The sequence below is a fragment of the Zobellella denitrificans genome, assembly GCF_002407485.1.
GTDB classification, from domain to species: Bacteria; Pseudomonadota; Gammaproteobacteria; order Enterobacterales; family Aeromonadaceae; genus Oceanimonas; species Oceanimonas denitrificans.
The window spans coordinates 220,001-277,160 of record NZ_CP012621.1 but is presented as its reverse complement, the minus strand read 5'-3'; the positions used below and the strand labels follow the sequence as shown (position 1 = coordinate 277,160).

Annotated in this window: 47 protein-coding genes, 6 tRNA genes and 2 rRNA genes (2 of these 55 cut by a window edge); 19 read left to right on the top strand and 36 right to left on the bottom strand. The window is 63.6% G+C overall.

Going from position 1 to position 57,160, the window contains the following annotated elements; genetic code table 11:
• On the bottom strand, positions 1-12 hold the 5' portion of the coding sequence (locus tag AN401_RS01320; protein ID WP_094039535.1) for a copper chaperone PCu(A)C. 447 nt of this gene lie to the left of the window's left edge; the window shows 12 of its 459 coding nt (coding positions 1-12); its start codon is at positions 10-12; the stop codon falls past the left edge of the window.
• Positions 13-96: 84 nt separating this feature from the next.
• On the opposite strand from AN401_RS01320, the gene AN401_RS01315 reads away from it, so the two are divergent.
• Positions 97-849 (top strand): enoyl-CoA hydratase/isomerase family protein, encoded by a 753-nt coding sequence (locus AN401_RS01315; protein WP_094039536.1) that lies wholly within the window; start codon positions 97-99, stop codon positions 847-849.
• Positions 850-912: 63 nt separating this feature from the next.
• On the opposite strand, the gene rpoC is transcribed toward AN401_RS01315, so the two are convergent.
• The 14 genes from rpoC to AN401_RS01245 all read right to left on the bottom strand — a co-directional run bounded on the left by rpoC (position 913) and on the right by AN401_RS01245 (position 14,678).
• A complete protein-coding gene (gene rpoC, locus AN401_RS01310; RefSeq protein WP_096778338.1) occupies positions 913-5,124 on the bottom strand; it encodes a DNA-directed RNA polymerase subunit beta' in 4,212 nt (1,403 codons plus the stop codon).
• A gap of 89 nt (positions 5,125-5,213) precedes the next feature.
• The gene (gene rpoB, locus AN401_RS01305) at positions 5,214-9,242 is read right to left on the bottom strand and encodes a DNA-directed RNA polymerase subunit beta (protein ID WP_096778337.1); all 4,029 of its coding nucleotides are present in this window, start codon (positions 9,240-9,242) and stop codon (positions 5,214-5,216) included.
• A 224-nt stretch (positions 9,243-9,466) separates the two neighbouring features.
• Positions 9,467-9,832: a 50S ribosomal protein L7/L12 gene (gene rplL / locus AN401_RS01300; RefSeq protein ID WP_094039539.1), complete on the bottom strand. Its 366-nt coding sequence runs from the start codon at positions 9,830-9,832 to the stop codon at positions 9,467-9,469.
• 54 nt (positions 9,833-9,886) lie between these two features.
• Positions 9,887-10,390 (bottom strand): 50S ribosomal protein L10, encoded by a 504-nt coding sequence (gene rplJ, locus AN401_RS01295; protein ID WP_094039540.1) that lies wholly within the window; start codon positions 10,388-10,390, stop codon positions 9,887-9,889.
• A gap of 238 nt (positions 10,391-10,628) precedes the next feature.
• Positions 10,629-11,327 (bottom strand): 50S ribosomal protein L1, encoded by a 699-nt coding sequence (gene rplA / locus AN401_RS01290; RefSeq protein WP_094039541.1) that lies wholly within the window; start codon positions 11,325-11,327, stop codon positions 10,629-10,631.
• 4 nt (positions 11,328-11,331) lie between these two features.
• Positions 11,332-11,760 (bottom strand): 50S ribosomal protein L11, encoded by a 429-nt coding sequence (rplK, locus tag AN401_RS01285; protein WP_094039542.1) that lies wholly within the window; start codon positions 11,758-11,760, stop codon positions 11,332-11,334.
• Between the two features lie 128 nt (positions 11,761-11,888).
• Entirely contained in the window at positions 11,889-12,431 is a 543-nt protein-coding gene (nusG, locus tag AN401_RS01280; RefSeq protein WP_094039543.1) for a transcription termination/antitermination protein NusG, read from the bottom strand.
• A gap of 9 nt (positions 12,432-12,440) precedes the next feature.
• On the bottom strand, positions 12,441-12,812 hold the full coding sequence (gene secE / locus AN401_RS01275; RefSeq protein ID WP_094039544.1) for a preprotein translocase subunit SecE: 372 nt from the start codon (positions 12,810-12,812) through the stop codon (positions 12,441-12,443).
• Between the two features lie 64 nt (positions 12,813-12,876).
• Positions 12,877-12,953: transfer RNA gene (locus AN401_RS01270), tRNA-Trp, on the bottom strand.
• Between the two features lie 52 nt (positions 12,954-13,005).
• Positions 13,006-14,190, bottom strand: coding sequence for an elongation factor Tu (tuf, locus tag AN401_RS01265; protein ID WP_096778336.1), 1,185 nt, complete (start codon positions 14,188-14,190; stop codon positions 13,006-13,008).
• Positions 14,191-14,288: 98 nt separating this feature from the next.
• Positions 14,289-14,364: transfer RNA gene (locus AN401_RS01260), tRNA-Thr, on the bottom strand.
• A 2-nt stretch (positions 14,365-14,366) separates the two neighbouring features.
• Positions 14,367-14,441: transfer RNA gene (locus AN401_RS01255), tRNA-Gly, on the bottom strand.
• A gap of 66 nt (positions 14,442-14,507) precedes the next feature.
• A tRNA-Tyr gene (locus tag AN401_RS01250) sits at positions 14,508-14,592 on the bottom strand.
• A 10-nt stretch (positions 14,593-14,602) separates the two neighbouring features.
• A tRNA-Thr gene (locus AN401_RS01245) sits at positions 14,603-14,678 on the bottom strand.
• Between the two features lie 217 nt (positions 14,679-14,895).
• Here AN401_RS01245 and coaA point away from each other — a divergent pair.
• Positions 14,896-15,837 (top strand): type I pantothenate kinase, encoded by a 942-nt coding sequence (gene coaA / locus AN401_RS01240; RefSeq protein ID WP_094040035.1) that lies wholly within the window; start codon positions 14,896-14,898, stop codon positions 15,835-15,837.
• A 52-nt stretch (positions 15,838-15,889) separates the two neighbouring features.
• On the opposite strand, the gene birA is transcribed toward coaA, so the two are convergent.
• Positions 15,890-16,870, bottom strand: coding sequence for a bifunctional biotin--[acetyl-CoA-carboxylase] ligase/biotin operon repressor BirA (birA, locus tag AN401_RS01235; RefSeq protein WP_094040034.1), 981 nt, complete (start codon positions 16,868-16,870; stop codon positions 15,890-15,892).
• The gene (gene murB / locus AN401_RS01230) at positions 16,858-17,892 is read right to left on the bottom strand and encodes a UDP-N-acetylmuramate dehydrogenase (RefSeq protein WP_096778335.1); all 1,035 of its coding nucleotides are present in this window, start codon (positions 17,890-17,892) and stop codon (positions 16,858-16,860) included. The genes birA and murB overlap by 13 nt, the downstream gene beginning before the upstream one ends.
• Positions 17,893-18,082: 190 nt before the next feature.
• Between murB and AN401_RS01225 the strand changes: the two genes are divergently transcribed.
• Genes AN401_RS01225 through AN401_RS01215 form a run of 3 tightly spaced genes read left to right on the top strand, consistent with a single transcriptional unit; the run spans position 18,083 to position 19,958 of the window.
• Complete coding sequence (locus AN401_RS01225) at positions 18,083-18,493, top strand: ketosteroid isomerase-related protein (RefSeq protein WP_096778334.1); 411 nt, start codon at positions 18,083-18,085, stop codon at positions 18,491-18,493.
• Positions 18,490-19,089, top strand: a complete 600-nt coding sequence (locus AN401_RS01220; RefSeq protein WP_096778333.1) for a GNAT family N-acetyltransferase — start codon at positions 18,490-18,492, stop codon at positions 19,087-19,089. The genes AN401_RS01225 and AN401_RS01220 overlap by 4 nt, the downstream gene beginning before the upstream one ends.
• 2 nt (positions 19,090-19,091) lie before the next feature.
• Positions 19,092-19,958, top strand: coding sequence for a carbon-nitrogen hydrolase family protein (locus tag AN401_RS01215; RefSeq protein WP_096778332.1), 867 nt, complete (start codon positions 19,092-19,094; stop codon positions 19,956-19,958).
• A gap of 637 nt (positions 19,959-20,595) precedes the next feature.
• On the opposite strand, the gene AN401_RS19920 is transcribed toward AN401_RS01215, so the two are convergent.
• The 8 genes from AN401_RS19920 to AN401_RS01175 form a co-directional block, all read right to left on the bottom strand.
• Positions 20,596-21,687: a trypsin-like peptidase domain-containing protein gene (locus AN401_RS19920; protein WP_198401785.1), complete on the bottom strand. Its 1,092-nt coding sequence runs from the start codon at positions 21,685-21,687 to the stop codon at positions 20,596-20,598.
• 76 nt (positions 21,688-21,763) lie between these two features.
• The gene (locus AN401_RS01205) at positions 21,764-23,707 is read right to left on the bottom strand and encodes a DNA topoisomerase III (RefSeq protein ID WP_096780273.1); all 1,944 of its coding nucleotides are present in this window, start codon (positions 23,705-23,707) and stop codon (positions 21,764-21,766) included.
• A 54-nt stretch (positions 23,708-23,761) separates the two neighbouring features.
• Positions 23,762-24,223, bottom strand: coding sequence for a hypothetical protein (locus AN401_RS01200; protein WP_096778331.1), 462 nt, complete (start codon positions 24,221-24,223; stop codon positions 23,762-23,764).
• Positions 24,224-24,263: 40 nt separating this feature from the next.
• Complete coding sequence (locus tag AN401_RS01195) at positions 24,264-24,884, bottom strand: protein-methionine-sulfoxide reductase heme-binding subunit MsrQ (protein WP_094040028.1); 621 nt, start codon at positions 24,882-24,884, stop codon at positions 24,264-24,266.
• Positions 24,884-25,891, bottom strand: a complete 1,008-nt coding sequence (gene msrP, locus AN401_RS01190) for a protein-methionine-sulfoxide reductase catalytic subunit MsrP (protein ID WP_198401866.1) — start codon at positions 25,889-25,891, stop codon at positions 24,884-24,886. Before msrP ends, AN401_RS01195 begins: the two co-directional genes overlap by 1 nt.
• A 66-nt stretch (positions 25,892-25,957) precedes the next feature.
• Positions 25,958-27,298, bottom strand: coding sequence for a sigma 54-interacting transcriptional regulator (locus AN401_RS01185; RefSeq protein WP_096778329.1), 1,341 nt, complete (start codon positions 27,296-27,298; stop codon positions 25,958-25,960).
• Positions 27,295-27,792 (bottom strand): hypothetical protein, encoded by a 498-nt coding sequence (locus AN401_RS01180; RefSeq protein WP_096778328.1) that lies wholly within the window; start codon positions 27,790-27,792, stop codon positions 27,295-27,297. Before AN401_RS01180 ends, AN401_RS01185 begins: the two co-directional genes overlap by 4 nt.
• Entirely contained in the window at positions 27,793-29,223 is a 1,431-nt protein-coding gene (locus AN401_RS01175; RefSeq protein WP_096780272.1) for a sensor histidine kinase, read from the bottom strand.
• A gap of 527 nt (positions 29,224-29,750) precedes the next feature.
• Here AN401_RS01175 and AN401_RS01170 point away from each other — a divergent pair.
• Entirely contained in the window at positions 29,751-30,137 is a 387-nt protein-coding gene (locus AN401_RS01170; RefSeq protein ID WP_408645767.1) for a CBS domain-containing protein, read from the top strand.
• Between the two features lie 67 nt (positions 30,138-30,204).
• Here the strand turns inward: AN401_RS01170 and asnA are convergent, their stop codons facing one another.
• Entirely contained in the window at positions 30,205-31,197 is a 993-nt protein-coding gene (gene asnA / locus AN401_RS01165; protein ID WP_096778327.1) for an aspartate--ammonia ligase, read from the bottom strand.
• Positions 31,198-31,339: 142 nt separating this feature from the next.
• Between asnA and asnC the strand changes: the two genes are divergently transcribed.
• Complete coding sequence (asnC, locus tag AN401_RS01160; RefSeq protein WP_094040022.1) at positions 31,340-31,810, top strand: transcriptional regulator AsnC; 471 nt, start codon at positions 31,340-31,342, stop codon at positions 31,808-31,810.
• Between the two features lie 195 nt (positions 31,811-32,005).
• Here the strand turns inward: asnC and AN401_RS01155 are convergent, their stop codons facing one another.
• The gene (locus tag AN401_RS01155; RefSeq protein WP_096778326.1) at positions 32,006-32,476 is read right to left on the bottom strand and encodes a hypothetical protein; all 471 of its coding nucleotides are present in this window, start codon (positions 32,474-32,476) and stop codon (positions 32,006-32,008) included.
• 182 nt (positions 32,477-32,658) lie between these two features.
• On the opposite strand from AN401_RS01155, the gene AN401_RS01150 reads away from it, so the two are divergent.
• The 5 genes from AN401_RS01150 to AN401_RS01130 all read left to right on the top strand — a co-directional run bounded on the left by AN401_RS01150 (position 32,659) and on the right by AN401_RS01130 (position 39,479).
• Positions 32,659-33,384 carry a response regulator gene (locus AN401_RS01150; RefSeq protein WP_096778325.1) on the top strand — a complete coding sequence of 242 codons (726 nt, stop codon included), beginning with the start codon at positions 32,659-32,661 and terminating at the stop codon, positions 33,382-33,384.
• The gene (locus AN401_RS01145; RefSeq protein ID WP_094040019.1) at positions 33,374-34,747 is read left to right on the top strand and encodes an ATP-binding protein; all 1,374 of its coding nucleotides are present in this window, start codon (positions 33,374-33,376) and stop codon (positions 34,745-34,747) included. Before AN401_RS01150 ends, AN401_RS01145 begins: the two co-directional genes overlap by 11 nt.
• A gap of 66 nt (positions 34,748-34,813) precedes the next feature.
• Entirely contained in the window at positions 34,814-36,082 is a 1,269-nt protein-coding gene (locus AN401_RS01140; protein ID WP_094040018.1) for an O-acetylhomoserine aminocarboxypropyltransferase/cysteine synthase family protein, read from the top strand.
• 126 nt (positions 36,083-36,208) lie between these two features.
• Positions 36,209-37,651 carry a cardiolipin synthase gene (gene cls, locus AN401_RS01135; RefSeq protein WP_096778324.1) on the top strand — a complete coding sequence of 481 codons (1,443 nt, stop codon included), beginning with the start codon at positions 36,209-36,211 and terminating at the stop codon, positions 37,649-37,651.
• 73 nt (positions 37,652-37,724) lie between these two features.
• The gene (locus AN401_RS01130; RefSeq protein WP_096778323.1) at positions 37,725-39,479 is read left to right on the top strand and encodes a trans-sulfuration enzyme family protein; all 1,755 of its coding nucleotides are present in this window, start codon (positions 37,725-37,727) and stop codon (positions 39,477-39,479) included.
• Here AN401_RS01130 and AN401_RS01125 read toward each other — a convergent pair.
• Entirely contained in the window at positions 39,474-40,103 is a 630-nt protein-coding gene (locus AN401_RS01125; RefSeq protein ID WP_198401784.1) for a LysE/ArgO family amino acid transporter, read from the bottom strand. The two genes, AN401_RS01130 and AN401_RS01125, sit on opposite strands and share 6 nt — an antisense overlap.
• Positions 40,104-40,200: 97 nt before the next feature.
• Here AN401_RS01125 and AN401_RS01120 point away from each other — a divergent pair, with 97 nt between their 5' ends.
• Positions 40,201-41,124 (top strand): LysR family transcriptional regulator ArgP, encoded by a 924-nt coding sequence (locus AN401_RS01120; RefSeq protein WP_094040015.1) that lies wholly within the window; start codon positions 40,201-40,203, stop codon positions 41,122-41,124.
• A gap of 333 nt (positions 41,125-41,457) precedes the next feature.
• Entirely contained in the window at positions 41,458-43,713 is a 2,256-nt protein-coding gene (locus AN401_RS01115; protein WP_096778322.1) for a zinc/cadmium/mercury/lead-transporting ATPase, read from the top strand.
• Between the two features lie 62 nt (positions 43,714-43,775).
• On the opposite strand, the gene metF is transcribed toward AN401_RS01115, so the two are convergent.
• The 3 genes from metF to csiR all read right to left on the bottom strand — a co-directional run bounded on the left by metF (position 43,776) and on the right by csiR (position 47,923).
• Positions 43,776-44,672 (bottom strand): methylenetetrahydrofolate reductase, encoded by an 897-nt coding sequence (gene metF / locus AN401_RS01110; RefSeq protein WP_096778321.1) that lies wholly within the window; start codon positions 44,670-44,672, stop codon positions 43,776-43,778.
• 34 nt (positions 44,673-44,706) lie between these two features.
• The gene (gene metE / locus AN401_RS01105; protein WP_096778320.1) at positions 44,707-46,995 is read right to left on the bottom strand and encodes a 5-methyltetrahydropteroyltriglutamate--homocysteine S-methyltransferase; all 2,289 of its coding nucleotides are present in this window, start codon (positions 46,993-46,995) and stop codon (positions 44,707-44,709) included.
• A gap of 238 nt (positions 46,996-47,233) precedes the next feature.
• Positions 47,234-47,923, bottom strand: a complete 690-nt coding sequence (gene csiR, locus AN401_RS01100) for a DNA-binding transcriptional regulator CsiR (protein ID WP_094041000.1) — start codon at positions 47,921-47,923, stop codon at positions 47,234-47,236.
• A 164-nt stretch (positions 47,924-48,087) separates the two neighbouring features.
• Between csiR and glaH the strand changes: the two genes are divergently transcribed.
• Together glaH and lhgO are read left to right on the top strand one after the other, a co-directional pair.
• A complete protein-coding gene (gene glaH, locus AN401_RS01095; RefSeq protein WP_094041001.1) occupies positions 48,088-49,056 on the top strand; it encodes a glutarate dioxygenase GlaH in 969 nt (322 codons plus the stop codon).
• Positions 49,057-49,165: 109 nt separating this feature from the next.
• Positions 49,166-50,377 (top strand): L-2-hydroxyglutarate oxidase, encoded by a 1,212-nt coding sequence (gene lhgO, locus AN401_RS01090; protein WP_096778319.1) that lies wholly within the window; start codon positions 49,166-49,168, stop codon positions 50,375-50,377.
• Between the two features lie 85 nt (positions 50,378-50,462).
• On the opposite strand, the gene AN401_RS01085 is transcribed toward lhgO, so the two are convergent.
• Positions 50,463-51,056, bottom strand: coding sequence for an OmpW family outer membrane protein (locus AN401_RS01085; protein WP_096778318.1), 594 nt, complete (start codon positions 51,054-51,056; stop codon positions 50,463-50,465).
• Between the two features lie 242 nt (positions 51,057-51,298).
• Between AN401_RS01085 and rnk the strand changes: the two genes are divergently transcribed.
• The 3 genes from rnk (at position 51,299) to AN401_RS01070 (ending at position 53,750) form a co-directional block, all read left to right on the top strand.
• Positions 51,299-51,703, top strand: a complete 405-nt coding sequence (gene rnk / locus AN401_RS01080) for a nucleoside diphosphate kinase regulator (RefSeq protein WP_094041004.1) — start codon at positions 51,299-51,301, stop codon at positions 51,701-51,703.
• A 121-nt stretch (positions 51,704-51,824) separates the two neighbouring features.
• Complete coding sequence (locus AN401_RS01075) at positions 51,825-52,781, top strand: AEC family transporter (protein WP_096778317.1); 957 nt, start codon at positions 51,825-51,827, stop codon at positions 52,779-52,781.
• A 69-nt stretch (positions 52,782-52,850) separates the two neighbouring features.
• Positions 52,851-53,750, top strand: a complete 900-nt coding sequence (locus AN401_RS01070; protein ID WP_096778316.1) for a LysR family transcriptional regulator — start codon at positions 52,851-52,853, stop codon at positions 53,748-53,750.
• Position 53,751: 1 nt separating this feature from the next.
• Here AN401_RS01070 and AN401_RS01065 read toward each other — a convergent pair whose 3' ends face one another.
• From AN401_RS01065 to AN401_RS01050, 4 genes are all read right to left on the bottom strand, one after another.
• Positions 53,752-54,450: a phosphatase PAP2 family protein gene (locus tag AN401_RS01065; RefSeq protein WP_096778315.1), complete on the bottom strand. Its 699-nt coding sequence runs from the start codon at positions 54,448-54,450 to the stop codon at positions 53,752-53,754.
• 248 nt (positions 54,451-54,698) lie between these two features.
• A tRNA-Asp gene (locus AN401_RS01060) sits at positions 54,699-54,775 on the bottom strand.
• A gap of 67 nt (positions 54,776-54,842) precedes the next feature.
• A 5S ribosomal RNA gene (gene rrf / locus AN401_RS01055) occupies positions 54,843-54,957 on the bottom strand.
• A gap of 124 nt (positions 54,958-55,081) precedes the next feature.
• Positions 55,082-57,160: ribosomal RNA gene (locus AN401_RS01050) — 23S ribosomal RNA — on the bottom strand; it runs 812 nt beyond the window's last position.

Below are 57,160 nucleotides of genomic sequence, written 5' to 3'. Positions count from 1 at the left end.
GACTTTTTTCATCTGTGATTTCCTTGTGCTACGAAGAGAACAAAGCTTACCCCAAGGGGGAAGGCCAGGCCATGATGTAACGCATAAGGAGCCGCGATGAACACAGAGCACAGGCAGGACGGCGACGGTGTCCGCCATATCCGCCTCAACCGCCCGGAAAAGCGCAATGCCCTGGATCTGGGCAGCTACCGGTGGCTCAGGGAACAGTTGCGGAGCGCCATCGAAGACCCCGGAGTCAGGAGCATCGCCTTCTCTGCCGAAGGCAGCGACTTCTGTGCCGGCAACGATCTGGCCGACTTTCTCGCCGGTCCCGAGCTCGGCCCCGGGCACCCCATCATCGAGCTGCTGCACGCTCTGGCGGACTGCCCCAAGCCGCTGCTGGCCGGGGTGCAGGGCAATGCGGTCGGCATTGGCGCCACCCTGCTGCTGCACATGGATCTGGTGCTGCTGGCCGAGGACGCCCGGCTCAGCTTTCCCTTTGTCGATCTGGGGCTGGTACCGGAGTTCGCCTCCAGCCTGCTGCTGCCCCGACGCCTCGGCCATGTGCGCGCCTGCCAGTTGCTGCTGCTGGGCGACAGCCTGGATGCCGCGACCGCCCGGGACTGGGGCCTGGCCAACCAGTTGGTGGCAACCACCGAGCTGCCGGCACGGCTGGAGGAGACGGCGCGCCGGCTGGCGGCCAAGCCCACCCGGGCCTTGCTGGCCAGCAAGGCCCTGCTCAAGGCCCCGGAGCAGGCGCTGCTGCACCGGACCATCGACCAGGAAATCGAGGTGTTCCGCCAGGCCCTGGCCGGCGACGAGGCCCGGGGCCGCATCGCCGCCCTGCTGGCACGGATAGGCGGGCGCTGAACGGCGGACATAAAAAAGGGCCCCCTTGCGGGAGCCCTTGTCTTATCAGCGAGTCGAGATAACTTATTCGTCGTTGCCGCCGGCGGCGTTCAGCAGATCGGCCAGACTCTGTTCGGCTTCGTCCGCCGAGATCTGCACCGGCTGCTCCGGCTGACGCCGGGCCTGACGGCCCTGATGGTAGGCGAAGCCGGTACCGGCCGGTACCAGACGGCCCACGATCACGTTTTCCTTCAGACCGCGCAGGTCGTCGACCTTGCCGGACACCGCCGCCTCGGTCAGCACCCGGGTGGTTTCCTGGAAGGAAGCCGCCGAGATGAAGGATTCGGTGCTCAGGGACGCCTTGGTGATGCCCATCAGCACGTGACGATAGCTGATCGGTTGCTTGCCCTCGGCTTCCAGAGCCCGGTTGGCCTGGCGGATCCGCACCACCTCGGCCTGTTCGCCTTCGATAAAGTCGGAGTCACCGGCGTTCATGATCTCGGCACGGCGCAGCATCTGACGGACGATGGTCTCGATGTGCTTGTCGTTGATCTTAACGCCCTGCAGACGGTAAACCTCCTGCACCTCGTTGACGATGTAGTTCGCCACCGGGCTGATACCGCGCAGGCGCAGGATATCGTGGGGAGATTCCGGGCCGTCGGCCAGCACTTCGCCTTTTTCGACCTTCTCACCTTCAAACACGTTGAGGTGACGCCATTTCGGGATCATCTCTTCGTAGGCCTCGCCCCCTTCCAGCGGGGTGATCACCAGGCGGCGCTTGCCCTTGGTCTCTTTCCCGAAGGAGATGGTGCCGGATACCTCGGCCAGGATGGCCGGCTCTTTCGGCTGACGGGCTTCGAACAGGTCGGCAACCCGCGGCAGACCACCGGTGATGTCCTTGGTACCGCCGGATTCCTGCGGGATACGCGCCAGGGCGTCACCCACGTTGAGCACGGCGCCGTCTTCCAGGCTGACGATGGCACGACCGGGCAGGAAGTACAGGGCCGCCAGGTCGGTACCGGGGATGAACACGTCCTTGCCGGACTCGTCCACCAGCTTCACGGTCGGGCGCAGTTCCTTACCGGCGCTGGGACGCTCGTTCACGTCCATCACCACGATGCTGGACAGACCGGTCAGTTCGTCGGTCTGGCGGCTGATGGTGATGCCGTCGATCATGTCGATGAACTTGATGCGGCCCGCCACCTCGGTGACGATGGGGTGGGTGTGCGGATCCCAGTTGGCCACGATCTGGCCGGCCTGTACGGTTTCGCCGTCGGCTTTCTCCAGCAGGGCACCGTAGGGCAGCTTGTGGTTTTCCCGGGTCTGGCCCATGTCGTCGATGATGGTCAGCTCGGAAGAGCGGGACACGATCACCGTCTTGCCATCGGCGTTGGTAACGAACTTGGCGTTCTGCAGCTTGACGGTACCGCTGTTCTTGACCTGGATGCTGCTCTCGGCCGCCGCCCGCGATGCCGCACCACCGATGTGGAAGGTACGCATGGTCAGCTGGGTACCCGGCTCACCGATGGACTGGGCGGCGATAACGCCGACCGCCTCGCCCTGGTTGACCAGGTGGCCACGGGCCAGATCGCGACCGTAACAATGGGCGCAAACGCCGTGGTCGTTGTCACAGGTGATGACGGAACGCACCTTGACCCGATCGACGGAGTTGCCTTCCAGCACGTCACACCACTTCTCGTCGAGCAGGGTGTTGCGGGCTACCAGCACTTCCTCGTCGGTACCGGGCTTGATCACGTCCTCGGCCACCACCCGGCCCAGCACGCGCTCGCGCAGGGGCTCGACCACGTCGCCGCCTTCGATCAGCGGGGTCATCCACAGACCTTCGTGGGTACCACAGTCATCGGAGGTGATCACCAGGTCCTGGGCCACGTCCACCAGACGACGGGTCAGGTAACCGGAGTTCGCGGTCTTCAGCGCCGTATCCGCCAGACCCTTACGGGCACCGTGGGTGGAGATGAAGTACTGCAGTACGTTCAGGCCTTCGCGGAAGTTCGCGATGATCGGCGTCTCGATGATGGAGCCGTCCGGCTTGGCCATCAGGCCCCGCATACCGGCGAGCTGACGGATCTGGGCGGCACTACCCCGGGCGCCGGAGTCGGCCATCATGTAGATGCTGTTGAAGGAGTCCTGCAGCTCTTCCTGGCCGTCACGGTTGATGACCACGTCCTTCGACAGGTTTTCCATCATCGCCTTGGACACCCGCTCGTTGGCGCTGGCCCAGATGTCGATAACCTTGTTGTAGCGCTCGCCCGCGGTCACCAGACCGGACTGGAACTGATCCTGGATTTCGGTAACTTCGGCTTCGGCCTCTTCGATGATGTCCTTCTTCGCATCCGGGATCACCATGTCGTTGATGCCGACGGACACGCCGGACAGGGTGGCGTAATGGAAGCCGGTGTACATCAGCTGGTCGGCGAAGATGACGGAGTCCTTCAGGCCCAGACGGCGATAACAGCCGTTCAGCAGCCGGGAGATCTGCTTCTTGCCCATGGCCTGGTCGACCATGCCGAAGGGCAGGCCCTTGGGCACGATCAGGGACAGGATGGCGCGGCCGATGGTGGTGTCACGGATGGCGGTCTTTTCCACCATGGTGCCGTCTTCCATCTTTTCGAAATCGGTGATGCGCACCTTGACCCGGGCGTGCAGCTCGGCGTGGCCGGCGCGGTAGACCTTTTCGGCCTCCTTGGCGCTGGTCAGCAGCATGCCCTCGCCCTTGGCGTTGATCTTTTCCCGGGTCATGTAGTACAGACCCAGTACCACGTCCTGGGAAGGAACTATTATGGGCTCGCCGTTGGCCGGAGACAGGATGTTGTTGGTGGACATCATCAGCGCACGGGCTTCGAGCTGGGCTTCCAGGGTCAGCGGTACGTGGACCGCCATCTGGTCACCGTCGAAGTCGGCGTTGTAGGCCGCACACACCAGGGGGTGCAGCTGGATGGCCTTGCCTTCGATCAGCACCGGCTCGAACGCCTGGATCCCCAGACGGTGCAGGGTCGGCGCCCGGTTCAGCAGCACCGGATGCTCGCGGATGACGTCGTCCAGGATGTCCCAGACCACGGCTTCCTCGCGCTCGACCATCTTCTTGGCCGCCTTGATGGTGGTGGCCAGGCCACGGGCTTCCAGCTTGCCGTAGATGAAGGGCTTGAACAGCTCCAGCGCCATCTTCTTGGGCAGGCCGCACTGGTGCAGGCGCAGGGTCGGGCCCACGGTGATCACGGAACGGCCGGAGTAGTCGACCCGCTTGCCCAGCAGGTTCTGACGGAAACGACCCTGTTTACCCTTGATCATGTCGGCCAGGGACTTGAGCGGACGCTTGTTGGAGCCGGTGATGGCGCGGCCGCGACGGCCGTTGTCCAGCAGGGCGTCGACAGACTCCTGCAGCATCCGCTTTTCGTTGCGCACTATGATATCGGGCGCAGCCAGATCGAGCAGGCGCTTCAGACGGTTGTTGCGGTTGATAACACGACGATACAGATCGTTCAGATCCGAAGTCGCGAAGCGGCCGCCGTCGAGCGGAACCAGCGGACGCAGATCCGGCGGCAGCACCGGCAGTACCGTCATCACCATCCACTCGGGCTTGTTGCCGGAGAAGTGGAAGGCTTCCATCAGCTTGAGGCGCTTGGTGATCTTCTTGCGTTTGGTCTCGGAGTTGGTCTGATCCAGCTCCTCGCGCATGGTGTTGATCTCGCCTTCCAGATCGATGCCGCGCAGCAGGGCCAGCACCGCCTCAGCGCCCATCTTGGCGTCGAACTCGTCACCCCACTCTTCCAGGGCGTCCAGGTACTGTTCTTCGGACAGCATCTGGCCACGCTCCAGGTTGGTCATGCCCGGCTCGATCACCACGAAGGATTCGAAGTACAGCACCCGCTCGATGTCGCGCAGGGTCATGTCCAGCAGCAGGCCAATGCGGCTCGGCAGGGATTTCAAAAACCAGATGTGGGCGACCGGGCTGGCCAGCTCGATGTGGCCCATGCGCTCGCGGCGCACCTTGGTCTGGGTAACTTCCACGCCGCACTTCTCGCAGATTACACCGCGGTGCTTGAGGCGCTTGTACTTGCCACACAGACACTCATAGTCCTTGACCGGACCGAAAATCCGGGCACAGAAAAGGCCGTCACGCTCCGGCTTGAAGGTACGGTAGTTGATGGTCTCAGGCTTCTTGACTTCGCCATAGGACCAAGAGCGGATCATGTCCGGCGAGGCCAGACCGATTTTGATACCGTCAAACTCTTCAGTCTTACTCTGCGCTTTCAAAAACTTAAGCAAGTCTTTCACGTTAGTCTCCTGTGAGGAGTTCTACCTGGGCGCTCCCCTCTTCCCAAAGGAAAAAGGGGGCGCCGTTATTTCCGAGGCAGTCGCTCGCCTTAATTCTCTTCCAGCTCGATGTTGATACCGAGGGAGCGGATTTCCTTCAACAGTACGTTGAAGGACTCGGGCATGCCCGGCTCCATGCGGTGATCGCCGTCCACGATGTTCTTGTACATCTTGGTCCGGCCGTTTACATCGTCCGACTTGACGGTCAGCATTTCCTGCAGGGTGTAGGCGGCGCCGTAAGCTTCCAGCGCCCACACTTCCATCTCCCCGAAACGCTGGCCGCCGAACTGGACCTTACCGCCCAGCGGCTGCTGGGTGACCAGGCTGTAGGAGCCGGTAGAACGGGCGTGCATCTTGTCGTCCACCAGGTGGTTCAACTTCAGCATGTACATGTAGCCCACGGTGACCGGACGCTCGAAGGCATTGCCGGTACGGCCGTCGTACAGGGTGATCTGGCCGGATTCCGGCAGATCCGCCAGCGTCAGCAGGCGCTTGATCTCGTGCTCGCGCGCACCGTCGAAGGCCGGGGTGGCGATCGGCATGCCTTTGCGCAGGTTCTCGGCCAGCACCCGAACCTCGTCGTCGGAGAAGGTGGACAGATCCACTTTCTGCCGTACGCCGTCACCCAGATTGTAGACTTCCTGGATGAAGTCGCGCAGACGGGCCACTTCCTGCTGCTCCTTGATCATGCGATCGATCTTCTCGCCGATGCCCTTGGCCGCCAGACCGAGGTGGGTTTCGAGGATCTGACCGATGTTCATCCGCGAGGGTACGCCCAGCGGGTTGAGCACGATGTCGACGGGGGTGCCGTGTTCGTCGTGGGGCATGTCTTCGATCGGCACTATGGTGGAGATAACACCCTTGTTACCGTGACGGCCGGCCATCTTGTCGCCGGGCTGGATACGACGCTTCACCGCCAGGTAGACCTTGACGATCTTGAGCACGCCCGGGGCCAGATCGTCGCCCTGGGTGATCTTGCGGCGCTTGTTTTCGAACTTCTTGTCGAAGTCGGCCTTCAGCTCGGCATACTGCTCGGCGATCTGCTCCAGCTCGATCTGCTTGCCTTCGTCGTCCACCGCCTGCTCCAGCAGCTTGGCACGGGCAATCTTGTCGACCTTGTCGGCGCTCAGACCGGCGGCGATCAGCACGGAGCGGGCGCGGGCGAAGATGCCTTCTTCGAGGATGCTGAACTCTTCGGTCAGGTCCTTCTTGGCCTGCTTGAGCTGCATCTGCTCGATGTCCTGGGCACGCTTGTCCTTCTCCACGCCGTCACGGGTGAAGACCTGCACGTCGATGACGGTACCGTACACGGAGTTGGGCACCCGCAGGGAAGAGTCCTTCACGTCGGAGGCCTTTTCGCCGAAGATGGCGCGCAGCAGCTTCTCTTCCGGGGTCAGCTGGCTCTCACCCTTGGGGGTGACCTTGCCGACCAGGATATCGCCGGGTTTCACTTCGGCGCCCACGTAGACGATGCCGGACTCGTCCAGCTTGCTCAGGGCGGCCTCACCCACGTTGGGAATGTCGGCGGTGATCTCTTCCGGACCCAGCTTGGTGTCACGGGAGATACAGGACAGTTCCTGGATGTGGATGGTGGTCAGGCGATCTTCCTGTACCAGCCGCTCGCTCAGCAGGATGGAGTCTTCGAAGTTGTAGCCGTTCCAGGGCATGAAGGCCACGCGCAGGTTCTGGCCCAGGGCCAGTTCACCCAGGTCGGTGGAGGGGCCGTCGGCCAGCACGTCGCCACCCAGCACCAGTTCGCCCGGCATCACGCAGGGACGCTGGTTGATGCAGGTGTTCTGGTTGGAACGGGTGTACTTGGTCAGGTTGTAGATGTCGATACCGGCTTCGCCCGGCAGCATCTCTTCCTCGTTGACCTTGACCACGATGCGGGAAGCGTCGACGTAATCGACCACGCCACCGCGCTTGGCGACCACGGTCACACCGGAGTCCACCGCCACGGCACGCTCGATACCGGTACCTACCAGCGGCTTGTCCGCCTTCAGGGTCGGCACCGCCTGACGTTGCATGTTCGAGCCCATCAGTGCCCGGTTGGCGTCATCGTGCTCGAGGAAGGGGATCAGCGAGGCCGCGACCGAGACGATCTGCTGCGGGCTCACGTCCATGTACTGGACCTGATCGGCATTCATGTAGGTGGCTTCACCCTTGTGACGGCTGGGCACCAGCTCGTCCAGCAGGCGGCCGTTTTCGTCGGTGGCGGCGTTGGCCTGGGCGATGACGAAGTGGCCCTCCTCGATGGCGGACAGGTAATCCACCTCGTCGGTGATCTGGCCGTCCACCACCCGGCGGTACGGGGTCTCGAGGAAACCGTACTCGTTGGTGCGGGAATAGCAGGCCAGGGAGTTGATCAGACCGATGTTCGGACCTTCAGGGGTCTCGATGGGGCACAGGCGGCCGTAGTGGGTCGGGTGCACGTCGCGCACTTCGAAGCCGGCGCGCTCACGGGTCAGGCCGCCCGGGCCCAGGGCCGAGATACGGCGCTTGTGGGTCACTTCCGACAGCGGGTTGTTCTGGTCCATGAACTGGGACAGCTGGCTGGAACCGAAGAACTCCTTCACCGCGGCGGAAATCGGCTTGGCGTTGATCAGATCCTGGGGCATCAGGGTGTCCAGATCGCCCAGGGACAGGCGCTCCTTCACCGCGCGCTCGACGCGAACCAGGCCCACGCGGAACTGGTTTTCGGCCATTTCGCCGACGGAGCGGATCCGGCGGTTACCCAGGTGATCGATATCGTCCACCTCGTCGTTACCGTTACGGATGTCGATCAACTGCTTCATCACGTCGACGATGTCGGACTTGGTCAGGGTACCCGGACCATTGAGTTCTTCCCGGCCCAGGCGGCGGTTGAACTTCATCCGGCCCACGGTGGACAGATCGTAGCGATCTTCGGAGAAGAACAGGTTTTCGAACAGGGTTTCGGCCGCTTCGCGGGTGGGCGGCTCGCCCGGACGCATCATGCGATAGATTTCCACCAGCGCCTCGAGGCGGGTGGTGGCGGAATCGATGCGCAGGGTCTCGGACATGTAGGCGCCGTGATCCAGTTCGTTGGTGAACAGGGTCTCGAACTGCTTGAAGCCGGCCACAGACAGGTTGGCCAGGTTTTCCAGGCTCAGTTCGCTGTTGGCGGCGACGATCACTTCACCGGTGTCGGCGTTGATGTAATCCTTGGCCGACACCTTGCCGACGGCATATTCCACCGGAACTTCGATCTGCTCGACACCGGCCTTTTCCAGTTGGCGGATATGGCGGGCGGTGATGCGGCGACCGGTTTCCACCACGGTTTCGCCGGCGACCACGATGTCGAAGGAGGCGGTTTCACCGCGCAGGCGCTCGGGCTTGAGCTCCATCATCAGCTTGCCATCGACCACTTCGAACCGGGTGGTGTCGAAGAAGGTGGCCAGGATGTCTTCGGTGGTGAAGTCGAGCGCACGCAGGATAATGGACGCCGGCAGCTTGCGGCGACGATCGATGCGCACGAACAGGTTGTCTTTGGGATCGAATTCGAAATCGAGCCAGGAACCACGGTAGGGGATCACACGGGCGTTATACAGCACCTTGCCGGAAGAGTGGGTCTTGCCGCGATCGTGATCGAAAAACACACCCGGGCTGCGGTGCAGCTGGGAGACGATTACCCGCTCGGTACCGTTGATGACGAAGGTACCGTTCTCAGTCATGAGCGGGATTTCGCCCATGTAGACTTCTTGCTCCTTGATGTCCTTGACAGTGCCGGCGGCGGCTTCTCTGTCGTACAGGACCATCCGCAACTTGACGCGCAGCGGCGCCGAGTAGGTCACGCCGCGAATTTGACATTCCTGCACGTCAAACACGGGCTCACCCAGCCGGAAGCTGACATACTGCAGCTCGGCGGTGCCGGAATAGCTGGTGATGGGGAAAACGCTGCGGAAAGCCGCTTCCAGACCGTACTCGCCTTGGGGATCTGCTTCAATAAACTGTTTGAAGGAGTCAAGCTGGATTGACAGCAGGTAAGGCGTGTCCAAGACCTGGTCACGCTTACCGAAGTCCTTACGAATGCGTTTTTTCTCGGTATAAGAGTAAACCATAGGGTTCCTCAGCTCGCTGATAAGTGACCCACTCTGTCCAAATGGGACAGCTCTAAAAACATCGTTTTTTGTCAGGCCGGGTCTCTCGACAACACCCGGAGGCTGGAACAACAAGGGGCGCAAACGATGTGAAAATTCCCCTCATCCCACAGCGCAAAAGGGCCGGTGAATAAAGATTCACCAGCCCTAGCCCGATTGCTCAGGCCGCTAAGCTATAGTCTAGCTTATTTGAGCTCAACAGTAGCACCAGCTTCTTCAAGCTCTTTCTTCAGTGCTTCGGCTTCGCCTTTGCTCAGCTGCTCTTTAACAGCGGCAGGAGCAGACTCAACCAGAGCCTTGGCTTCTTTCAGGCCCAGACCGGTAGCGCCACGAACGGCCTTGATAACGGCAACCTTGTTCGCGCCGGCAGCAGCCAGGATCACGTCGAACTCGGTCTGCTCTTCTACGGCAGCGGCGGCTTCACCGGCAACGGCTACGGCAGCGGCAGCAGAAACGCCGAACTTCTCTTCCATGGCTTCGATCAGTTCAACAACTTGCATTACAGACATTTCTGCAACGGCTTCGATGATTTGGTCTTTAGTGATAGACATGACTCAAATTCCTAATGTTCTGAAGTAGACGGTAATCAAGCAACCAGAAGCGCCTTAGGCGGCTTCGGCTTCTTTCTTGTCGCGCAGGGCAGCAAAAGTACGAACCAGCTTGCCGGCAGAGGCTTCCTTCATGGTAGCCATCAGCTTGGCGATCGCTTCTTCGTAAGTCGGCAGCTTGGCGAGGCGGTCAATTTGGGCCGCGGGGATAAATTCGCCCTCGTAAGCCAGACCTTTCACCTCGAACGCGTTTTGCTCTTTGGCAAAATCCTTGAACAGACGAGCGGCAGCGCCCGGGTGTTCGTTGGAAAACGCGATCAGGGTAGGACCCACGAATACCTCTTTCAGGCACTCGTAATCGGTCCCTTCCACTGCCAGGCGAGCCAGGGTGTTACGGACTACCTTGAGGTAGATACCGTTGTCACGGGCTTGCTTGCGCAGGGTGGTCATGGCAGCTACGGTCACGCCGCGAGAATCGGCAACGACTGCAGACAGGGCGCCCTTGGCAGCTTCGTTGACTTCAGCAACAATTGCTTTTTTGTCGTCGAGTCTTAATGCCATTGGCTAAACTCCTGGATTCCACCTGGGAAATTCCCAGATTAAACACACGCCCCAGGTTTTGGGGCACCAAGGTGGCAGATTCCAGAAGAAAGGAATGCTTTCTAACTGGGTCCCGGCACCATCTACGCTGGAAAATTAAGCCTTGCGGCTCCAGCGGTCTTGGACGGGAGTCGAAGCCCCCAACCAAATAACAAGGCGCAAAATTCTACGAGAATCACTGCGCCTTGTAAATGCTTAATTAAGCAACGTCCAGGCTGGACTGTTCGATAGAAACGCCAGCGCCCATGGTGGTGGACAGGCTGACTTTCTTGATGTACTGGCCCTTGGAGGAAGCCGGCTTGGCACGCTTCAGCGCGCCCAGCAGGGCTTCCAGGTTGCCTTTCAGCTTGTCGGCGTCGAAATCGACCTTGCCGATGGTGGTGTGGATGATACCGTTCTTGTCGTTACGGTAACGCACCTGACCAGCCTTGGCATTCTGCACGGCTTCGGCCACGTTCGGGGTAACGGTACCCACTTTCGGGTTCGGCATCAGGCCACGCGGACCCAGGATCTGGCCCAGCTGACCCACCACGCGCATGGCGTCGGGAGAGGCGATGACCACGTCGAAGTTCATTTCGCCTTTCTTCACCTGCTCGGCCAGGTCGTCCATGCCGACCAGGTCGGCACCGGCAGCCTTGGCGGCGTCGGCGTTGGCACCCTGGGCGAACACGGCGACACGCACGTCACGACCGGTGCCGTGGGGCAGCACGGTGGCGCCACGCACGTTCTGGTCGGATTTACGGGCATCGATGCCGAGGTTGACAGCCACGTCGATGCTCTCGACGAACTTGGCGGTGGCCAGCTCTTTCAGCAGGGCGATGGCTTCGTTGATTTCGTACTCTTTGGTGGCGTTCACACGCTCACGGATGGTACGCATACGCTTGGTCAGTTTTGCCATTGTCTTAGCCCTCCACTACCAGGCCCATGGAACGGGCAGAACCTTCGAGGCAACGCACGCGGGCGTCAACGTCAGCACCGGTCATGTCCGGGGCCTTGGTCTTGGCGATTTCTTCCAGCTGAGCGCGGGTCACGGTGCCCACTTTCTCTTTGTTGGGCTTGCCGGAGCCGGACTTGACGCCAGCCGCTTTCTTCAGCAGGAAGGCGGCGGGCGGAGTCTTGGTTTCGAAGGTGAAGGAGCGGTCACTGTATACGGTGATCACGACCGGAGTCGGCGCGCCTTTTTCCAGGCTTTCGGTACGGGCGTTGAACGCCTTACAGAATTCCATGATGTTCACGCCGTGCTGACCCAGGGCAGGACCAACGGGCGGGCTCGGGTTAGCTGCACCAGCTGCTACCTGCAGCTTGATGTAGGCTTGTACTTTTTTAGCCATTGAAAATTACCTCAAGAATGGGTGATAACGCCTTGGAGCCAGGCTCCGCTAACGGCTCCCCAAGTTAAAAGGGCGGCAAATTGTAGTGCAATTTGCCGCCCCGCTCAAGCATCTTGCTCGAAATATACTCAGGATTTTTCCACCTGACCGAATTCCAGCTCCACCGGGGTGGAACGACCGAAGATGAGCACGGACACCTTGACCCGGCTCTTCTCGTAATCCACCTCTTCCACCACACCATTGAAGTCGGCGAAGGGGCCTTCGGTGACCCTCACCACCTCGCCCGGCTCGAACAGGGTCTTGGGTTTCGGCTTGTCCACCGCATCCTGCAGGCGGTTGAGGATGGCGTCGGCTTCCTTGTCGGAGATGGGCGCCGGACGCTCGGGAGTGCCGCCGATAAAGCCCATCACCCGGGGGATACTGCGTACCAGGTGCCAGGTGGCATCGTTCATCTGCATCTGAACCAGCACGTAGCCGGGGAAGAACTTGCGCTCGCTCTTGCGCTTCTGGCCGGCGCGCATTTCCACCACCTCTTCGGTAGGTACCAGCACTTCGCCGAACTGATCTTCCATGCCGTGCATCTTGATATGCTCGCGCAGGGACTTGGCGACGCGCCCTTCATATCCGGAAAACGCCTGGACCACATACCAACGCATTCTTTGTTCTGACATGGCTAATCCTTATACTCCGGTAACCAGATTGACCAGCCATACCAGCAGGCCATCCAGCAAAAACAGAAAGAGGCCAACCAGAGCGGTGACGGCCAGTACGATCAGGGTGGTCTGGATGGCTTCCTGGCGGGTCGGCCACACCACCTTGCGCATTTCCAGACGGGACTCCTTGGCGAAGGCGAAGGTGCTCTTGCCCTTCTGGGTCTGATAGGCCAGCAAACCGGCGATACCCGCAGCCACTACCACGCCGGCAGCACGAATGAAGACTGCCAGATCACTATAGAGATAATTGGCGACCACGGCCGCGATCAAAATAATGAAAACCAGACCCCACAGCAGGGTATCTTTTGCCCCGCCCTGGTTCTCGGTGTTTGCACTCATAAGCTACCTGTCTAAAAACTTAAGTCTGTCACAGACGCGAAAACCCCGCTATCGGCGAGGTAAGTGGCAGGGGCGGAGGGACTCGAACCCCCAACCGTCGGTTTTGGAGACCGCCGTTCTACCAATTGGAACTACGCCCCTAATACAAGAAAGCCCCTATTATAGGGGCTTTCCGGTGTGATTGTAAGCGCTATTACTCGATGATCTTGGCAACAACGCCGGCGCCAACGGTGCGGCCGCCTTCACGGATGGCGAAGCGCAGACCGTCTTCCATCGCGATGGGAGCGATCAGGGTCACGACCATCTTGATGTTGTCGCCAGGCATTACCATCTCAACGCCTTCCGGCAGTTCGATGGTGCCGGTCACGTCGGTGGTACGGAAGTAGAACTGCGGACGGTAGCCCTTGAAGAACGGGGTGTGACGACCACCTTCTTCCTTGGACAGTACGTACACTTCGGACTCGAACTTGGTGTGCGGCTTGATGGAGCCGGGCTTGGCCAGAACCTGACCACGCTCAACTTCTTCACGCTTGGTACCACGCAGCAGGGCACCGATGTTCTCGCCGGCACGGCCTTCGTCCAGCAGCTTGCGGAACATTTCCACGCCGGTACAGGTGGTGGTGATGGTGTCTTTGATACCAACGATTTCGATGGTGTCACCCACTTTCACGATACCACGCTCAACACGGCCGGTAACCACGGTGCCACGACCCTGGATGGAGAACACGTCTTCGATCGGCATCAGGAAGGCACCGTCGATGGCACGCTCGGGCTCGGGGATGTAGGTGTCCAGGGCGTTGGCCAGCTCCAGGATCTTCTCTTCCCACTGGGGGTCACCTTCCAGGCCTTTCAGGGCGGAACCCTGGATAACCGGAATGTCGTCGCCCGGGAAGTCGTACTCGGACAGCAGCTCGCGCACTTCCATTTCTACCAGCTCGAGCAGCTCTTCGTCGTCAACCATGTCACACTTGTTCATGAACACGACGATGTAGGGTACGCCTACCTGGCGGGCCAGCAGGATGTGCTCACGGGTTTGCGGCATGGGGCCGTCGGTGGCAGCAACCACCAGGATGGCGCCGTCCATCTGGGCCGCACCGGTGATCATGTTTTTCACGTAGTCGGCGTGGCCGGGGCAGTCAACGTGCGCGTAGTGACGGATTTCGGTGTCATACTCGACGTGGGAAGCGGCGATGGTGATACCACGGGCTTTTTCTTCCGGAGCGTTGTCGATCTGATCGAACGCGCGGGCAGCGCCACCAAACTTCTTGGCCAGGACGTTGGTGATGGCAGCGGTCAGGGTCGTTTTACCGTGGTCAACGTGGCCGATGGTACCAACGTTAACGTGCGGTTTTGTACGTTCAAATTTTTCTTTAGACATGCTCGTCCCTCTAACTGGTTGGGTGGTGAGCTATACCACGCGAGTCGCAAGTAGGAAGTATATAACAAAAAAGGCTTGAGGGTGCCTGGGCAAAGAAGTGGTGCTGATACCCAGAATCGAACTGGGGACCTCACCCTTACCAAGGGTGCGCTCTACCATCTGAGCTATATCAGCACTGGAGCGGGCAGCGGGAATCGAACCCGCATCATCAGCTTGGAAGGCTGAGGTAATAGCCATTATACGATGCCCGCGGTTTTCTTTACTTGAACTACCTCAAACCGCTTTTTTCAGTCCCCGCCGGGGCGAACACTGGAAACTGGTGGAGGGGGCTGGATTCGAACCAGCGAAGGCGGAGCCGTCAGATTTACAGTCTGATCCCTTTGGCCACTCGGGAACCCCTCCAGATTTTAAATGGTGCCGGCAGAAGGAGTCGAACCCTCGACCTACTGATTACAAGTCAGTTGCTCTACCAACTGAGCTATGCCGGCACACGAGCGAGGCGAATTCTAGGGCAAGCCGGGCCGCAGATGCAACACCCTGCGCCAAGTTTTTCTCGCGGCCCGCGTCAAGCGCGCAAAAAAACGCCAGCAACCCGCACCACGCCGCCGGGCCGGACCGCGGCTGTGACCAAAGAGGGACCCCGTACCGCCTTGTTCATCCCCACCCCATGGTGTATCGTCGCCGGGCGACTCACAGGACTTTCCGATGAAGATAGACAACTACTCACCCTATCTGGCCTTTTCCCGCGAGACCTGGTCAGAGCTGCGCGACGCGGTGCAACTGCCCCTGAGCGAGGACGAACTCAGGCGCCTGCAGGGGATCAACGACAGGGTGTCCCTGGCCGAGGTGCGGGACATCTACCTGCCCCTGTCCCGCCTGCTCAACCTCTATATCAAGGCCAAGCAGCGGCGCAACCGGGTGCTGGATCAGTTTCTCGGCAAGGAGCCCCATCATGTCCCCTATGTGATCAGCATCGCCGGCTCGGTGGCGGTGGGCAAGAGCACCACCGCCCGCATCCTGCAGGCCCTGCTGGAGCGCTGGCCCCAGCATCCGCGGGTGGCCCTGGTCACCACCGACGGGTTCCTCTATCCCAACCATGTGCTGGAGCAGCGCGGCCTGATGCGCAGAAAGGGCTTTCCCCAGTCCTATGATATCCGCCGCCTGGTCCAGTTCGTGTCCGACATCAAGTCGGGCAAGCCCAGGGTCACGGCCCCCGTCTATTCCCATCTGGTGTACGACATAGTGCCGGATCAGGAGGCGGTGGTGGAGCAGCCGGACATCGTCATCATCGAAGGGCTCAACGTGCTGCAGAGCGGCATGGACTATCCCCACGAGCCGCACCGGGTGTTTGTGTCCGACTTCGTGGACTTCTCCATCTTCGTGGACGCGGACGAACGGCTGCTGAAGACCTGGTATGTGGAGCGCTTCCTCAAGCTGCGCTCGGGCGCCTTCACCGATCCCGACTCCTACTTCCACCACTATGCCCGGCTCAGTGAAGAGGAAGCGGTGACGGTCGCCAGCCGCATCTGGCAGGAGATCAACTACAAGAACCTGAAGCAGAATATCCTGCCCACCAAGGACAGGGCCGAGCTGATCCTCACCAAGGGCAGGGAGCACGAGGTGGAGCAGGTCTGGCTGAAGAAATAAACCGTCAACGCCGTGAAGCATGAAGCGGGAGGGTCACTCCACGCCTCACGCCTCACGATACTTGACCGCCAGCTCCGCGCAACGATATCTCCCCGCCCAAAAAGCGTTTTATCTCGCCATTGTCCAGCTCCAGCAGCAGGGCGCCCTGGTCGTCGATGCCCCGGGCCCGGCCGTGCACCTCCTGCTCCCCCATCAGCACCCGCACCGGCTTGCCGTTGAAGTAATCGAGCCGGTTCCACTGCTCGCGGAAGGCGGCGATGCCCTCCCGTTCGAACAGCGCCAGGTAGCGTTGCAGATAACCGACTAGGGCCACCACCAGGGCATTGCGATCCGCAATCTCGCCCAGTTCGGCCAGCTCGGCCCAGGGCTGGTCGATGCGCGTCTGTTCATCCTTGGGCAGCAGCAGGTTGAGCCCCATGCCGATCACCAGGTGGCAGGGGCCGCCGGCGGTGCCGGACATCTCCACCAGTATGCCCGCCAGCTTGCGGCCGCCCAGGTAGAGATCGTTGGGCCATTTCAGCTGCACCCCCTCGAAGCCCTGGGCTTGCAGGGCCTCCACCACGGCGATACCCACCACCAGGCTGAGCCCCATGGCCGCCGCCATGCCCTGCTCCAGCCGCCAGTACAGACTCAGAATCAGCTGGCCGCCGAAGGGCGACACCCAGTGCCGCCCCCGCCGGCCGCGGCCGGCGGTCTGGCATTCAGCCAGGCAGACGTCCCCCTTTTCCAGCCCGGGAATGGACTCCAGCCAGTGCTGGTTGGTGGAGCCGATCACCGGTACCACCTCGACCCGGGTGGGGGCCAGCTCCCGGCCCAATCGAACCGGATCCAGCAGGCTGAGCGGCACCGCCAGCCGGTAGCCCTTGCCGCTCACGCTGTAGACGTCGAGCCCCAGGCGCTTGAGCGCCTGCACGTGCTTGCTCACCGCCGCCCGGCTGACCGACAGCGCCTCACCCAGTTGCTCGCCGGAGTGGAAGTGACCGTCCGCCAGCATGCGCAGCAGGCTTTCCCGCAGCGGCGTCAGTTCAGACATGCCAGCACCTCGTCCAGGTTGCTTTCCCCCCGGGGGCCCATCACGCGCACCTCGGGCTCGAGGCGCACCCCGAACTGCTGTTCCACCCGCTCCCGCACCAGCGCCGCCAGCCGGACGATATCCTCGGCGGTGGCCCCGCCCAGGTTGACCAGCACCAGGGCCTGGTGCTCGTGCACGCCAGCCCCGCCCAGGCGGCAACCCTTGAGGCCGGCCTGGTCGATCAGCCAGCCGGCAGCCAGCTTGATCAGTCCCGGCTCGGCCGGGTACACCGGCAGCGCCGGCCAGGCCAGCTTGAGCGCCTCGGCCTGGGCCTCGCCCACCTTGGGGTTCTTGAAGAAGCTGCCGGCGTTGCCCAACAGGGCCGGATCCGGCAACTTGGATCGGCGGGTGGCGCATACCTGCTCGAAGATTTGCGCCGGACTGGCCGCCTCCCCCAGCGCCGCCAGGGGGCCATAGCCCAGCACCGGCCGCCAGTCCTTGGGCAGGCGCAGGGTAAGGCTCAGGATCAGGTGTCGACGGGCGGCGTGCTTGAACACGCTGTCCCGGTAGCCGAAGGCGCAGTCGGCCGCCGGCCAGTGACGGATCTCGCCGCTGTCCCAGTCGAAGCTTTCCACCGACTCGCAAAACTGCGCCAGCTCAACCCCGTAGGCGCCGATGTTCTGGATGGGGGCGGCGCCCACGGTGCCCGGGATCAGGGCCAGGTTTTCCAGTCCCGGCATGTCCCGCTCCAGGGTCTGGCACACCAGCCCGTGCCAGCTCTCCCCGCCTTCGGCCCGCACCAGCCAGGCATCGCCGGCATCGGTCACGGTGATGCCCCGCAGCCGGTTGACCAGCACGGTGCCCTCGAAGGGCGCGGTGAACAGCAGGTTGGAGCCCTCCCCCACGAAGAGGGGAAGCGCTTCCCGCAATGACCGCCACAATTCTGGCAGCTGGCTGCGCCGCTCCAGCACCAGCAGGGTGCGGGCGTGCTGGGCCAGGCCGAAGGTGTTGAAGGGAAGAAGGGAAACCGGGCTCGTCGACATGATGGCATATCCTGAATAAAGGCGGCCCCAGTGTACCTCAAGACGACGGCCGGGTTAACCGGCCGCTCGTCCGCACCATCTTTGCCCGGGAGTAAAAGTCATTTACCGGCCGCAGGCTAAAGCCGTCTTGATCCCACCGCCGTTTTGACCTGAAATCGAACTCCCTTTCGTCAACCGCGGCTGGAGCATGATGAGCAAGCAGCAAAGCACCCAACTGATCCGGGATTATTACCAAGCATTCAACAACGGCGACATGGAGGCCTTCCTCAGCCTGCTGAGCGACGAGGTGGCCCACGACATCAACCAGGGCGGACGGGAAACCGGCAAGGCCGCCTTCGCCGACTTCATGGCGCGCATGAACCGCCACTACCGGGAGCAGCTGACCGACATCCAGATCCTGGTCAGCGAGGACGGCAGCCGGGCCGCCGCCGAATTCGTGGTGCTGGGGGAATACCTGAACACGGATCAGGGACTGCCCGAGGCCCGCGGCCAGCGCTACCGGCTGCCGGCCGGCGCCTTCTTCGAGATCCGGGACAACAGGGTGGCGCGGATCAGCAACTACTACAACCTGAACGACTGGATAGCCCAGGTCGGCGGATGAACGGCTCCCTCCACCTACTGGCGGCCAGGGGCGCCGAGCTGGCCCCCTGGCTCAATGCCCTGGCCGAATTGCGCATCCGGGTGTTCCGGGACTATCCCTACCTCTACGACGGCAGCCTGGAATACGAGATGGCCTATCTCGCCCCCTACCTGCGGTGCGAGGACAGCCTCTGCCTGCTGGCCCTGGACGGCGATCGGGTGGTGGGCGCCTCCACCGGCCTGCCCCTGGCCCGGGAGGTGGACGAATTCCAGGCGCCCTTCCTGGCCCGGGGTGTGGCGGTGGAGGACATCTTCTACTGCGCCGAGTCGGTGCTGCTGCCGGACTACAGGGGCAGGGGCCTGTACCGTGCCTTCTTCGCAGGACGGGAAGCCCATGCCAAGCACCTGGGCTTTGCCCAAGCCGCCTTCTGCGCCGTGGTGCGCCCCGAGGATCACCCCCTGAAGCCGGCCGGCTACCGCCCCCTCACCACTATCTGGGCCCGTTTCGGCTACTACCCCGTCCCCGGACTGGACACCCGGTTCCGTTGGAAGGACAGGGACCAGGCGGACGAAACCGACAAGCCAATGCAGTTCTATCTCAAGTCCCTGGAGGCGTAGCCATGACCCCTGCCCTCACCCTCGCCAGCGCCCAGTATCCCATCGAGTTTCTCGGCAGTTGGGCGCGCTTCGAGCAGAAGCTGGATCGGCTGCTGGAAGAGGCCCTCGACCAGAGCGCCAACTTCCTGCTGCTGCCGGAATACTTTTCCATGGAGCTGGCCTCCCTGTTCGACGAGGCCGTCTACCGCTCCCTGCAGCACCAGCTGGAGGCCCTGCAGGCGCTGCTGCCCGGCTTTCTCGGCTATTTTTCCCGCCAGGCCCGGCGCCACGGCCTGCATATCCTGGCCGGCACCTTCCCGGTGCGGCGGCCAGACGGCCGCTACGTCAACCGGGCCCATCTGTTCCGCCCCGACGGCGGCCACGACTGGCAGGACAAGCTGCAGATGACCCGCTTCGAGCGGGAACAGTGGGGCATAGAACCGGGCGAAACCATCAAGGTGCTGGACACCGCCTTCGGCAAGGTGGGGGTCGCCGTCTGCTACGACAGCGAATTCCCGCTCATCGTGCGCCGACAGGTGGAGGCCGGCGCCCGGCTGATCCTGGTGCCCAGTTGCACCGACACCGAAGCCGGCTTCAACCGGGTCAGGATCGGCAGCCAGGCCCGAGCCCTGGAGAACCAGTGCTTCGTGGCCCAGTCTCCCACCATAGGACAGGCGCCCTGGTCGGAGGCGGTGGACGTCAACACCGGCCGGGCCGCCGTCTACACCCCGGTGGATTACGGCTATCCCGCCGATGGCGTACTGGCCATGGGCCAGGCCGACCAGCCCGGCTGGGTGCTGGCCCGGCTGGATCTCGACGCCCTGGAACGGGTGCGCACCCAGGGCCAGGTGTTCAACCACAGGGACTGGGACGGCCAGCTTCGGCTCTAGAGCGCCGATCAGTTTAAAAATCGGCCAATCAGCTATTTGTTGTCTGTTGCAACGTAGATAAGAGTCAACAGGGCCACCTCCGCCGACACGCCGCAAGTACGTCCCTGTAGGCTCGCACCTGCCATCCCTGGCAGGTGACGGTCGGCGGAGGCCATCCCTGTTGCCTCTTCCAAGCTCCGGCGCCGTCTGAAGGTGGTGCCAACAGGCGGCAGCGGGGGCGATAGGGAGGACAAAGAACGCTGCTCCGCCGGCCCTCCGCGCCAAGGAAGGCGCGGCGGAGCCCCCCAGGGATGGGTCCACGGCGTGCCGGAGGAGGAGTGCCCTTTGGCCGACAGACTACACCTCGTCAGAAGCCATCGACGCCTCAGACAAAGGGGTAAAACTTAGGCGGTACCGACTCTTGGGGCGCGGCCCGCCCGCATGAGGGTGGCACCGAGCTGCTGTAGATGCCGCTGTAGATGCCGCTTTAGCTGGCATGAACCGGCATGAGCCGGCACAAACCGGCACAAACCGTGCGGGCAAGGATGCCCAATTTCCGCATTCCCCGCCCTTTGCAGGTTTGCGCCACGTGAACGGGCGCCTACAGGTGAGATATCGCACTGCTCACGTTTTAAACTGATCGGTGCTCCAGGCCTTTCTACTCCGCCAGGAAGGCCTGCACCTCGTCCGCCGCGATGGCGAAGTTGAAGTGGCCCCCCGCCTGCACGCCCTTGGTGGTGATGCCGAGCAGCCGCCCCTCCGCATCGAACAGGGCGCCCCCCGAGGAGCCATAGGTCACGGGGGCGGTGGTCTGGATAAGCCGCACCCCCTGCTCCCTTCTCAGGGCCGAGACGATGCCTTCGGTCAGGGTCTTGTCAAAGCCCGCCGGGGCTCCTATGGCGAAGACCCGCTCCCCGACCCGGATGCTGTCGTAGGCCCTGATGCCACGAGTGAAGACAAGCTCCTGGCTGGGCTCCACCAGCTCGAGCAAGGCCAGATCGCGCACGGGGTCCGTCCTGACCACCCGCCACAGCAGCACGTCGCTCTCCCGCACGGCCTCGCCCCCGGCGTCGATACTGACGGGAACGCCGCCGCCGGCCACCAGGTGATGATTGGTCACGGCCCGGAACTTATCGATGGCGATGGCCGAGCCCAGGCTGAGCGGCCTGATCTCGCCGCTCCGCTGTTCGTAGACGGTGATCTTGTAGATGCTGGACTTATGCCGTTCATAGAGGGCAATCGCCGCCTGGGAGGCGCTCTCCTCCTGAGGCAGGGCCGGCGCCGCGCCGCCCACGGCCTGGACGGGGGCGGCGACCAGGGACGGAGGATCGGCTAACCGCGCCAGGGCGCGGCCGCACTCCGCCAGGCCCTGGCCGGCACAGGCCCGGTAGTGTGCCAGGGCTTTCTGCCGGTGCTGGTACGCCGCGCCATGCTCACCCTGATAGATGCCGCCCAGCCGCAGGTGAGCCTGGGGGCTCCACACCGGATCCGGACCGCCGGCCGCCCGACCGTACCAGAGGATGGCCTGCTCCATGTCGCGCTCCGTGCCCCGGCCCTCGAGATACATCCCGGCCACCACAAACTGGGCTCTGGGAGAAGCCTGGATCTGCGCCGCCCGGAGGTACTGCTGAAAGGCCCGGGCATCATCCCCCTGCCGCTCGGCGTTGTATGCCTCCTGCAGCCGGGCCTCCTCCGCCATCTGGCAGCCGCCCAGCAGCAGGAAGAAAAGGATGAGCCACGGTCGTTTCATGTCCATGCTCCCGAGAGATACCGCAGGGGAGCCTAGCCCGGCCCCAAAACCTAAGCATAGCAGCGGGGGCCCGCGCTCAGCTCCCCTTGCCGGCACGGCGGCCCCGTCCACTCCTGCCGCGCCCGCCGGCCCGGCGCGGCCTGGCGGCGGGCGTGGCCTTCAGCCCCCGGAAGCCGGCGGGGCTGACCTGGCTCATCAGGGTCGGCAGCGCCGCCTCCAGCTCCGCCATAAAGGCCTGGTAGCTGCCTTCCTTGCGGCTGATGGCATCCAGCGCCGCCTCCCAGCGGGCGGTCATGTCCGGGGTGCTGGCCGCCTCGGGCAGGCTGGCGATCAGTTGCCGGCCCGCTTCGGTGGCACGGATCTGCCTGCCCTCCCGGCACAGGAAACCGCGGCCGAACAGCAGCTCGATGATGCCGGCCCGGGTCGCCTCGGTGCCCAGGCCGTCGGTCTCGCGCAGTATCTTCTTGAGTCCGGGATCGGTGACGTAGCGGGCGATGTGGGTCATGGCCGACAGCAGGGTGGCGTCGGTGAAGTAGCGGGGCGGCTGGGTCAGCTTGTCGAGCAGCTCACCCTCCAGGCACAGCAGTTCATCGCCCTGCCGCAGCTCGGGCAGGGCGGCTTGCAGCTCGGGATCCTCCTCCGGCTCGCGCTGGTCGGGCTTGGCGAAGAGCGCCTTCCAGCCCGGCGCCACCTGCTGTCGGGCCCGGGCCAGGAAGCGGCCGCCGGCGATCTCGAGCTCCAGTTGCCGATCGTCGTATTGCCAGTGGGGGTAGAACTGGGCCAGGTACTGGCGGGCGATCAGATGATAGATGTGGCGCTCGGTGGCGGACAGCCGGTCGCCGTCCATGGTCCGGGCGGTGGGGATGATGGCGTGATGGGCCTCCACCTTCTTGTCGTCCCAGGCCTTGCCGCGCCGGGCCAGATCCGCCCCCGCCAGGGCCGCCGCCAGCTCGGGGCAGACCCGGGCCAGGGCCCCGGTCACGGCGTCGGCCTGGGGGAAATGTTCTTCCGGCAGGTAGCGGCAGTCGGAACGGGGATAGGTGATCAGCTTGTGCCGCTCGTACAGGGCCTGGCAGGTGTCGAGCACCTGCTGGGCACTGAGTCCAAAGCGACGGGCGGCGTCTATCTGCAGGGCCGAGAGGTTATAGGGCAGCGGCGGCGCCTGCCGCTGGCGCTGGCGCTCGGCCCTGAGCACCCGCCCCGGCTGGCCGGTGATGCGCCGGATCACGTTTTCCGCCAGGGCCCGGGACAGCACCCGGCCCTCCTCGTCCTGCCAGGGCTTGCAGGCCTCGCTCGGCTGCCACTTGGCCTTGAACCGCTCGCCGCCTTCGGTCTGCAGCAGGGCCAGCACCTCGTAGTAGGATCTGGGCTCGAAGGCATCTATCTCCCGATCCCGCCGCACCACCAGCCCCAGCACCGGGGTCTGCACCCGCCCCACCGACAGCACTCCCTGGTAACCCTGGCTCCGCCCCGCGATGGTGCACAACCGGCTCATGTTGATGCCGTAGAGCCAGTCGGCCCGGGAACGGGCCAGGGCAGATACCGACAGGGGCACGAAATCGCGGTTGGGCCTGAGGCTGTCCAGGGCCCGCCGCACCGCCGCCGGGTTGAGATCGCTGATCAGGCAGCGCCGCACCGCCTCCCGCCGGGTGGCGGGCACGCCGCAGAAACGGATCACCTCGTCCACCAGCAACTGCCCTTCCCGGTCCGGATCCCCGGCGTGGACGATGGCGTCCGCCTCCTTCAGCAGCCTTTTCAGCACCGCCAGCTGGCTGCGGGTCTTGGCCTTGGCCTCGAGCTTCCACTCCCGGGGAATGATGGGCAGGTGCTCCCGCCGCCACTGCTTGAAGGCGGGATCGTAGGCGTCGGGCTGGGCCTGCTCCAGCAGGTGGCCGATGCACCAGCTGACCACGTCGCCATTGCCCAGGCGGATAAACCCCTCCCCCTTGTGGTGGGGCTTGGGCAGCACCTCGGCCAGGGCCCGGCCCAGGCTGGGTTTTTCGGCGATATAGAGGATCATGGCGGCACTGAACAACTGTATGTATGCACAGGGTAGCAGCCGGCCCCGGCCGGCTCAATAATCCCCGTGCAGCAAAAAGTCGTCCATGGCCTCCACCAGGTAGGGCCAGTCGGCCTCGGGCACCGGCGTGGCCGGGTCTTCCTCGCCCTCGCCGTACTCGTCCCAGTAGTGGGCGCGCAGGGCCAGGGGAAAGTCGCCGTAGTCCTCGGCCAGGGCCCGCAGCGGCCCGAACCAGAGGATGCGGGTCAGGCCGGCGGTGAGATCGTTGAGGTATTCCACCAGGGTCTCGGGGTCGGGGAACTGTTCCATCAGCAGCTCAAAGCGCTCCCGGGCCGCGGCGGTCTGGTCGGGATCCAGCTCGCCCAGCTCGGCCACATGGTACAGGTAGTCCTGCAGCAGGTAATGGCGGGCCTGCTCCTCGCCGGACAGCCACTGGCAGCGGGTTTCCTTGCGGCTGATCACCGACAGGGCCACCCCCTCGTCGAGAAAGCACAGTGCCCACAACTGATCGTCCATTCGCTACTCCGGAGCTTGATTGAAAGGGCCGCAGTGTAGCCTAAAGCGCGCCGCGCCGGTATGCCCCCCGCCACCAGCGGGCGAACTTGTCCCGCCGCCACCACAGCAGCGCCAGGCTGAGGCCCAGATAGATGGCGGGCTCCAGCCAGCCGGACTTGACCGCCCACCAGAAATGCACCGGCACCAGCAGCGCCGCCAGGTAGATACCGTTGTGCAGTTGTTGCCAGCGTCGGCCCAGCCGCCGCTGCCAGCCCTGGGTGGAGGTAGCCGCCAGCAACAGCAGGACCAGCCAGGCCGCCATGCCCAGGGTGATAAAGCCACGCTCGATGATTTCGGCGCCGATCTGGCCCCAGGCCAATTGCAGATCCAGCACCAGCCACACCAGCAGGTGCAGGCTGGCATAGGCGAAGCACCAGAGCCCCAGCGGCCGCCGCAGCCGGATCAGCCAGCCCGCCCTCAGCCCCTTGGCCAGGGGCGAGACACACAGAGTCAGCAGCAGCAGGCGCAGGGCCCAGTCGCCCAGGTACTGCAGCAATTCGGGCACCGGGTCGGCGCTGAAGCGGCCGGCGGCCAGGGCCCAGGGCAGCCACAGCAGCGGCAGGGCGGCCCCCAGTTGCAGGGCCGCCTTCAGCCAGGGCAGTGAGTTCGGGTTCAGTCGCATCAGTAGAAGGCCTTCAAATCCATGCCCCGGTAAAGGGACGCCACCTCTTCCTCATAGCCGTTGAACATCAGGGTCGGCTGGCGCGTACTGCCGAACAGGCCGCCCTCGCCGATGACCCGCTCGGTCGCCTGGCTCCAGCGCGGATGGTCGACGGTCGGATTGACGTTGGCGTAGAAACCGTATTCGTGGGCCGCCAGCCGGTTCCAGGTGGTGGGCGGCTCCTGCTCGGTCAGCCGGATGCGGACGATCGACTTGATGCCCTTGAAGCCGTACTTCCAGGGCACCACCAGCCGCACCGGGGCGCCGTTCTGGGGCGGCAGCGTCTTGCCGTACATGCCCACCGTCAGCAGGGTCAGGGGATGCATGGCTTCGTCCAGGCGCAAGCCTTCCACGTAGGGGTAATCGATGCCACCCCCCACGAAGCGGGACGCCTGGCCACGCATCTGTTCGGGGTCGTAGAGCGTTTCAAAGGCCACGTATTTGGCCCTGGAAGTGGGCTCGGCGGCGTTGATGATGTCGGCCAAAGGCACGCCCAGCCAGGGGATCACCATGGACCAGGCTTCCACGCAGCGGTGCCGGTAGATGCGCTCCTCCAGCCGCTGCCGCTCGATCCAGGCCCAGACATCCAGGGTCCGGGGCCTGGCCACCTCCCCTTCGATGACCAGGGTCCAGGGGCGGGTCTTGAAATCCTGGGCATGGCGGGCCGGATCCGATTTGTCGGTGCCGAATTCGTAGAAGTTGTTGTAGCTGGTGGCGACCTTCTCGGCGGTGAGCGGCAGCGCGGGGCGGTAGGCGGCGGGTTGGTCGAACTCGAGCGGCAGGGTCCTGGCCCCCTGCTGCGGGTCATCGCCCAGCAGGTTGCCGAGCAGGCCGGCATGGGCGGGGCCGCTCAGGGCGGCGGCGCCGAGCCCCAGTCCCAGGCCTTGCAGGATCCGGCGGCGGTCGCGATACACCGCCTCCGGGGTGACCTGATGTTCGGACAGGGCCGATTTCTTCTTGATGTTGATCCGCATATGGCTCTCTGTGTTCATAAGGTTGTATACAAAGAGCCGGACTCCGGCGGAAAAATTTCGTCAGTCGCCCTTGTCCTTGTAGGCACCGGCCTCTATGCCATGGCGGTTGAGCAGCTTGTAGAAATCGGTGCGGTTGCGCCCGGCCAGGGAGGCCGCCTGGGTGACGTTGCCGTCGGTCATGCGCAGCACCTTGTTGAGATAGACCCGCTCGAACTCGGCCCTGGCCTCGTTGAAGGTGGGGAAGTGATCGCTGTTGCCCGCCAGTATGGTCTCGACCAGCTGGGCGCCGATCACCGGTGCCGAAGCCAGCGCCACCGCCTGCTCCACCACGTTGAGCAGTTGCCGCACGTTGCCCGGCCAGTTCGCCGCCGCCAGCATCGCCAGGGCTTCGGGGGCGAAACCGGTCACCTGGGTGGCCTGGCGCTGGCGGATCTGCTCCAGGAAGTGGCGGGCCAGCAGGGGGATGTCTTCGGGCCGCTCGCGCAGCGGCGGCAGCGCCAGGTTGACCACGTTCAGCCGGTAGAAGAGATCCTCGCGAAAGCGTCCCTCCTCCATGGCGGCCACCAGATCCCGGTTGGTGGCGGAGAGGATGCGCACGTCGGTCCTGACATTGCGGGTACTGCCGAGCGGGCGTACCTCCTGCTGCTCCAGGGCACGCAGCAACTTGACCTGCAGCGCCGGCGGCATGTCGCCGATCTCGTCCAGGAAGAGGGTGCCGCCATGGGCGGCCAGGAAGATGCCCGGGTGATCGGAGATGGCCCCGGTAAAGGCGCCCTTGACGTGGCCGAACAGCTCCGACTCCAGCAATTGCTCGGGCAGGGCGGCGCAGTTGAGGGCGATAAAAGGATAGTCCCGGCGCGGGCTGGCGTCGTGGATGGCCTTGGCCAGCAGCTCCTTGCCGGCGCCGGAGGGACCGGTGATCAGCACGCTGATGTCGAGCGGCGCGATACGCCGGGCCTGTTCCAGCACCGCCGCCATCGCCGGGCTGCGGGTCAGGATGCTGTGCTGCCAGTCGTCCTCGTCGGCCGGCAGCGACACCGCCAGCGCCTCGTTGATGGTCTTGCGCAGGGCTTCCTTGTCGATGGGCTTGGTCAGGAAGCCGAACACCCCGGAACGGGTGGCGGTCACCGCATCGGTGATGGAGCCATGGGCGGTCATGATCACCACCGGCAGGCCCACGTGGGCACGCTGGATCCGATCGAACAGGGCCAGGCCGTCCATGCCGTCCATCTTGAGATCGCTCAGCACCAGATCGGGCCTGTCCCGCTCCAGCCACTCCAGCGCCTCGGCCCCGGAGGTGGCGGTACCAACTTCGAAGCCCTCGCTCTTGAGCCGCAGCCCCAGCAACTTCAGCAGGCTGGCATCGTCGTCCACCAGCAGTATCTTGGCTTTACGCTTCATTGGGCCGGCTCTTGGTATCTGCGTTCATTGATCTGCTCGTCGATGGAGGCCAGTTCGTTGAGCTTCTTGGTCAGGCTGTCGACCTGCTGCTGCCGTTCGCCCAGTTGCCGGTTCAGGCTCAGCAGCTCCTGGTTATAGCCCTGATACAGGGAAAAGAACTGCTGCAGGCGGGTGTTGACCCCCGCCGTCCCCTGCCGGAACAGCTGCTGGGCCTGCTGGCGCTGGCCCAGGCTGGCCCGGGGATGGCTGAGCCAGAGCGCCAGCCGCAACTGATCCTCGCCCCGGGCGCCCCGCAGCAGCTGCAGCTGGCGCTGGCGCTCAGCCTCGCTGCTGGCCATGACGGTGGCGGCCAGTTGCAGCCAGCCGTGCAGTTCATCGGCGTCGGAGGCCGGGCTCCAGGCCGGCTCCGGCTGCCGCTGATGCGGCAGCGAATAGGGCAGTGAACAACCGGCCAGCACCAGCGCCAGCACACCGCAAAGCCAAACTCTCGTCATTTATGATTCCTTATCCGTACTCTGGGGTAGACACAGTTCAAAACAGACCAGCGCCGTCGTTTCCGTATTCAGGGTCAGCCGCCCACCCATGCTGATGGCCGCCTCCCGGGCGATACTCAGGCCGATGCCGGACCCTTTCAGCACTCCCTTGCGCTCCTGGCTGCCCTGCACGAAGGGTTCGAAGATCCGCTCCCTGTCCTGCTCGGGGATGGGTTGTCCGCTATTGGCGACAGTCAGGCAATAATCCTGCTCCAGGGCCCGGGCTTCGATGCGGATCTCGCCCTCTGCATCCCCGTAATTTACCGCATTGGAGATCAGATTATCCAACACCAGCTTGAGCCGGTGCGCATCGGCCAGGGGCGGCTGCTCGTCCAGGGCCAGGCAGACCTTCATCCCCTTGTTCTCTATGGTCAGGCGATGGGCCTCCAGGCTCTGCTCCAGCAGGGGCAGCAAGGCGACCTCTTCCCGGAACACCTGCACCTGCTGCACCCTGTTGTAGTCGAGCAACTGCTCGATCAGCCCCTGCAGGCGGTAGCTGTTGTGCACCAGCAACTCGCAGATCTCCTCCTGCTCGCTGGTAAGCGGACCCGTGACCTTTTCCGCCAGCAGATCGGCCCCTTCCCGCAGGCTCGCCAGCGGCGTTTTCAGCTCGTGGGACAGATGGCGCAGAAACTGCAGTTTCTGGGCTTCCAGCTCGCGCAGCCGCTGGTGCAACCACTGCAACCGCTCCCCCAGCTCCACCAGCTCGGCCGGCCCCCTGATCGGCCGCTCGTCCGGTTCTATTCCCGCCCCCAGGCTCAGGATACGGCGCTCCAGCTGGCGCACCGGCCGGATGATTAGATAGGTAAACAGCAGCACCAGCAACAGGCTGGCGCCGCCCAGGGCCGCACTCAGCGCCCACAATTGCTGACGCACCTGTATCACGTGGGAGCGCACCTGCTGGATGCGCACGTCGATCTGCTCCCGGGTCAGTTTGTCCAGGGCCAGGTTGGCGCCGCTGAAGGTGTCGAACACCCCCACCTGCTCGCGGATCTGCTCCCCGTCTGCCTGGGCCAGATCCACCAGGTAGATCAGTTGCTGCTGCAGCTCGCCGGCCAGCGGCCCCGCCTCGATCACCTGCAGCAGGCTCTCCAGCTCCTGCCGGTAGCGTTCCAGCAGGCGCAGGTAGGACAGCCGCAGTTCGGGATTCTCCAGTACCGCATAGCGGCGGATGGTACGCTCCATGTCCAGCGCCAGATCATTCATGTCCGACGCCCGCCGGGTATCCACCACGGCACTTTCGATGCCCTCCTCCGCCAGCTGGATGACCTGTTCCAGGCTGCGGCTGTTCTGGATCACCAGCAGGATCAGCGGTAACAGCACCAGGGTAAAGGCAATCAGCACCAACCTCAGCAGGGAGCGAGGGGCAAACCCCCTGACCGCTTTAGACATCATCCACATACTCGTCGACCACAGAGGGACACAGGATAACAAAAGCGCCGCCGCGCCAGATAAAAAAAACCGGTCGGGAGACGACCGGCATGAAAAGAAGTACAGAATGTGCATCCATGCACGTCCGACACACTCTCGTGCCGCGGGGGCGGCAGTATCAGACAACCTGAGATAGGCAAGTTCCAGGCCAGGACAACAAAACCCTTTCCAATCAACAGATTAAATAAAAAGACGGGCACCCCGCGGATTGAAACCTGTTGCAACAAAGAGACACTTTTAATAGCGATTTTAAAAAGTCATTTATAAACAAAGAGTTGCAATGTCTCTTTTTTAATACAACGAAGTCCGTTTGACGCCTGCCGGCGTCACTACCACCGTCCCATCACCAAATGCGCTATGCTGATAAGAGCCGAGGCGGAGGCTATCGATCACCCGGACGGCACCGATTGGATCAGCGATAAAAAGAGTGCCAAACTCGGTTTATCAAGTACTTAAGGAGAATGGCCATGGCAACAGTAACCGAGATCATGAGACACAGCCTGCCGATGCTGACTGCGGACATGTCGATTTCCGAGGCGCTGGACCGCATGCTGGAGTCCGGCCTGAGCGGCCTGCCGGTGGTGACGCCCCAGCGGCATATCGTCGGCTTCCTGTCGGAGCAGGACTGCATCCCCACCCTGATCAATGCCAACTACCACTGCGACAGCCGTTCCAAGGTGAGCGATCTGATGCGCACCGAGCCGCTGACGGTCACCCCCGACACCGACGTGTTCGAGCTGGCCCGCACCATGGGCGGCGCCAAACCCAAGCTCTACCCGGTGGTCGAAGGCAAGAAGGTCGTCGGTATCGTCACCCGCCGGCAGGTGATGACGTTCCTCAATAACCAGCTCAAGACCTGCCCGGCCACCTACTGAGCCGACGGCGAGGCAATAATCAAAGGGCGCCGCGGCGCCCTTCTTGTTTGGCTGGATGGATACCGGTTCAGAGCAGGCCCTCGACCGACTCGCCGAGGCTGGCGGGCCAGACCCCGCACTGCACCTGGCCGATATGGCCGAGCTGCAGCAGCAGCATGGCCAGCCGCGACTGGCCGATGCCGCCGCCGATGGTCTGGGGCAGCTGGCCGGCCAGCAGGGCCTGGTGCCATTCCTGCCCGGCCCTGTCCTCGTGGCCGGTCAGCGCCAGCTGGCGACGCAGGGCCTCCTGGTCGACCCGGATGCCCATGGAGGAGATCTCGAAGGCATCCTCCAGCACCGGGTTCCACACCAGGATGTCGCCGTTCAGGCCGGCCAGGCCGTCCTTGCCCGGGCTGGACCAGTCGTCGTAGTCCGGGGCGCGCACGTCGTGGATCTCGCCGTGGCTCAGCTTGCCGCCGATGCCCACCAGGAAGACGGCGCCCAGCTCCTTGGCGATGGCCCGCTCGCGGCCCTTGGCGTCCAGCTCCGGATAGCGGGCCAGCAGCTCTTCCGCATGCACCACCTGGATCCGCTCGGGCAGGAAGGCCGTCAGCCCGAATTCGGCGGCGGCGGCCTGCTCGGTACGCTTGATGGCGGTATAAATGCGGTTGACGGTGGCCACCAGGAAGTCGGCGTGGCGCTCCTGCTCGCTCATCACCTGCTCCCAGTCCCACTGATCCACGTAGACGGAGTGGATGGGGCTGAGACGGTCTTCGTCCGGGCGCAGCGCCTTCATATGGGTATAGATGCCTTCGCCCGGCCCGAAGCCGAACCGGCCCAGGGTGTGGCGCTTCCACTTGGCGAGGGAGTGCACCACCTCGAAGGTGGCCTCGGGAATGGCCTTGACCCGGACCTGCACCGCCTTCTCGGAGCCGGACAGGTTGTCCTGCATACCATCGCCGAGGCGGCTGAGAATGGGCGCCTGCACCTCCAGCAGATTGAGCTGCTGGGCCAGTTGACCGGAGAAATACTCCTTCACAAAACGGATCTGGCGTTGGCGTTCAACATAGGCTTGCTTCATCTCATTCCCCTGGGCTTGCGGATTGGTTTTGCAGGATAATCAGGGAATGGCGCCCCTAATTCAACATTAGATAGAAAAAACTCCGTCTTTGATTTAAATTCAATAAAAAATCATCTTATTTTTGCAGGATAATCACAAATCAATGGAAAAAGGCGACCTTCATTACCGGATCGACAATCTGGACAAATCCATACTGATGGCCCTGATGGACAACGCCCGGGTGCCCTACGCAGAGTTGGCCAAGCGTTTCGAGGTAAGCCCCGGCACCATTCACGTGCGGGTGGAGAAGATGAAACAGGCGGGCATCATCGAAGGAACAAGGGTGCAGGTGAATCCCAAGAAGCTGGGCTATGACGTCTGCTGCTTTATCGGCATCATCCTGAAGAGCGCCCGGGACTATCCCCAGGCGCTGGCCAAGCTGGAACAGCTGGAGGAGGTGGTGGAGGCCTACTACACCACCGGCCACTACAACATCTTCATCAAGGTGATGACCCGCTCCATCGACGAACTACAGCGGGTCTTGATCAGCCGGCTGCAGCCCATCGACGAGATCCAGTCCACCGAGACCCTGATTTCCCTGCAACAGCCGATCGACCGGGACGTCACTCCCTGAGAACCTGTTTGAAATCCGTTGTTCTCGGCCAAAGCGCACTGCTCCGCCGACACGCTATGAATACATCCATGTACGCTCTCTGTTTCATCCCTGAAACAGAGGGTCGGCTGAGCAGCACTCTTTGTCCTCCCCCAGAGCACCAGCGATGCTTGCTGGCGCTACCATCAGACGGCACAGGGAAGGAGGCAACAGGTCTCACCCCTGCAGCTTGTTCAGGGCTTCCTGCATCCGCTTGAGCCGCTGCTGCTTGAGCTTGCTGTCGGCGGCGATCTTCTCCAGGGTGGCGGCCTTGAGATCCGCGTCCTCGATGGCCTGGGCCTTGCTTTCCGCCATCATCCTGTGCAGCAGCATCTGCTGTTCCATGGATGCGAGGCGCGCCTGGTGGCTGGCGATAAACTGGGCCTTGAGTTCGGGGCTGTCCAGCTTTTCCAGGCGCTCGGACAGACGCTGCTCGAAACGGGCCGGATCCATCATCCGCTCCATCTGGTGCCGTCCCTGGTGCTTGCCATGGCGGCCCTCCTTCATGCCCCGCGGGCCGCAGTCTTCCTTCATCTGCCCTTTGTGCCAGCCCGGCTGACCTTCCGGCGCCGTTTCGGCGGCGCTGACCAGGGCCGGGGCGGCAAACAGGGTGGTGGCGAGCAACAGGGCGCTGTGTCGAATTTTCATGGTCGTTTTCCTCTTGTGTTCGATGATGTCGCCATCCAGTAAAACAGCCCGCTGTCAGCAAACTGTGTCGCCGCCGGCCTTTTTTGTAGCAAAGTGTGACGTCCTTGCCCGCTGACATACTTTGACATTATTTCCCGTTCAAAGGGCCTTATACTGGCGGGGTCACGGCAAGGGGAAAGAAGATGAACAAAGGCAGGCAGTTGCTGGTGGTGGACGACCACGGCGAAATCCGCGACTTGCTCAAGCGCTTTCTGGAGCAGCACGGCTACCAGGTGCACGGAGTGCGGGACGGACGGGAAATGCGCCAGTACCTGGATCGCCACGGCGTCGACCTTATCATCCTCGATCTGATGCTGCCCGGCGATGACGGCCTGACCCTGTGCCGGGAGCTGCGCAGCCAGGGCAACAATGTGCCCATCATCATGCTCACCGCCATGGGCGAGGACACCGATCGCATCGTCGGCCTGGAAATGGGCGCCGACGACTACCTGCCCAAGCCGTTCAACCCGCGCGAGCTGCTGGCCCGCGTCAAGGCGGTGCTGCGCCGCAACCCGGAGCCGGGCCAGCCGGCCGGGGAAGAGGAGCCGAGGAAGATCCGCTTCAACCACTGGCTGCTGGATCTGGCCCGGCGGGAGCTGGTGGACGACAAGGGGGTGACCATCAGCCTGAGCACCGCCGAGTTCGACCTGCTGCGGGTCTTTATCCGCCACCCCAACCGGGTGCTGAGCCGGGACCAGTTGCTGGATCTCGCCCGGGGCCGGGAAGCCCAGGCCTTCGACCGGGCCATCGACACCCTGGTCAGCCGGCTGCGACGCAAGCTCGAGCCCGACTCCAGGAACCCGCAACTCATCAAGACCATCTGGGGCGGCGGCTACATGCTGGTGGCCGAAATAAGCCATGGGGATTAAACGCCTGCGCTACTGGCTCGGCAGCCTGGCCGGCCAGGTGATACTGGTGGCCCTGTTCGCCCTGATGCTGATCCAGCTGGTCGGGGTGCAGATCTACCGGGTGGAGCGGGAAGAGGCGCTGGGCCTGGTCAACAGCCGCTTCACCCTGCAGCGGCTGATCGCGGTCACCCGGCTGCTCAACCAGTCACCGCCCGAGCTGCACCAGGAAATCTTGCGCGCCAGCCGCAGCGAGACCCTGCTGCTCACCCTCGATGGCGCCCCACCCGGGGCCGGCGAACGCAGCGGCAACTTCGAACGCATAGTGCGCGGCAAGCTCGGCTATCCCGCCACCCTCGACATCCGCATCAGCGCCGAAAACCGCAACGGCCATGTCGACTGGCCACCGCGGGAGCAGCGTGAACTGCGCCCCCATCGCCACCCGCCCCGGCACGACATCCGTCTTTACGGCGCCATCGAGCTGGCCGACGGCCGCTGGCTGGTGTTCACCTCCCTGGTCGACCGGGAGGCACCCGGATGGTCCGCCAAGGCCATACTCTCCCTGGTGTTGCTCGCCGCCCTGCTCGCCGGCCTGATGATCTGGCTGCTGCAGCGCACCACCCGGCCGCTGAAGGAGCTGGCCCGCCAGGCCGAGCGACTGGGCCGGGGCGACAAGGCCGAGCCCATCGCCGAAACCGGCCCGCGGGAGATCCGCGAGACCCTGTCCGCCTTCAACCGCATGCAGGACCGGCTGGATCGCTTCGTGTCCGACCGCACCCGCATGCTGGCGGCCATTTCCCACGACCTGCGCACCCCCATCACCACCCTGCGGCTGCGCAGCGAGTTCCTGCCCGAGGGGGAGGACAAGCAGAAGCTGCAGGACGGCCTGCGCCAGATGGAGCAGATGCTGGCGGCCACCCTGCAGTTCGCCCGGGAAGACGGCCTGGCCGAGCCGGTGCGGGATCTGGACCTGCCGAGCCTGTTGGAGAGCCTGTGCGACGACCTGCAGGACAACGGCCACGACGTCAGCCTGGAAGAACAGGTCCCCGTCATCTACCGGGGTCGCCCCACCGCCCTGCGCCGGGCCCTGCAGAACCTGCTGGAAAACGGGGTCAAATACGGCGGCAAGGTGGAGGTACGGCTGCGGGGCGACAGGGACGCCATCCGCATCCTGATCCGCGACTTCGGCCCCGGCATCCCCGAAGAGCAGCTGGAAGAGGTGTTCAAGCCCTTCACCCGGCTGGACAGCGCCCGCAACCTGGAGGACGGCAGCGTCGGCCTGGGCCTGGCCATAGCGCGCACCCTGATCCACCAGCACGGCGGCGAGCTGAGCCTGGCCAACCACCCCCGGGGCGGCCTGCAGGCGACCGTGACCCTGCCCCGCTGACGGCTTTACAGCCAGGGTGAAACTGCCTAGAGTGAGGCTTCAATCGAGCACAAGGAAAGGACCCTCATGAGAGACGAAACCCTGGCCATCCACCACGGCTACAGCACGGATCCCACCACCAAGGCGGTGGCCACCCCCATCTACCAGACCGTGGCCTACGAGTTCGACAGCGCCCAGCACGGCGCCGACCTGTTCAACCTGGAGGTGCCGGGCAACATCTATACCCGCATAATGAACCCCACCAACGACGTGCTGGAGCAGCGGGTGGCGGCCCTGGAAGGCGGCATCGCCGGCCTGGTGGTGTCGGCGGGCAGCGCCGCCATCCATTACGCCATCCTCACCCTGGCCCAGAGCGGCGACAACATCGTCTCCACCCCCCAGCTCTACGGCGGCACCTATACCCTGTTCGCCCATATGCTGCCGAGCCTAGGCATAGAAGTACGCTTCGCCGAGGACGCCAGCCCCGCCGCCATCGCCAAACTCATCGACGACAACACCAAGGCGGTGTACTGCGAGAGCATCGGCAACCCGGCGGGCAATATCGCCGACATCCGGGGCCTGGCCGACGCGGCCCACGCCCGGGGCGTGCCGCTTATCGTCGACAATACCGTCGCCACCCCCATCCTGTGCAAACCCATCGAGTTCGGCGCCGACATAGTGGTGCATTCGCTCACCAAATATATCGGCGGCCACGGCAACTCCCTGGGCGGCATCATAGTGGACAGCGGCCGCTTCCCCTGGGCCGAGCACAAGGCGCGCTTCCCGCAGTTGAACACCCCCGAGCCCGCCTACCATGGCGTGGTCTACACCGAGGCCTTCGGGCCGGCGGCCTTTATCGCCCGCGCCCGCACCGTGCCCCTGCGCAACACCGGCAGCGCCCTGGCGCCGCTCAACGCCTTCCTGCTGCTGCAGGGGCTGGAGACCCTGCCGCTGCGCATGGAGCGCCATGTGGACAACACCTTCAAGGTGGCGGCCTTTCTGCAACAGCACCCGGCGGTGGCCTGGGTCAACTACGCGGGCCTGCCGGAACACCCGGACTTCGAGCTGGCCCAACGTTTTATGGGCGGCAAGCCCTCGGCCATCCTCTCCTTCGGGCTCAAGGGCGGCTATGAGGCGGGCGTGCGTTGCTACGACGCCCTCAAGCTGGTCAAGCGGCTGGTCAATATCGGCGACGCCAAGTCCCTGGCCTGCCACCCGGCGTCCACCACCCACCGCCAACTGACCCCGGACGAACTGGTGCAGGCGGGCGTACGGCCGGAGATGATCCGCCTGTCCATCGGCATAGAGCACAGCGACGACATCATCGCCGACCTGGCCCAGGCCCTGGACGCCTGAGCCATGGGGCCGCCCGGGCGGCCCCTGTGTACGCGACAATCAGGAGTGCCGCCGCCACCGCCCCCTGTGCTACAGTTCCCCCAGAATCCCCAGCCAGCCAAGCCCATGCCGGAACCGCTTACGCCCATGCCACCCCGCCGTTCGACCCGGCGCCGCCTGCTGGTCATGGTGCTCTTTCTCGCCCAGTTGCTGGGCATCGTTTCCGCCCTCGATGCCCTGATGTCCACCCGCACCGCCCCCGGCGCCGTGGCCTGGATAGTCTCCCTCAACACCCTGCCGGTGGTGGCGGTGCCCGCCTACTGGGTGTTCGGCCGCAGCAAGTTCCAGGGCTATGTGATAGGACGGCGCGAGGACGACAACCAGCTGTACCGGGTGCTGGACGACAAGATGTCGCTGGTGACGCCGTTCCACGTGCAGCCCTCTCCCGGGGCGAGCCAGGTCCGGACCATGGAGCAACTGGCCAAGATGCCCATGGTGGGCGGCAACGAGGTGGAACTGCTGATCGACGGCGACGCCACCTTCGCCAGCATACTGGAGGGCATCAGGGCCGCCGAACGCTACGTGCTGGTGCAGTTTTACATAGTGCGCGACGACGAACTGGGCCGGACCCTGCAACAGGCCCTGATCGACAAGGCCCGCCAGGGCCTGGAGGTGTATTTTCTCTACGACGAGATCGGCAGCTACCGGCTCAACGGCGGCTACCTGGCCGAACTGAGCGCCGCCGGAGTGCAGGTGCGGCGCTTCCACTCCACCCGGGGCACGGGCAACCGCTTCCAGCTCAACTTCCGCAACCACCGCAAGATAGTGGTCACCGACGGCCGCTTCGGCTGGGTCGGCGGCCTCAACGTGGGCGACGAATACCTGGGCCGGGATGCCCGCGTCGGCGCCTGGCGCGACACCCACCTGAAGATGGAAGGGCCGGCCACCCTCTGCCTGCAGCTGTCCTTCGTGGAGGACTGGCACTGGGCCACGGGCGAGATCCTCACCTTCAACTGGCAACCGGTGCCCGCCGCCGGCGCCGACATCCCCATCCTGACCCTGCCGAGCGGACCGGCGGACCGCTTCGAGACCGCCAGCCTGATGGTGCAGCACGCCATCGGCTCCGCCCGCGAGCGGCTCTGGGTCAGCAGCCCCTATTTCGTACCCGACGAAGGGGTGCTGGCCGCCCTCAAGCTGGCCGCCCTGCGCGGGGTGGACGTGCGGGTGCTGATCCCCGAGCGGCCGGACAACATCCTCACCTATTTCGCCGCCTATGCCTTCGTCGCCCCCCTGCTCGAGGCCGGGGTACAGATCCATCGCTACCAGGAAGGCTTTCTGCACGCCAAGACCATGCTGATCGACCGCCAGGCCTCGGCCGTGGGCACCGTCAACCTCGACAACAGATCCTTCCGCCTGAACTTCGAGGTCACCTCCTGGGTAATGGACGAGGGCTTTGCCGATCAGATGGCCGCCATGTTCGAACAGGACTTTGCTCGCTCGCGCCGGATGACCGGGGACGAAGTCGCCGACAAACCCTGGTGGTTCCGGGTCGCCTCCCGCGCCGCCTACCTCGGCGCCCCCCTGCTGTAACTCGCGGTCGCCAGGCGCGGCCCGGCTGTATTCACCTATGCTTAACCTTGCCAGCCCCCGTCAAGGAGCCCCCATGGCCGTCAACCCGGAACTCTCGCCTCGCCGCCACCAGCAGGCCGACAGCGAAGACGCCCTGATCCATGAGCAACTGCGCCACTTCGGCATCGATCCCGCCAGTCCCTTCGGCCAGCACCTGGCCGGGGCGGCGCTCAACCTCCATCGAACCAACCAGGACATCCACGCCCTCTGGCAGACGACCAGGGACAGCCTGGACAGCCTGCCGGCGGAGGAGCGCATCAGCCGCTTCAACGCCAAGAAGTTCCTCGCCTTCCAACTGGCCAAGGTGCTGGACAACCTGCAGGCACCCTTCCGCGCCCAGTGGCGTCAGCTCGGACTGACCCAGTCCGCGCGCCTGGCCAAGGGCGCCTATCCCCTGTTCGACCGGGTGCCCATGCTGTTCGGCGCCAACCCGCCCATAGTGCGCACCGCCACCTATGTCTACGCCTGCACCGAATGGATAGACGACGCCTTCCACGGCCGGGAGAGCACCCATCCCATCTACAGCCGCCTGCTCAACCCCACCGCCCTGGCCCTGGCTAATACCCTGGTGGAACTGGAGGCCGGCCCCGACAGCGCCGACTACCTGGCCCTGACCTTCAACTCCGGCATGGCGGCCATCGACGCCCTGCTCGGCACCCTGCTGGAGCGGGGCGACATCCTGCTGGCCAGCCGCAACCTCTACGGCGGCGTGCACCAACTGCTGCAGGACTACTACGCCCGGCCGGAGAAGCTCGGCATCCGACTGGAATGGTTCGACGGCACCGAGGCCCGGGACTTCCGCCAGGCCCTCGACCGGGTGCGGGCGGAGCACCGCGAGGCGCTGGCGGCGGGAGCCCGGCTGCGGCTCTATCTGGAATCCCCCTGCAACCCCCACGGCCTGGTGCTGGACGTGCCCGGTATCTGCCGCCTGGCCCATCAGGCCGGCGCCCTGGTGATGCTGGACGCCACCCTGGCCACGCCGGTGCTGTTCCGCCCTCTGCAGCAGGCGAAGCCGGCGGAGCGCCCCGACTTCGTGGTGCATTCCTGCACCAAGGACATGGCCGGCACCGGCAGCACCACCGCCGGCGCCGTCATCGGCCGCCAGCCGCTGATGTTTCTGCCCAAGGGCGAGCCGGGCTGGCAACACACCCTGTTCTGGCAGTGCTACTACGTCAAGGGCGCCTTCCTCGACGCGGACAAGGCCTACGAGGTGCTGACCGGGCTCAAGACCCTGGAACTGCGCATGCTGGCCAAGGGCATCAATACCCTGGTGTTGGCCCGCTTTCTCGCCTCCCACCCGGCTCTTCGGGTCAGCTCCCACGCCCTGGACCGGCACCCCAACGCCGCCCTGCGCCGGCGCCTGCTCCGGTATGGCCTGCCCTGCCCCCTGTTCACCTTCGATCTGGAAGGCGCCGGGCTGCCCCGGGACGCCTTCGTGCGCTTCTTCGACGCCCTGGAGCCGGCTTTCGGCCATATGGTGAGCCTGGGCCAGACCAACACCCTGGTGCTCTGCCCGGCCCTGACCTCCCACTCGGAGCTGGACGAACCCGCCCTGGCCGCCGCCGGTATCCACCCCACCAGCATCCGGGTGGCGGTAGGCATAGAGCCGGTGCGGGAGCTGATCGCCCACCTGGTACTGGCCGCCCGCCGCCACCTGGATCCGGTCAGCCCCGGCTTCAGCCAGGGCTTTATGGCCCCGGCCGAGGTGGACGCCCTGGTGGAGCAGCTCACCCTGGATATCCACCGGGCCCGGCTGGCGCAACAAACCCGGCTGGCGGAGCTGTTATAGCGGCGCCCCGGCGGCCATCAACCCCAGCGCCAGCTTGCCGGCCAGCAGCCACATCAGGGTGCCGATGGCGGCGTCCATCACCTTTTGCACCACAGGCCGGCCGAGCCAGGTGCTCATCCGCGCCGCCGCCAGCGCCAGGGTGAAGAACCAGATCAGCGAGGCGCTGATGCAGCCCAGGGCGAAGGCCCACTTGTGCTCCTCGGCGAAGCCTCCCCCCACCGAGCCCAGTATCATCACCGTCTCGATATAGACCTGGGGATTGAGCAGGGTCACCGCCAGCACCCCGACCAGCACCGCCCTCAGCCCCCGCTCCCGGCCATCCAGCGCCAGTGACTGCCCGTGCCGGAACACCCGGCGCCAGCAATGGGCACCGTAGAGCAGCAAAAAGGCCATGCCCGCCAGGCTGATGCCCCAGTACAGCAGGCCGTGGGCCTGCAGGGCGGCGCCGCCGCCGAACACGCCCAGGCTTATCAGCAGCACGTCGAACAGGCCGCAGATGGCCGCCACCAGCAGGTGGTGCTGGCGCCGGATGCCCTGATTGAGCACGAAGGCGTTCTGCGCGCCGATGGGAATGATAAGCCCCGCCCCCAGGGTGAAGCCTTGTATCCAGGGTAACCAGTACATGATCTCGCTCCGTTTCACTTTCTCGACTGGCGGCCAGACTAGAGCGCCCCTAGAATTAAGTAAAACTAATAAAAATTGAGCATGATAAGAAATTTTAATGAACACACTGGACTATAAACTGCTGGCCGCCCTCGACCAGGTGGTGAGCGAACAAAGCTTCGAGGGTGCCGCGCGCCAGCTGCACCTGACCCAGTCGGCGGTGTCCCAGCGCATCAAGCAGCTGGAGCAGCGCCTGGCCCAGCCCCTGCTGGTGCGCGGCCAGCCGCCCCGTCCCACCGAAGCGGGCCAGCGGCTGCTGGCCCACTACCGTCAGGTCAGCCAACTGGAAAGCGCCGTGATGGCGGATCTGCTGCCGGACGCGCCGCAAAAACCCCTGGGCGTGACCATCGCCACCAACGCCGACAGCCTGGCCACCTGGCTGATCCCGGCGCTCACCCCGCTGCTGCACAGCCACCCCATCGAGCTCAACCTGCTGATCGAGGACGAGTCCCGCACCCTGGAGCGGCTCAGGAACGGCGAGGCCTTCGGCGCCATCAGCATCAACGCCGAGCCCCTGCCCGGCTGCCGCTGCGATCCCCTGGGCCAGATGGACTACCTGCTGGTGGCCACCCCCGGCTTCCGGGCGCGCTACTTTGCCGACGGCCTGACCCAGGACACCCTGCGCCGGGCACCGGCGGTGGCCTTCGACCAGAGGGACGACATGCACGAGCGCTACATAACGCGGCACTTCGGCCTGCCCGCCGGCAGTTACCCCTGCCACGCGGTGCGCTCTTCCGAGGCCTTCGTGGCCATCGCCCGGGCCGGTGCCGCCTACTGCCTGATCCCCCGGCTGATGATCAGCGAGGATCTGGCGGCAGGCCGGTTGATCGAACTGCATCCCCAAGGCCATCTGATCCAGCCCCTGTACTGGCACCGCTGGCTGCTGGAGCGGGGGGTGCACAAGCTGCTGTCGCGCCGATTAGTCGACCACGCCCGCGCCGTGCTGCCGGCTATTGACTCTGGAGGTGACTCCAGGGTCTAAACTCCGGGTAAAAGCCCGGTGTTTTGTCTGCCAAGAGGGGCTGGCCACCGCCTAAGCCAACCGTCGATGGCAGGGGGCGCGAAGCGCCTAGCACCGCCGCCAGCATCGCGAAGCGATGATACGGTGGTTTCCCTTTATTGCCATCGCCGAGCATACAGGGGCGAGCTTGCTCGCTAGTCCCGAGCTTTTTGCCTGACCGAACTTCCGGGGGAAGTTCGCAGCAGGCAAGAAGTGAGGGCGACACTTTCTGCTGCGTGTTGGCGTGGCGGCGGCCTGCCCCGAGACGCCTTGACTGAACCGCATGACGGGTAAAGCCACCATCAGGAGATCACCATGGGACACTGCTGTCACCACCATCATTCCAAGGAAAATGCCGCCGGACATCGCCACGATGCGGGCTGCGCCCCCCGTAGCGAACCGGCCCCCTGCGGCGCGGTCCCGACCGCCGCCGAGACGGCACAAGGGCCGGACGGACCGCCGTCCGACGAGGAGGACGACAGGCGGGGCAGTCGCCACCACTGGCGCATCGCCGGCATGGACTGCCCCAGCTGCGCCGCCAAAATTGAAACCGCGGTGCGCCGCCTGCCCGGGGTACAGAGCGCCGAGGTGCGCTTTGCCACCGAGCGCCTGCAGGTGCGGCTCGCTCCGCCGAGCACCCCCGCCGAGGTGGAGCAGGCCATCATCGCCGCCGGCTTTACCCCCCTGACGGAGCCCCGCGCCCCCCTCCCGACCCCGACGCCCTGGTGGCGCAGCCAGCTGGACATCCTGACCCTGCTGGCGCTGATGCTGGCCGCGGCCCTGGCCGGCCTGTTGTCTCCCCCCCTGGGCCAGGCGCTCTTTACCCTGGCCACCCTCTGGGGGCTGGTGCCCATCGCCCGCCAAGCCTGGCGCCTGGCCCGCAGCGGCTCCCCCTTCTCCATCGAGACCCTGATGACGGTGGCCGCCACCGGCGCCCTCTTCCTCGGCGAGACCGCCGAAGCGGCCATGGTGCTGCTGCTGTTTATGGTGGGAGAAAAGCTGGAAAGCCTGGCCGCCAGCCGGGCCCGCAAGGGTGTCAAGGCGCTGATGGCCCTGGTGCCGGAACAGGCCCGGCGGCTCACCGCCGATGGCCCGGTGGAAGTGGGTGCCGCCGAACTGGTGCCGGGGGATCGCATCGAGGTGCACCCGGGCGGGCGGCTGCCGGCGGACGGCGAGCTGCTGACCCCGCTCGCCGCCTTCGACGAGAGTGCCGTCACCGGCGAGTCGCTGCCGGTGGAGCGCAAGGGGGGCGAACGGCTGGCCGCCGGCAGCCTGGTGGTGGACGTGCCGGTGCAATTGCGGGTGACCTCCGAACCGGGCGACAACACCGTGGATCGCATCCTGCACCTGATGGAGCAGGCCGAAGCCAACCGGGCGCCCATCGCCCGCTTTATCGAGCGTTTCAGCCGCTGGTATACCCCGGCCATGATGCTGGCCGCCCTGCTGGTGATACTGCTGCCGCCCCTGGCGTTCGGCGCCGACTGGCAGACCTGGATCTACCGGGGCCTGGCGCTGCTGCTGATCGGCTGCCCCTGCGCCCTGGTGATCAGCACGCCGGCGGCGGTCACCTCGGCCCTGGCCGCCGCCACCCGGCTGGGGGTGCTGATCAAGGGCGGCGCCGCCCTGGAGCAACTCGGCCGGATCGATACCCTGGCTTTCGACAAAACCGGTACCCTGACCCTTGGCCGACCGGCCCTGAGCGAACTGAAGGTCTATCCGCCCGCAGAGCACCGCCAGGCCCTGGCCCTGGCCGCCGGCCTGGAGGCGGGCTCCCACCATCCTCTGGCCAGGGCTCTGGTGGCCGCCGCCGAAGAGCGGGGACTGACGCCCGCCACCGTCGACGACAAACGCACCCTGGCCGGGGCCGGCATGCAAGGCCGCTGGCAAGACCAGGCGCTGCTGCTGTGCAGCCCCGCCCACCTGCCGGACGCCTGGCTTACCCCGGACCAGCGCCGGGAGCTGGCGCGGCTGCGGGCCGGCGGCCATACCCTGGTGGTACTGGCGCTGGGACAAAGCGTGCTGGCCCTGTTCGCCCTGAACGACCGGCTGCGGGACGATGCCGAAGACGGCATCGCCACCCTCAAGGCCCTGAATATCGACTGCCTGATGCTGACCGGGGATCACGACCAGGCGGCGGCGCGCATCGCCGGCCAGCTCGGTATCGGCTACCGGGCCGGACTCAGGCCCGAGGACAAGCTGGCGGAAGTGGAGCGGCTCGGCCGGACCCGCAGCCTCGCCATGGTGGGAGACGGCATCAACGACGCTCCGGCCCTGCGCCGGGCCAGCGTGGGCATCGCCATGGGCCAGGGCACCGACGTGGCGCTGGACAACGCCGACGTCGCCCTCAGCCACAACCGGCTGACCGGGCTGGCGGACGCCATCCGCCTGTCCCGCGCCACCCACGCCAACATCCGCCAGAACGTCACCCTGGCGCTGGGGCTCAAGGCCGTCTTTCTTGTCACCAGCCTGACCGGCCTCACCGGACTCTGGCTGGCGGTACTGGCCGATACCGGCGCCACCGCCCTGGTCACCCTCAACGCCCTGCGGCTGCTGAGGTTCCGGGGCGGCTGAACACAACCAACAAAAAGCCCCCGCAGGTCAGGCCTGCGGGGGCTTTGCTTATCAGCAGGGGATTACTTGGCCGCTTGGGGCCGCACGCCCAGGGTATGGCAGATGGCGTAGGTCAGCTCGGAACGGTTCAGGGTATAGAAGTGGAAATCCTTCACCCCTTCCCGGCTCAGCACCCGGACCTGATCGATGGCGATGCTGGCGCCCACCAGGTTACGGGTGTTCTGATCGTCCTCCAGTCCCTGGAAGCGCTGGTGCATCCAGCCCGGGATCTTGACGTTGGAGAAACCGGCAAACTTGATCAGGGTCTGGTAATTGGACACCGGCAGTATGCCCGGCACTATCTCCACGTCGATGCCGATGGTCACGCAGCGATCGCGAAAGCGCAGGTAGGACTCGACGTCGAAGAAAAACTGGGTGATGGCCCGGTTGGCGCCCGCATCGACCTTGCGCTTGAGGTTGAGCAGATCGGCCTGGGCGCTCTTGGCCTCCGGATGCACCTCGGGGTAGGCCGCCACCGAGATGTCGAAGTCGGCCTCTTCCTTCAGCAGGCTCACCAGATCAGCGGCGTACATGTCCGGCTTTTCCATGCCCTGGGGCAGGTCGCCGCGCAGCGCCACTATCTGGCGAATGCCGTTGTTCCAGTAGTCCCGGGCGATGCCGCGCAGTTCATCCCGGCTGGCGTCGATGCAGGTCAGGTGAGGGGCGGCCACCAGGCCGGTCTTGTCCTGGATGTCCTTGATCACCTTGTGGGTGCGATCCCGGGTGCCGGAGTTGGCGCCGTAGGTCACGGAGACAAACTTGGGCGCCAGCGTCTTCAACCGCTCGATGGAGTGCCACAGGGTCTGTTCCATCTGCTCGCTGTTGGGCGGAAAGAACTCGAATGACACATTGATATCGCCGTTCAGTTCGGCCAGCGATTGGTTGAGCGCCTCGACATGACGCGCGCTGTGAAAAGCCATGATTGTCTCCTGATTGCTTATTCAATAATGATAGTTATACCTGAGCCTTGGCGTAGGCGGCCCGCAGTTCTCGGGTGGCCACCACCATGTTGGCCAGGGCCGCGCGGGTTTCCTCCCAGTTGCGGGTCTTGAGACCACAGTCGGGGTTGACCCAGATGCGCTCCTTAGGCAGGCGCTCCACGGCTTTTTCGATCAGTTTGACCATCTCCGGCACCGAGGGGATCCGCGGTGAGTGAATGTCGTAAACCCCCGGGCCTATTTCGTTGGGATAGGCGAAGTCCCGGAACACATCCAAGAGTTCCATGTCGGAACGGGAGGTTTCGATGGTGATCACGTCCGCATCCAGGCGGGCGATGGACTCGATGATTTCGTTGAACTCAGAATAACACATATGGGTGTGGATCTGAGTAGTGTTCGCCACCACAGAGGCACTCAGGCGGAAGGCCTTTTCGGCCCAGGCCAGGTAGGCCGCCTGGGGAGCCTTGCGCAGTGGCATCAGCTCACGGAACGCCGGCTCGTCGATCTGGATAATGCCCACCCCGGCCGCTTCCAGGTCCGCCACCTCGTCGCGCAGGGCCAGGGCGATCTGGTAGGCGGAATTGAGGTCGCTCTCGTCTTCCCGCGGGAAGGACCAGGACAAAATGGTCACCGGGCCGGTGAGCATGCCCTTGACCGGCTTGTCGGTCAGGCTCTGGGCGTACCGGGTCCAGCTCACGGTCATCGGCTTGGCGCGCCAGACGTCGCCGAAGATGATGGGCGGCTTGACGCAGCGGGAGCCGTAACTCTGTACCCAGCCGAAGCGGGTGAGGGCAAAGCCTTCCAGCAGCTCGCCAAAATACTCCACCATGTCGTTGCGCTCGGCCTCGCCGTGCACGAACACATCCAGCCCCAGGGCTTGCTGCTCGTCGATGGCCTGGCGGATATGCTGCTGGATGCCTTCTTCGTAGGCCTGCTCATCGAGGCTGCCCGCCTTGTGATCCCCGCGCAGGGCGCGGATCTCGGCGGTCTGGGGGAAGGAGCCGATGGTGGTGGTGGGGAACAGCGGCAGTCGCAGCCTGGCCGCCTGCGCCCGGGCCCGCTCCGCATAGGGCGCGCCGCGCCGGTCGTCGCCGGCCTTGATGGCCGCCACCCGCGCCTTGACCGCCTCGTTGTGGATGCGCCTGGAGGTCTGGCGTGATGCCACTCTGGCATCGGAGGCGGCCAGCTCGGCGGCGATGGCCGTTTCACCCTGGTTGATGCCCCGGGTCAGGATGATCACTTCCTGCACCTTCTGGGCGGCGAAGGCCAGCCAGGATGTCAGCTCCTGATCGAGCTGGTCTTCCGAGTCCAGATCCACCGGCGAATGCAGCAGCGAGCAGGAGGGCGCTATCCACAGCTTGTCACCGTAGCGCTCGGCCAGGGGCTTGAGCTTGTTCAGCGAGGCGCGCAGATCGTTGGCCCAGATGTTGCGGCCGTTGACGATACCCACCGACAGCACCCTGTCTCGGGGCCAGGCGGCGGCGATGGTGTCGAGGCTGTCGCCCAGCACCGCGTCCACGTGCAGGCCGGCCACCGGCAGTCGGCTTACCAGCGCCAGGTTGTCGGCCAGGGGGGCGAAGTAGGTGGTCAGCAGCAGCTTGAGCGGAGCCTGGGCCAGTTCGGCGTAGGCCTGGGTCACCGCCCGTTGCCACTCGGGGGCCAGATCCAGCACCAGCAGCGGCTCGTCGATTTGCAGCCATTCCACACCCTGGGTGGCCAGTGTGGCCAGGATTTGCCGGTAGGCGTCCAGCAGTCGGGGCAGCAGGGTCAGCCGGTCGAACTCCTCGCCCTTGACCTTGGCCAGGTACAGCCAGGTCACCGGCCCCAGCAACACCGGCTTGACGGCAACGCCCTGCTCCCTGGCTTCCTGCACTTCATCGAACAGCTTGGTGCTGGCCAGGCGGAAGGCCTGATCGGCGGTGATTTCCGGTACCAGGTAGTGGTAGTTGGTGTCGAACCACTTGGTCATCTCGCTGGCGAAGGTGTCTTCACCGGTCGGCGCCCGGCCACGGGCCACGCGGAAATAGGTATCCAGGCTTACCGGCTCATCCGCCGGTTGGTTGAAACGCGCCGGGATCACCCCCAGCAGGGCACTGGTGTCCAGCACATGGTCGTAGAAGGAAAAATCGCCCACCGGCTGCAGATCCAGGCCCTGCTGGTACTGGCGTGCCGCCTTGCGGGTCTGCCGGGCAATGATGTCGAGTTCGCCGGCGTCGGACTGCCCTTTCCAGTAGGACTCGAGGGCGAACTTCAGCTGGCGTCGGGTACCGATGCGGGGAAACCCCAGGTTGTGTGACAAAGCCATTATTGTTATCTCCGTGCTCTCTTCGGCTATAAAGACGTTTAGACGTCCGAATGGCTTTATATTTACACTGCTGAACTTCTGGGAGCAAGGACTTCTTTTAAAAAAGTGATAAGCACTACTTTGTTAGCACTAAAAAGCATATATGGAAGAGGAGGACTCTTTTGAGGGGGATTTATGACTAAAGAAAGAATGGGAGAAGAAAGGAAAGGCGGGACCGGGCAGCCCGATCCCGAAAAACTCAGCGCACGCCCTGTTCGGCCAACACCTGGGTGATGATGGAGATGGGGCTGTGCAGATGCTCGCGCATCATGGCCACGGCCTGGGGATTGCGCGCCAGTATGGCTTCGAGCAGGGCCTGGTGTTCCCGTTGTTTTTCCGCCAGCGCCTGCTCGCTGAACACGGTGCGTTTCAGCCACAGGTAGCGATAACGGGCCGCCTGATCCATCAGGGTCTGGCGCACCACCAGCAACTGGGGTGAACGGCAGCCGGCGGCCACGGCGTTGTGAAAGGCCTGGTGGCGGCTGTCCCACTGGCTTAGCTGCTCCTCCACCGATTCGAGGTGGGTCACCTTGGCCAGGGCATGATGGGCCGCCACCACCCCCGCCTCCCAGAGATCGTCGCCCCGGGCCATGGCCAGTTCCACCACCAGTCCCTCGAGCTGGGCCCGGGCGTCGTAGATGTCTTTCAGTTCCGCCACCGACATGGGGCTGACCCGAAAGCCGCGCTGGCTCTCGGCGGTGACCAATCGCTCCGACACCAGTTGCGACAGCGCCTCCCGCAACGGGCTCACGCCCAGGCCGTAACGGTTCTTGAGGGTGCTCATCAGCAGTTTCTCACCAGGGCCGAAGTGACCGCGGATGATGTCCTGCTTCAATTGCTGGTAGGCCGTCCGCGCCAGGTTCTCCCGGGGTGCATCGAGGTTGTTCATGCTCTGTTCCTGCATAGTTTCGTCCCGCCATTATAACGAAATTGCAACGGCGATCATAAAATCAACATCATTTATTGACAAAAATCAAAAATGTCGACATTTTAAATATACAGCGACATTACGCCGCTTTGACCTACACCACGTGAAATAACAAGGAAGCCATCATGTCCAACGTTGCCACCGCCGATTTCGTGAATCACAAATACCAGGGCTTCAGCCTGGCCCCTTCCGCCCAGTCCGAGCGCCTGCTGGAACTGCGCTTCGATGCGCAGACCGTCAAGGCCTTCCTCGACGCCACCGCCGAATGGCCGGTACAGGCGCTGGAATACAAGTCCTTCCTGCGTTTTCGGGTCGCCCAGATCCTCAACGAGCTGTGCGGCCAGGCGCTGCAGCCCCTGCTGGTCAACACCCTGGTGGATCGCGACACCGGTGCCCTGCTGATCACCCCGGAAGGGCTGGACAAGGTTGCGCAGGCGGAAGACATGGTCAAGTTCACCACCGCCGTGGCCCACCTGTTCGGCCGCTCCAACTACGACGCCATGAGCGGCCAGTACTACGCCCGCTTCGTGGTGCAGAACCAGGACAACTCCGACAGCTACCTGCGCCAGGCCCACCGGGTGATGGAACTGCACAACGACGGTACCTTCGTCGAGCAGGACACCGACTACGTGCTGATGCTGAAAATCGACGAGCAGAACATGGAAGGCGGCAACTCCCTGCTGCTGCACCTGGACGACTGGGAGCACCTGGAGCATTTCTACGCCGACCCCATGGCCCGCCGGGTGATGCGCTGGGCCGCGCCGCCCAGCAAGAACACCACCAAGGACGTGTACCACGCGGTGTTCGACACCGACCGCAGTGGCCAGCCGATCATGGCCTACATCGACCAGTTCGTGCAGCCCAAGAACTACGAGGAAGGCGTCTGGCTGGCGGATCTGTCCGAGGCCCTGGAAACCAGCGCCCGCAAGCTGTCGGTGCGGGTGCCCACCGGCTCCTTCCTGCTGATCAACAACCACTTCTGGCTGCACGGCCGCGACAAGTTCATCGCCCATGAAGGCCTGCGCCGGGAGCTGATGCGCCAACGCGGTTACTTCACCCATGCCAAGACCCTGAAAAACCCGACCCAGGGCTAAAGACTTTGACAGGGTGCCGCCGGGCGCGGCACCTTGTAGCACAACCATAATTAAAGGTGCCGGGGCCTGCCCCGGCTTTCGCCTCTCTAACATACAGGTGAACAGAGCAGTGTTTGATTTCATCATCATCGGCGGCGGCATCGTCGGCATGTCGACCGCCTGGCAGCTGAAAAAGACCTATCCGGACAGCAAGATGCTGCTGCTGGAGAAGGAATCCGGCCCGGCCCGGCACCAGACCGGCCACAACAGCGGCGTGATCCACGCCGGCGTCTACTACACCCCGGGCAGCCTCAAGGCCAGGTTCTGCCTGGAAGGCAATATTGCCACCAAGGCGTTTTGCCAGGAGCACGCCATTCCCTATGACGAGTGCGGCAAGCTGCTGGTGGCCACCAACGAACTGGAAATGGAGCGGATGAAGGCGTTGTGGGACAGGAGCGAGGCCAATGGCCTGGAGCGCTACTGGCTCAATGCCGACGAGCTGAAGGAACGCGAACCCAATATCACCGGCCTGGGCGGCATCTTCGTGCCCTCCAGCGGCATCGTCAGCTACAAGCAGGTGACCGCCGCCATGGGCCGGGAATTCGAGCGCCTGGGCGGGGAGATCCGCTACCACGCCGAGGTGACCGGACTGAAGGAAGAGGTCTCCCAAGTGGTGGTGCAGACCGGCCAGGGCGAGTTCCAGGGCAAGTACCTGGTGTCCTGCTCCGGGCTGATGGCGGATCGGGTGGTGCGCATGCTGGGCATCGAGCCCGAGTTCAAGATCTGCCCCTTCCGTGGTGAATACTACCTGCTCAAGCCCGAGCACAACCAGATAGTGAACCACCTGATCTACCCGATTCCGGATCCGAACATGCCCTTCCTCGGGGTACACCTGACCCGGATGATCGACGGCACCGTGACCGTGGGCCCCAATGCGGTGCTGGCGTTCAAGCGGGAAGGCTACAACAAGAGCGATATCTCGCTGAAAGACACCCTGGAGATGTTCACCTACCCGGGCATCCTCAAGGTGTTGATGAAGAACCTGAAGCCGGGCCTGGTGGAAATGAAGAACTCGCTCAACAAGGCCGGCTACCTGGAGCTGGTACGCAAGTACTGCCCCAGCCTGCAGGTGGGCGATCTGCTACCCTACCCGGCCGGCATCCGCGCCCAGGCGGTGTCGAAGGACGGCCGCCTGGTGGACGACTTCCTGTTCGTCAACACCAAGCGCACCATCAACGTCTGCAACGCCCCCTCACCGGCGGCCACCTCCGCCATTCCCATCGGCGGCTATATCGTCGACAAGGTGAAGGAGCAGGTGACACTGCCCGCCGCCATTGCCTGATCTTTTCCGACCATAAAAAAGGGCAGACTTGGTCTGCCCAAACACTGCCGAGGTTTAAAACCTCTCAACCCACATTGCAAATCGACTAGAAACGGTAACCCAGGCCCACCATCAGGCCGACCGGATCGATATTGGCCTTGTCCACATGATTGCCATTAACGGACACATCGGTGTCAATATCCATGTACCAGATGGAACCGTTGACGAACCAGTTGTCGTTGATCTTCATATCCAGGCCAGCCTGGGCCGCCAGGCCCCAGGAATCGTCGGCTTTAACATCGGCGCCATCAAGATCCCCACGGCCCTTTTCATCAAAGAAGAAGGTGTAATTGATGCCGGCGCCCACATAGGGCCGCACCTTGCTCTGGGCATTGCCGAAATAGTATTGGGCCATCAGGGTCGGCGGCAGATGCTTGACCTTGGCTACCTCACTCCCACCCATTTCTACACTGTGGGAGAACGGCGTAGCCGCCAGTAGTTCCACCGCCCAGTTATCGGTGATCATATAGGACAGGGTCAAACCAAGCTGGGTGTTGGAGTCCACATTAAAAGTATCACCAGAGTCAGTGGTGGGACTGACGGCCATCGCACCACCCCGTACCAGAATATCGCCGGCCTGATGGGCATGGGCGACAGGGACCATTAACGCAGCGGCAACCAGCAGGGAAAGTTTTTTCATGCTCTGTCCTTATTTCTTTTGAGGTATGTAGGATATCTGGCGGGCAGTTTGCCCCACAAAGCGCAGGGCTTTTTTGATTTAACGCAAAGTCACCCCGAAAATTAACCCCAGGGTGGCAATTCCATGCCATTCCCCACAAATTGCTAACCACAAGGCTGGCTTAAGTCGCCGGCTTGGGGTATATCTTAGGCATCGGTTCAGGCAGCGCTTTCGGCGTTGCCTGCTTTTTTATGGAGGTTGATATGGCCCAGTTGCCGCCTATTACTATTTCCACCCTGGATCTGGCCCGGCTTGAAGCCCTGCTCGAAAACCAGCCCGACTCTCCCGCCATCCGGCGGCTGGAGGACGAGCTGGACCGCGCCCGGGTCGTGGCGCCGAGCGACATGCCGGACAATATCGTCACCATGAACTCGACCATCAGGTTCACCATGGCCGGTGACGAAACCTTCACCAAGACCCTGTGCTATCCCCGCGACATGGACGGCGCCAAGGACAAGATCTCGGTACTGGCCCCCATCGGCAGCGCCCTGCTGGGGTTGGCCGTCGGCCAGAGCATCGAGTGGCCCGGCCCCAACGGCAAGATGCTGCAGGTCACCATCACCGCCGTCGATTACCAGCCGGAGCGGGCGGGCGATTATCAGTCATAAATGGAAAAAGGCGCATCGTTGCGCCTTTTTCCATTTATGACTGTCGCCGGCACCAAGAGCTATTGCCCTGCACCTCCGCTCGCGGCATGCTTGAGTCCCCCTGCCTTTTATTTCGATCTCCATGAACGAGCTTATCAACAGCCTGTTGTTTTCCCTTTCCATTACCGGCCCCATCTGCCTGATGCTGCTGCTCGGCATCGCCCTGCGCCGCACCCAGATGATGAACGAAGGCTTTATCGACGGCGCCAGTAAGCTGGTGTTCAATGTCGCCCTGCCCATGCTGCTGTTCACCAGCATCGCCCAAACCGACTTCAGCCAGATGGCGAGCCCGTCGCTTATCCTCTACGGCATCGGCGCCACCCTGGTGGCCTTTATGCTGCTGGAGCTGCTGGCCCGCCGCCTGACCTCCAACCAACGGCTGCGCGGCATACTGGTGCAGGGCGCCTTTCGCGCCAACATGGGCATTATCGGCCTGGCCTATGTCAACAATGCCTACGGCTCCCAGGGAGTGGCATCCGTCGCCATGTACGTGGCCTGCCTCACCATCCTCTTCAACATACTGGCGGTGGTTACCCTGAACCGCAGCCTGAACCAGGGCCAGGGCCTGCAGCTGGGGAAAATCCTCAAGGGCATTGCCCAGAATCCGCTGATCATCGGCATAGTCGCGGCCCTGCCCTTCGCCGCCAGCGACTGGCAGGTGCCGGCCGTGCTGATGAAGACCGGCCATTACCTGGCCCAGATGACACTGCCGGTGGCGCTGCTCTGCACCGGGGCCACCCTGAGCCTGAAACGGGGCCAGGAGGAAACCGGCCTGGTCCCTCCCGTCGCCCTGCTGCGGCTACTGGCCATTCCCGGCCTGATCACCCTGGGCGGTTACCTGGTGGGCTTTCGCGGAGCCGAACTGACCATGCTGTTCCTGATCAACGCCTCGCCCACCGCCGCCGCCAGCTATGTGATGGTGCGCGCCATGGGCGGCAACGCCGTGCTGGCGGCCAATATCATCGCCGTCACCACGCTCGGCTCCCTGGTCAGCACCAGCCTGGGCGCCGCCCTGCTGAAGGGGCTGGGCTGGTTTTAGCGGCGGATGGGTGCAACCGCCAGGCGGCTGCGTTATTGTGGACGCATCTCAATTGCCTGATAACGAGTTATGTCTAGAGAAAAAGCCCTGACCCTGGAGGCCCTGCGGGTGCTGGATGCCATCGAGCGCCGGGGCAGTTTCGCCGCCGCCGCCGACGAGCTGGGCAAGGTCCCCTCCGCCCTCAGTTACACCATCCAGAAGCTGGAAGACGAGCTGGATCTGGCGCTGTTCGATCGCTCCGGTCACAAGACCCAGTTCACCCCGGTAGGCCGGCTGCTGCTGGAGCGCGGCCGCCAGTTGCTGCACGCCGCCACCCAACTGGTGGAGGATGCCCGGGCCCTGGAGCGGGGCTGGGAAACCCGCATTACCCTGGCCGTGGACGCCATCATGCCCAGCGAGCGGCTGTTCCCGGTGCTGGACGCCCTTTCCCGCCAGACCGAGACCGACATCAAACTGGCCCACGAGGTACTGGCCGGCACCTGGGAAGCCCTGGAGACCGGACGCGCCGATCTGGCCATTACCCCCCTGCGCGAAGACGCGGTGATGAGTCCCGGCATCAAGACCCAGTTTCTCTACCAGGAAACCTTCGTCTATGTGGCCCATCCGGATCACCCCATTCATCAGGAAACCGGTCCACTGACCGAGGAAGTGCTCAGCCGCTACCGGGCCATCGCCGTGGCCGACACCGCCCGTTTCAAACCACCGCTGACCTTCCGCCTGTTCGACAAGCAGTCGCGGCTGACCGTCAGCACCATGCAGGACAAGATCACCGCGGTAAAGGCCGGGCTCGGGATCTCGTCCGTCCCCCTGTCCTGGCTGGGCGACATGCTGGAAAGGGGCGAGTTGAAGGAAGTCTCGACCAGTTGCCGGGAAACCACGGACGTGGTGCTGGCCTGGCGGCGGGATGCCATGGGCAAGGCCAAGAGCTGGCTTATTCGCCAGATCCCGGCCCTGTTTCAACAGCAGTAGTTCAGGCGCGCTTGAGGCGGGGGAGTTGTCGGTCCAGCCAGGCGATGGCCGCATCCATCAGGCCGGTCTGCAGCAGCCAGGCCAGGCCGAAGGCCGCCACCGCCAAGGCACCGACATAGATGTCGGTCCACCAGTGGGCACCGCCCATCACCCTGGGGGCGGAAAACACCACCACGAACAGGCAGCCCCAGAGGCCCGCCTTCCAGGACAGATAGCGCCAGACAAAGGCGGTGTAGATCATCAGCATCAAGCCATGATCACCGGGAAAACTGTCGCCGGAAGAGTCCTTGGTCTTGAAGCCGGCCAGCTCGGTCAGCCGGTGAATGTTGTCGAAAGTCAGGGTCGGGCTGGGCCTGTCGACGGGGATGGCTCGACCCAACTGGTTCAGCCCCACGGCGGTCAACAACATCAGCAAACCGATGATCAGCAGTTGTCGCCGCTGCTCGACACCGGCCCCGCGATAATAGCTGTAATACACCAGTCCCATGGCCAGCAGGGCGACGCCATCGAATGCCCTGTTATTGGCAACGGCCACGACATTGACCCAGGCCTGACTTTCGCCCAGCTTGTCATTGAAATAATAAAAAACCGCACTGTCGATATGGAACCAGAAACCATGACCCGGCAACCAGTACCAGCTGGCGAAAACAGCCACTGCAAGCAGGTTCCACAGGATCAGTTTATTGAATTGAATCGGCATAAGCCCCCCTTGTAATAAGGCAGGCATTGTACGGAATTTTATAATACCTGTGCACAGCCTTAGTGCTGATCGAGGCAAACTTCGTCGGAAAACAAAAAAGCCCTGACCAAGTGGTCAGGGCTTTGAAGTGATGGCAGAGCGGCAAAGGCACCGCCTTTGCAGCGAAGGCGCAGCGCGCCGACATCATCCAGCCGTCCGGCGCAGCCAATACGAAAAAACCCCAGCATTCCTGCTGGGGTTTTGAGTGATGGCGGAGCGGACGGGGCTCGAACCCGCGACCCCCGGCGTGACAGGCCGGTATTCTAACCAACTGAACTACCGCTCCGCAAAAGCGGTTTGTAGCGTCCACTTCAGTGGACCGGTCGAATCTCATCGACGCTACAAATTTGGGTGCCTGGCAGTGACCTACTTTCACATGGCAGCTGCCACACTATCATCGGCGCGGGTGCGTTTCACTTCTGAGTTCGGCATGGGGTCAGGTGGGACCACAACGCTATCGCCGCCAGGCATAAACTTTCAATCCGGAAAAGCGACCGCCAGGGAGGGCGGACATGCAGAACATGCAGGAGCAATGTTCTGCCTGATGAATTCGTTCTCGATACTGCAAGGTCTCACACTTCTTGGGTGTTGTATGGTTAAGCCGCACGGGTCATTAGTACAGGTTAGCTGCACGTATCGCTACGCTTCCACACCCTGCCTATCTACGTCCTAGTCTCGGACGGCCCTTCAGGAGGTTCTAGACCTCTGGGATGACTCATCTCGGGGCTCGCTTCCCGCTTAGATGCTTTCAGCGGTTATCGATTCCGAACTTAGCTACCGGGCAGTGCCATTGGCATGACAACCCGAACACCAGCGGTTCGTTCACTCCGGTCCTCTCGTACTAGGAGCAACCCCCCTCAATCATCCAACGCCCACGGCAGATAGGGACCGAACTGTCTCACGACGTTCTGAACCCAGCTCGCGTACCACTTTAAATGGCGAACAGCCATACCCTTGGGACCGACTTCAGCCCCAGGATGTGATGAGCCGACATCGAGGTGCCAAACACCGCCGTCGATATGAACTCTTGGGCGGTATCAGCCTGTTATCCCCGGAGTACCTTTTATCCGTTGAGCGATGGCCCTTCCATTCAGAACCACCGGATCACTATGACCTGCTTTCGCACCTGCTCGACCTGTCCGTCTCGCAGTTAAGCTGGCTTATGCCATTGCACTAACCGTACGATGTCCGACCGTACTTAGCCAACCTTCGTGCTCCTCCGTTACGCTTTGGGAGGAGACCGCCCCAGTCAAACTACCCACCAGGCACTGTCCGCAACCCCGATCAGGGGCCTACGTTAGAACATCAAACATACAAGGGTGGTATTTCAAGGTCGGCTCCACGGCAACTGGCGTCACCGCTTCTCAGCCTCCCACCTATCCTACACATGTAGGGTCAATGTTCAGTGCCAAGCTATAGTAAAGGTTCACGGGGTCTTTCCGTCTAGCCGCGGGTACACCGCATCTTCACGGCGATTTCAATTTCACTGAGTCTCGGGTGGAGACAGCGTGGCCATGGTTACACCATTCGTGCAGGTCGGAACTTACCCGACAAGGAATTTCGCTACCTTAGGACCGTTATAGTTACGGCCGCCGTTTACCGGGGCTTCGATCAAGAGCTTCACCTTGCGGCTAACCCCATCAATTAACCTTCCGGCACCGGGCAGGTGTCACACCGTATACGTCCTCTTACGAGTTTGCACAGTGCTGTGTTTTTGATAAACAGTCCCAGCCACCTGGTCACTGCGACTGGCTCAGGCTCCATCCGCAAGGGACTTCACCCGCTCCAGCGTACCTTCTCCCGAAGTTACGGTACTATTTTGCCTAGTTCCTTCACCCGAGTTCTCTCAAGCGCCTTGGTATTCTCTACCCGACCACCTGTGTCGGTTTGGGGTACGGTTCACACACATCTGAAGCTTAGAGGCTTTTCCTGGAAGCCGGGCATCAATGACTTCGTCACCGTGGTGACTTCGTCTCGGGTCTCAGTGTTATGCGTCCGGATTTGCCTAAACGCACCACCTACACCCTTTCACCAGGACTACCAACGCCTGGCCCATCTAGCCTTCTCCGTCCCCCCATCGCAATGTGTGTCAGTACGGGAATATTAACCCGTTTCCCATCGACTACGGCTTTCGCCCTCGCCTTAGGGGCCGACTCACCCTGCCCCGATTAACGTTGGACAGGAACCCTTGGTCTTCCGGCGAGGAGGTTTTTCACCCCCTTTATCGTTACTCATGTCAGCATTCGCACTTCTGATATCTCCAGCATGCCTCACGACACACCTTCGCAGACTTACAGAACGCTCCCCTACCACTCAGAATAAATTCTGAATCCGCGGCTTCGGTGCCTGGTTTAGCCCCGTTACATCTTCCGCGCAGGCCGACTCGACCAGTGAGCTATTACGCTTTCTTTAAATGATGGCTGCTTCTAAGCCAACATCCTGGCTGTCTGAGCCTTCCCACCTCGTTTCCCACTTAACCAGAACTTGGGGACCTTAGCCGGCGGTCTGGGTTGTTTCCCTCTTCACGACGGACGTTAGCACCCGCCGTGTGTCTCCCGGATAGTACTTACTGGTATTCGGAGTTTGCATGGGGTTGGTAAGTCGGGATGACCCCCTAGCCCAAACAGTGCTCTACCCCCAGTAGTATAAGTCCGAGGCGCTACCTAAATAG

What these genes read in the sequence shown, in the direction of transcription:
- AN401_RS01315 (WP_094039536.1), top strand. Translation starts at nt 97, where the DNA reads ATGAACACAGAGCACAGGCAGGACGGCGACGGTGTCCGCCATATCCGC.
- rpoB (WP_096778337.1), bottom strand. Translation starts at nt 9,242, where the DNA reads ATGGTTTACTCTTATACCGAGAAAAAACGCATTCGTAAGGACTTCGGT.
- rplL (WP_094039539.1), bottom strand. Translation starts at nt 9,832, where the DNA reads ATGTCTATCACTAAAGACCAAATCATCGAAGCCGTTGCAGAAATGTCT.
- rplJ (WP_094039540.1), bottom strand. Translation starts at nt 10,390, where the DNA reads ATGGCATTAAGACTCGACGACAAAAAAGCAATTGTTGCTGAAGTCAAC.
- rplA (WP_094039541.1), bottom strand. Translation starts at nt 11,327, where the DNA reads ATGGCAAAACTGACCAAGCGTATGCGTACCATCCGTGAGCGTGTGAAC.
- rplK (WP_094039542.1), bottom strand. Translation starts at nt 11,760, where the DNA reads ATGGCTAAAAAAGTACAAGCCTACATCAAGCTGCAGGTAGCAGCTGGT.
- nusG (WP_094039543.1), bottom strand. Translation starts at nt 12,431, where the DNA reads ATGTCAGAACAAAGAATGCGTTGGTATGTGGTCCAGGCGTTTTCCGGA.
- secE (WP_094039544.1), bottom strand. Translation starts at nt 12,812, where the DNA reads ATGAGTGCAAACACCGAGAACCAGGGCGGGGCAAAAGATACCCTGCTG.
- tuf (WP_096778336.1), bottom strand. Translation starts at nt 14,190, where the DNA reads ATGTCTAAAGAAAAATTTGAACGTACAAAACCGCACGTTAACGTTGGT.
- coaA (WP_094040035.1), top strand. Translation starts at nt 14,896, where the DNA reads ATGAAGATAGACAACTACTCACCCTATCTGGCCTTTTCCCGCGAGACC.
- birA (WP_094040034.1), bottom strand. Translation starts at nt 16,870, where the DNA reads ATGTCTGAACTGACGCCGCTGCGGGAAAGCCTGCTGCGCATGCTGGCG.
- murB (WP_096778335.1), bottom strand. Translation starts at nt 17,892, where the DNA reads ATGTCGACGAGCCCGGTTTCCCTTCTTCCCTTCAACACCTTCGGCCTG.
- AN401_RS01225 (WP_096778334.1), top strand. Translation starts at nt 18,083, where the DNA reads ATGAGCAAGCAGCAAAGCACCCAACTGATCCGGGATTATTACCAAGCA.
- AN401_RS01220 (WP_096778333.1), top strand. Translation starts at nt 18,490, where the DNA reads ATGAACGGCTCCCTCCACCTACTGGCGGCCAGGGGCGCCGAGCTGGCC.
- AN401_RS01215 (WP_096778332.1), top strand. Translation starts at nt 19,092, where the DNA reads ATGACCCCTGCCCTCACCCTCGCCAGCGCCCAGTATCCCATCGAGTTT.
- AN401_RS19920 (WP_198401785.1), bottom strand. Translation starts at nt 21,687, where the DNA reads ATGAAACGACCGTGGCTCATCCTTTTCTTCCTGCTGCTGGGCGGCTGC.
- AN401_RS01205 (WP_096780273.1), bottom strand. Translation starts at nt 23,707, where the DNA reads ATGATCCTCTATATCGCCGAAAAACCCAGCCTGGGCCGGGCCCTGGCC.
- AN401_RS01200 (WP_096778331.1), bottom strand. Translation starts at nt 24,223, where the DNA reads ATGGACGATCAGTTGTGGGCACTGTGCTTTCTCGACGAGGGGGTGGCC.
- AN401_RS01195 (WP_094040028.1), bottom strand. Translation starts at nt 24,884, where the DNA reads ATGCGACTGAACCCGAACTCACTGCCCTGGCTGAAGGCGGCCCTGCAA.
- AN401_RS01185 (WP_096778329.1), bottom strand. Translation starts at nt 27,298, where the DNA reads ATGAAGCGTAAAGCCAAGATACTGCTGGTGGACGACGATGCCAGCCTG.
- AN401_RS01180 (WP_096778328.1), bottom strand. Translation starts at nt 27,792, where the DNA reads ATGACGAGAGTTTGGCTTTGCGGTGTGCTGGCGCTGGTGCTGGCCGGT.
- AN401_RS01175 (WP_096780272.1), bottom strand. Translation starts at nt 29,223, where the DNA reads ATGTCTAAAGCGGTCAGGGGGTTTGCCCCTCGCTCCCTGCTGAGGTTG.
- AN401_RS01170 (WP_408645767.1), top strand. Translation starts at nt 29,751, where the DNA reads ATGAGACACAGCCTGCCGATGCTGACTGCGGACATGTCGATTTCCGAG.
- asnA (WP_096778327.1), bottom strand. Translation starts at nt 31,197, where the DNA reads ATGAAGCAAGCCTATGTTGAACGCCAACGCCAGATCCGTTTTGTGAAG.
- asnC (WP_094040022.1), top strand. Translation starts at nt 31,340, where the DNA reads ATGGAAAAAGGCGACCTTCATTACCGGATCGACAATCTGGACAAATCC.
- AN401_RS01155 (WP_096778326.1), bottom strand. Translation starts at nt 32,476, where the DNA reads ATGAAAATTCGACACAGCGCCCTGTTGCTCGCCACCACCCTGTTTGCC.
- AN401_RS01150 (WP_096778325.1), top strand. Translation starts at nt 32,659, where the DNA reads ATGAACAAAGGCAGGCAGTTGCTGGTGGTGGACGACCACGGCGAAATC.
- AN401_RS01145 (WP_094040019.1), top strand. Translation starts at nt 33,374, where the DNA reads ATGGGGATTAAACGCCTGCGCTACTGGCTCGGCAGCCTGGCCGGCCAG.
- AN401_RS01140 (WP_094040018.1), top strand. Translation starts at nt 34,814, where the DNA reads ATGAGAGACGAAACCCTGGCCATCCACCACGGCTACAGCACGGATCCC.
- cls (WP_096778324.1), top strand. Translation starts at nt 36,209, where the DNA reads ATGCCACCCCGCCGTTCGACCCGGCGCCGCCTGCTGGTCATGGTGCTC.
- AN401_RS01130 (WP_096778323.1), top strand. Translation starts at nt 37,725, where the DNA reads ATGGCCGTCAACCCGGAACTCTCGCCTCGCCGCCACCAGCAGGCCGAC.
- AN401_RS01125 (WP_198401784.1), bottom strand. Translation starts at nt 40,103, where the DNA reads ATGTACTGGTTACCCTGGATACAAGGCTTCACCCTGGGGGCGGGGCTT.
- AN401_RS01120 (WP_094040015.1), top strand. Translation starts at nt 40,201, where the DNA reads ATGAACACACTGGACTATAAACTGCTGGCCGCCCTCGACCAGGTGGTG.
- AN401_RS01115 (WP_096778322.1), top strand. Translation starts at nt 41,458, where the DNA reads ATGGGACACTGCTGTCACCACCATCATTCCAAGGAAAATGCCGCCGGA.
- metF (WP_096778321.1), bottom strand. Translation starts at nt 44,672, where the DNA reads ATGGCTTTTCACAGCGCGCGTCATGTCGAGGCGCTCAACCAATCGCTG.
- metE (WP_096778320.1), bottom strand. Translation starts at nt 46,995, where the DNA reads ATGGCTTTGTCACACAACCTGGGGTTTCCCCGCATCGGTACCCGACGC.
- csiR (WP_094041000.1), bottom strand. Translation starts at nt 47,923, where the DNA reads ATGAACAACCTCGATGCACCCCGGGAGAACCTGGCGCGGACGGCCTAC.
- glaH (WP_094041001.1), top strand. Translation starts at nt 48,088, where the DNA reads ATGTCCAACGTTGCCACCGCCGATTTCGTGAATCACAAATACCAGGGC.
- AN401_RS01085 (WP_096778318.1), bottom strand. Translation starts at nt 51,056, where the DNA reads ATGAAAAAACTTTCCCTGCTGGTTGCCGCTGCGTTAATGGTCCCTGTC.
- rnk (WP_094041004.1), top strand. Translation starts at nt 51,299, where the DNA reads ATGGCCCAGTTGCCGCCTATTACTATTTCCACCCTGGATCTGGCCCGG.
- AN401_RS01075 (WP_096778317.1), top strand. Translation starts at nt 51,825, where the DNA reads ATGAACGAGCTTATCAACAGCCTGTTGTTTTCCCTTTCCATTACCGGC.
- AN401_RS01070 (WP_096778316.1), top strand. Translation starts at nt 52,851, where the DNA reads ATGTCTAGAGAAAAAGCCCTGACCCTGGAGGCCCTGCGGGTGCTGGAT.
- AN401_RS01065 (WP_096778315.1), bottom strand. Translation starts at nt 54,450, where the DNA reads ATGCCGATTCAATTCAATAAACTGATCCTGTGGAACCTGCTTGCAGTG.